Origin of the sequence: Spirillospora sp. NPDC049024, assembly GCF_040649235.1 — a bacterium.
Classification (GTDB): domain Bacteria; phylum Actinomycetota; class Actinomycetes; order Streptosporangiales; family Streptosporangiaceae; genus Spirillospora.
This window is the reverse complement of sequence record NZ_JBEZFD010000007.1, coordinates 131,426-188,121: the sequence shown is the minus strand read 5'-3', so window position 1 is coordinate 188,121 and position 56,696 is coordinate 131,426. Positions and strand designations below refer to the sequence as shown.

General features: G+C 73.6%; 51 protein-coding genes (1 of these 51 cut by a window edge). 34 read left to right on the top strand and 17 right to left on the bottom strand.

What is annotated here, in order from left to right; all coding sequences use genetic code 11:
- From AB0C21_RS15435 to AB0C21_RS15360, 16 genes are all read left to right on the top strand, one after another.
- A protein-coding gene (locus AB0C21_RS15435) for a peptidoglycan D,D-transpeptidase FtsI family protein (RefSeq protein WP_500204798.1) crosses the window boundary here: on the top strand, positions 1–2,257 show its 3' portion. It extends 2 nt beyond the left edge of the window; the window shows 2,257 of its 2,259 coding nt (coding positions 3–2,259); its start codon straddles the left edge of the window (only 1 of its three bases is visible, at position 1); the stop codon is at positions 2,255–2,257.
- Between the two features lie 81 nt (positions 2,258–2,338).
- Positions 2,339–3,922 carry a UDP-N-acetylmuramoyl-L-alanyl-D-glutamate--2,6-diaminopimelate ligase gene (locus AB0C21_RS15430; RefSeq protein ID WP_500204797.1) on the top strand — a complete coding sequence of 528 codons (1,584 nt, stop codon included), beginning with the start codon at positions 2,339–2,341 and terminating at the stop codon, positions 3,920–3,922.
- A complete protein-coding gene (locus AB0C21_RS15425; RefSeq protein WP_500204796.1) occupies positions 3,919–5,346 on the top strand; it encodes a UDP-N-acetylmuramoyl-tripeptide--D-alanyl-D-alanine ligase in 1,428 nt (475 codons plus the stop codon). Before AB0C21_RS15430 ends, AB0C21_RS15425 begins: the two co-directional genes overlap by 4 nt.
- Positions 5,343–6,401 carry a phospho-N-acetylmuramoyl-pentapeptide-transferase gene (mraY, locus tag AB0C21_RS15420; RefSeq protein ID WP_149257289.1) on the top strand — a complete coding sequence of 353 codons (1,059 nt, stop codon included), beginning with the start codon at positions 5,343–5,345 and terminating at the stop codon, positions 6,399–6,401. Before AB0C21_RS15425 ends, mraY begins: the two co-directional genes overlap by 4 nt.
- Positions 6,383–7,861 carry a UDP-N-acetylmuramoyl-L-alanine--D-glutamate ligase gene (murD, locus tag AB0C21_RS15415; protein WP_500204795.1) on the top strand — a complete coding sequence of 493 codons (1,479 nt, stop codon included), beginning with the start codon at positions 6,383–6,385 and terminating at the stop codon, positions 7,859–7,861. The genes mraY and murD overlap by 19 nt, the downstream gene beginning before the upstream one ends.
- Before the next feature lie 2 nt (positions 7,862–7,863).
- A complete protein-coding gene (ftsW, locus tag AB0C21_RS15410) occupies positions 7,864–9,120 on the top strand; it encodes a putative lipid II flippase FtsW (RefSeq protein ID WP_500204794.1) in 1,257 nt (418 codons plus the stop codon).
- A 40-nt stretch (positions 9,121–9,160) separates the two neighbouring features.
- On the top strand, positions 9,161–10,255 hold the full coding sequence (gene murG / locus AB0C21_RS15405; RefSeq protein ID WP_149257286.1) for an undecaprenyldiphospho-muramoylpentapeptide beta-N-acetylglucosaminyltransferase: 1,095 nt from the start codon (positions 9,161–9,163) through the stop codon (positions 10,253–10,255).
- Complete coding sequence (gene murC / locus AB0C21_RS15400) at positions 10,252–11,673, top strand: UDP-N-acetylmuramate--L-alanine ligase (protein WP_500204793.1); 1,422 nt, start codon at positions 10,252–10,254, stop codon at positions 11,671–11,673. Before murG ends, murC begins: the two co-directional genes overlap by 4 nt.
- 132 nt (positions 11,674–11,805) lie before the next feature.
- Positions 11,806–12,591 (top strand): cell division protein FtsQ/DivIB, encoded by a 786-nt coding sequence (locus AB0C21_RS15395; RefSeq protein WP_500204791.1) that lies wholly within the window; start codon positions 11,806–11,808, stop codon positions 12,589–12,591.
- 345 nt (positions 12,592–12,936) lie between these two features.
- Positions 12,937–14,391, top strand: a complete 1,455-nt coding sequence (gene ftsZ, locus AB0C21_RS15390) for a cell division protein FtsZ (RefSeq protein ID WP_500204789.1) — start codon at positions 12,937–12,939, stop codon at positions 14,389–14,391.
- On the top strand, positions 14,388–15,116 hold the full coding sequence (pgeF, locus tag AB0C21_RS15385) for a peptidoglycan editing factor PgeF (RefSeq protein WP_500204788.1): 729 nt from the start codon (positions 14,388–14,390) through the stop codon (positions 15,114–15,116). The genes ftsZ and pgeF overlap by 4 nt, the downstream gene beginning before the upstream one ends.
- A gap of 80 nt (positions 15,117–15,196) precedes the next feature.
- Positions 15,197–15,892 carry a YggS family pyridoxal phosphate-dependent enzyme gene (locus tag AB0C21_RS15380; RefSeq protein WP_500204957.1) on the top strand — a complete coding sequence of 232 codons (696 nt, stop codon included), beginning with the start codon at positions 15,197–15,199 and terminating at the stop codon, positions 15,890–15,892.
- 105 nt (positions 15,893–15,997) lie between these two features.
- On the top strand, positions 15,998–16,534 hold the full coding sequence (locus AB0C21_RS15375) for a cell division protein SepF (RefSeq protein WP_149257281.1): 537 nt from the start codon (positions 15,998–16,000) through the stop codon (positions 16,532–16,534).
- 21 nt (positions 16,535–16,555) lie between these two features.
- On the top strand, positions 16,556–16,852 hold the full coding sequence (locus AB0C21_RS15370) for a YggT family protein (protein WP_500204786.1): 297 nt from the start codon (positions 16,556–16,558) through the stop codon (positions 16,850–16,852).
- 57 nt (positions 16,853–16,909) lie between these two features.
- The gene (locus AB0C21_RS15365) at positions 16,910–17,830 is read left to right on the top strand and encodes a DivIVA domain-containing protein (protein ID WP_500204784.1); all 921 of its coding nucleotides are present in this window, start codon (positions 16,910–16,912) and stop codon (positions 17,828–17,830) included.
- A gap of 153 nt (positions 17,831–17,983) precedes the next feature.
- Positions 17,984–19,423, top strand: a complete 1,440-nt coding sequence (locus AB0C21_RS15360) for a hypothetical protein (RefSeq protein WP_500204783.1) — start codon at positions 17,984–17,986, stop codon at positions 19,421–19,423.
- Positions 19,424–19,461: 38 nt separating this feature from the next.
- On the opposite strand, the gene AB0C21_RS15355 is transcribed toward AB0C21_RS15360, so the two are convergent.
- Both AB0C21_RS15355 and ileS read right to left on the bottom strand, forming a co-directional pair.
- The gene (locus AB0C21_RS15355; protein WP_353819783.1) at positions 19,462–20,244 is read right to left on the bottom strand and encodes a DUF1707 SHOCT-like domain-containing protein; all 783 of its coding nucleotides are present in this window, start codon (positions 20,242–20,244) and stop codon (positions 19,462–19,464) included.
- A 182-nt stretch (positions 20,245–20,426) separates the two neighbouring features.
- Positions 20,427–23,600 (bottom strand): isoleucine--tRNA ligase, encoded by a 3,174-nt coding sequence (ileS, locus tag AB0C21_RS15350; RefSeq protein ID WP_500204782.1) that lies wholly within the window; start codon positions 23,598–23,600, stop codon positions 20,427–20,429.
- 860 nt (positions 23,601–24,460) lie between these two features.
- Here ileS and AB0C21_RS15345 point away from each other — a divergent pair.
- From AB0C21_RS15345 to AB0C21_RS15335, 3 genes are read left to right on the top strand one after another with little or no spacing between them, the layout of a single operon-like run.
- Entirely contained in the window at positions 24,461–24,841 is a 381-nt protein-coding gene (locus AB0C21_RS15345; RefSeq protein ID WP_235036626.1) for a TraR/DksA family transcriptional regulator, read from the top strand.
- Positions 24,814–25,590, top strand: a complete 777-nt coding sequence (gene lspA / locus AB0C21_RS15340; protein ID WP_500204780.1) for a signal peptidase II — start codon at positions 24,814–24,816, stop codon at positions 25,588–25,590. The genes AB0C21_RS15345 and lspA overlap by 28 nt, the downstream gene beginning before the upstream one ends.
- Complete coding sequence (locus AB0C21_RS15335; RefSeq protein WP_149257276.1) at positions 25,590–26,522, top strand: RluA family pseudouridine synthase; 933 nt, start codon at positions 25,590–25,592, stop codon at positions 26,520–26,522. The genes lspA and AB0C21_RS15335 overlap by 1 nt, the downstream gene beginning before the upstream one ends.
- Positions 26,523–26,560: 38 nt before the next feature.
- On the opposite strand, the gene AB0C21_RS15330 is transcribed toward AB0C21_RS15335, so the two are convergent.
- Genes AB0C21_RS15330 through AB0C21_RS15320 form a run of 3 tightly spaced genes read right to left on the bottom strand, consistent with a single transcriptional unit; the run spans position 26,561 to position 28,031 of the window.
- Complete coding sequence (locus AB0C21_RS15330; RefSeq protein ID WP_149257275.1) at positions 26,561–26,872, bottom strand: AzlD domain-containing protein; 312 nt, start codon at positions 26,870–26,872, stop codon at positions 26,561–26,563.
- The gene (locus tag AB0C21_RS15325) at positions 26,869–27,660 is read right to left on the bottom strand and encodes an AzlC family ABC transporter permease (RefSeq protein WP_500204778.1); all 792 of its coding nucleotides are present in this window, start codon (positions 27,658–27,660) and stop codon (positions 26,869–26,871) included. Before AB0C21_RS15325 ends, AB0C21_RS15330 begins: the two co-directional genes overlap by 4 nt.
- On the bottom strand, positions 27,657–28,031 hold the full coding sequence (locus AB0C21_RS15320) for a chorismate mutase (protein ID WP_500204777.1): 375 nt from the start codon (positions 28,029–28,031) through the stop codon (positions 27,657–27,659). Before AB0C21_RS15320 ends, AB0C21_RS15325 begins: the two co-directional genes overlap by 4 nt.
- A gap of 481 nt (positions 28,032–28,512) precedes the next feature.
- On the opposite strand from AB0C21_RS15320, the gene dnaE reads away from it, so the two are divergent.
- Positions 28,513–32,043 (top strand): DNA polymerase III subunit alpha, encoded by a 3,531-nt coding sequence (gene dnaE, locus AB0C21_RS15315; RefSeq protein WP_500204776.1) that lies wholly within the window; start codon positions 28,513–28,515, stop codon positions 32,041–32,043.
- A gap of 342 nt (positions 32,044–32,385) precedes the next feature.
- On the opposite strand, the gene AB0C21_RS15310 is transcribed toward dnaE, so the two are convergent.
- Positions 32,386–33,081: a DUF6882 domain-containing protein gene (locus tag AB0C21_RS15310; RefSeq protein ID WP_500204774.1), complete on the bottom strand. Its 696-nt coding sequence runs from the start codon at positions 33,079–33,081 to the stop codon at positions 32,386–32,388.
- A 128-nt stretch (positions 33,082–33,209) separates the two neighbouring features.
- Between AB0C21_RS15310 and AB0C21_RS15305 the strand changes: the two genes are divergently transcribed.
- Complete coding sequence (locus tag AB0C21_RS15305) at positions 33,210–33,812, top strand: hypothetical protein (RefSeq protein WP_500204772.1); 603 nt, start codon at positions 33,210–33,212, stop codon at positions 33,810–33,812.
- On the opposite strand, the gene ybaK is transcribed toward AB0C21_RS15305, so the two are convergent.
- Together ybaK and AB0C21_RS15295 are read right to left on the bottom strand one after the other, a co-directional pair.
- Positions 33,696–34,193 carry a Cys-tRNA(Pro) deacylase gene (gene ybaK, locus AB0C21_RS15300; protein ID WP_500204770.1) on the bottom strand — a complete coding sequence of 166 codons (498 nt, stop codon included), beginning with the start codon at positions 34,191–34,193 and terminating at the stop codon, positions 33,696–33,698. The two genes, AB0C21_RS15305 and ybaK, sit on opposite strands and share 117 nt — an antisense overlap.
- Before the next feature lie 22 nt (positions 34,194–34,215).
- Positions 34,216–34,878, bottom strand: coding sequence for an LON peptidase substrate-binding domain-containing protein (locus AB0C21_RS15295; protein ID WP_149257269.1), 663 nt, complete (start codon positions 34,876–34,878; stop codon positions 34,216–34,218).
- Between the two features lie 201 nt (positions 34,879–35,079).
- Between AB0C21_RS15295 and AB0C21_RS15290 the strand changes: the two genes are divergently transcribed.
- The 9 genes from AB0C21_RS15290 to AB0C21_RS15250 all read left to right on the top strand — a co-directional run bounded on the left by AB0C21_RS15290 (position 35,080) and on the right by AB0C21_RS15250 (position 42,251).
- Positions 35,080–35,892 (top strand): PhzF family phenazine biosynthesis protein, encoded by an 813-nt coding sequence (locus AB0C21_RS15290; protein ID WP_500204767.1) that lies wholly within the window; start codon positions 35,080–35,082, stop codon positions 35,890–35,892.
- Between the two features lie 80 nt (positions 35,893–35,972).
- Complete coding sequence (gene hisD, locus AB0C21_RS15285; RefSeq protein ID WP_500204765.1) at positions 35,973–37,280, top strand: histidinol dehydrogenase; 1,308 nt, start codon at positions 35,973–35,975, stop codon at positions 37,278–37,280.
- The gene (locus tag AB0C21_RS15280) at positions 37,277–38,428 is read left to right on the top strand and encodes a histidinol-phosphate transaminase (RefSeq protein ID WP_500204763.1); all 1,152 of its coding nucleotides are present in this window, start codon (positions 37,277–37,279) and stop codon (positions 38,426–38,428) included. The genes hisD and AB0C21_RS15280 overlap by 4 nt, the downstream gene beginning before the upstream one ends.
- Complete coding sequence (gene hisB / locus AB0C21_RS15275) at positions 38,425–39,018, top strand: imidazoleglycerol-phosphate dehydratase HisB (RefSeq protein WP_149257265.1); 594 nt, start codon at positions 38,425–38,427, stop codon at positions 39,016–39,018. The genes AB0C21_RS15280 and hisB overlap by 4 nt, the downstream gene beginning before the upstream one ends.
- Positions 39,019–39,020: 2 nt before the next feature.
- Complete coding sequence (locus tag AB0C21_RS15270; protein WP_200841663.1) at positions 39,021–39,191, top strand: CG2302 family histidine operon protein; 171 nt, start codon at positions 39,021–39,023, stop codon at positions 39,189–39,191.
- 13 nt (positions 39,192–39,204) lie between these two features.
- Positions 39,205–39,840, top strand: a complete 636-nt coding sequence (hisH, locus tag AB0C21_RS15265) for an imidazole glycerol phosphate synthase subunit HisH (RefSeq protein WP_500204758.1) — start codon at positions 39,205–39,207, stop codon at positions 39,838–39,840.
- Positions 39,841–39,891: 51 nt separating this feature from the next.
- On the top strand, positions 39,892–40,611 hold the full coding sequence (gene priA / locus AB0C21_RS15260; RefSeq protein WP_500204756.1) for a bifunctional 1-(5-phosphoribosyl)-5-((5-phosphoribosylamino)methylideneamino)imidazole-4-carboxamide isomerase/phosphoribosylanthranilate isomerase PriA: 720 nt from the start codon (positions 39,892–39,894) through the stop codon (positions 40,609–40,611).
- The gene (hisF, locus tag AB0C21_RS15255; RefSeq protein WP_149257262.1) at positions 40,608–41,369 is read left to right on the top strand and encodes an imidazole glycerol phosphate synthase subunit HisF; all 762 of its coding nucleotides are present in this window, start codon (positions 40,608–40,610) and stop codon (positions 41,367–41,369) included. Before priA ends, hisF begins: the two co-directional genes overlap by 4 nt.
- A 33-nt stretch (positions 41,370–41,402) precedes the next feature.
- Positions 41,403–42,251, top strand: coding sequence for an ATP-grasp domain-containing protein (locus AB0C21_RS15250; protein ID WP_500204753.1), 849 nt, complete (start codon positions 41,403–41,405; stop codon positions 42,249–42,251).
- Between the two features lie 16 nt (positions 42,252–42,267).
- Here AB0C21_RS15250 and AB0C21_RS15245 read toward each other — a convergent pair whose 3' ends face one another.
- The 3 genes from AB0C21_RS15245 to AB0C21_RS15235 all read right to left on the bottom strand — a co-directional run bounded on the left by AB0C21_RS15245 (position 42,268) and on the right by AB0C21_RS15235 (position 46,241).
- Positions 42,268–44,025 carry a CocE/NonD family hydrolase gene (locus tag AB0C21_RS15245; RefSeq protein ID WP_500204751.1) on the bottom strand — a complete coding sequence of 586 codons (1,758 nt, stop codon included), beginning with the start codon at positions 44,023–44,025 and terminating at the stop codon, positions 42,268–42,270.
- Positions 44,026–44,154: 129 nt separating this feature from the next.
- On the bottom strand, positions 44,155–45,108 hold the full coding sequence (locus tag AB0C21_RS15240) for an acyl-CoA dehydrogenase family protein (RefSeq protein ID WP_500204750.1): 954 nt from the start codon (positions 45,106–45,108) through the stop codon (positions 44,155–44,157).
- Complete coding sequence (locus AB0C21_RS15235; protein ID WP_500204749.1) at positions 45,108–46,241, bottom strand: acyl-CoA dehydrogenase family protein; 1,134 nt, start codon at positions 46,239–46,241, stop codon at positions 45,108–45,110. Before AB0C21_RS15235 ends, AB0C21_RS15240 begins: the two co-directional genes overlap by 1 nt.
- 158 nt (positions 46,242–46,399) lie before the next feature.
- Between AB0C21_RS15235 and AB0C21_RS15230 the strand changes: the two genes are divergently transcribed.
- Positions 46,400–47,050: a hypothetical protein gene (locus AB0C21_RS15230; protein ID WP_500204748.1), complete on the top strand. Its 651-nt coding sequence runs from the start codon at positions 46,400–46,402 to the stop codon at positions 47,048–47,050.
- A gap of 13 nt (positions 47,051–47,063) precedes the next feature.
- Here AB0C21_RS15230 and AB0C21_RS15225 read toward each other — a convergent pair whose 3' ends face one another.
- Both AB0C21_RS15225 and AB0C21_RS15220 read right to left on the bottom strand, forming a co-directional pair.
- On the bottom strand, positions 47,064–48,239 hold the full coding sequence (locus tag AB0C21_RS15225; protein WP_500204746.1) for a winged helix DNA-binding domain-containing protein: 1,176 nt from the start codon (positions 48,237–48,239) through the stop codon (positions 47,064–47,066).
- Between the two features lie 19 nt (positions 48,240–48,258).
- Positions 48,259–48,603, bottom strand: coding sequence for a hypothetical protein (locus AB0C21_RS15220; protein WP_500204745.1), 345 nt, complete (start codon positions 48,601–48,603; stop codon positions 48,259–48,261).
- A 126-nt stretch (positions 48,604–48,729) separates the two neighbouring features.
- Here AB0C21_RS15220 and AB0C21_RS15215 point away from each other — a divergent pair, with 126 nt between their 5' ends.
- The gene (locus AB0C21_RS15215) at positions 48,730–49,398 is read left to right on the top strand and encodes a phosphorylase family protein (protein ID WP_500204743.1); all 669 of its coding nucleotides are present in this window, start codon (positions 48,730–48,732) and stop codon (positions 49,396–49,398) included.
- Positions 49,399–49,405: 7 nt separating this feature from the next.
- Here AB0C21_RS15215 and AB0C21_RS15210 read toward each other — a convergent pair whose 3' ends face one another.
- The 4 genes from AB0C21_RS15210 to AB0C21_RS15195 all read right to left on the bottom strand — a co-directional run bounded on the left by AB0C21_RS15210 (position 49,406) and on the right by AB0C21_RS15195 (position 54,936).
- Positions 49,406–49,855 (bottom strand): hypothetical protein, encoded by a 450-nt coding sequence (locus AB0C21_RS15210; protein WP_500204740.1) that lies wholly within the window; start codon positions 49,853–49,855, stop codon positions 49,406–49,408.
- Positions 49,856–49,981: 126 nt separating this feature from the next.
- Positions 49,982–51,238 carry a hypothetical protein gene (locus tag AB0C21_RS15205; protein ID WP_500204737.1) on the bottom strand — a complete coding sequence of 419 codons (1,257 nt, stop codon included), beginning with the start codon at positions 51,236–51,238 and terminating at the stop codon, positions 49,982–49,984.
- Between the two features lie 81 nt (positions 51,239–51,319).
- Positions 51,320–53,134, bottom strand: a complete 1,815-nt coding sequence (locus AB0C21_RS15200; RefSeq protein ID WP_500204735.1) for an ABC transporter ATP-binding protein — start codon at positions 53,132–53,134, stop codon at positions 51,320–51,322.
- Positions 53,131–54,936, bottom strand: a complete 1,806-nt coding sequence (locus tag AB0C21_RS15195) for an ABC transporter ATP-binding protein (protein ID WP_500204956.1) — start codon at positions 54,934–54,936, stop codon at positions 53,131–53,133. The genes AB0C21_RS15200 and AB0C21_RS15195 overlap by 4 nt, the downstream gene beginning before the upstream one ends.
- Before the next feature lie 186 nt (positions 54,937–55,122).
- Here AB0C21_RS15195 and AB0C21_RS15190 point away from each other — a divergent pair, with 186 nt between their 5' ends.
- Together AB0C21_RS15190 and AB0C21_RS15185 are read left to right on the top strand one after the other, a co-directional pair.
- Positions 55,123–55,821, top strand: coding sequence for a TIGR03085 family metal-binding protein (locus AB0C21_RS15190; protein WP_500204733.1), 699 nt, complete (start codon positions 55,123–55,125; stop codon positions 55,819–55,821).
- A 247-nt stretch (positions 55,822–56,068) separates the two neighbouring features.
- On the top strand, positions 56,069–56,275 hold the full coding sequence (locus AB0C21_RS15185; RefSeq protein ID WP_018657218.1) for a cold-shock protein: 207 nt from the start codon (positions 56,069–56,071) through the stop codon (positions 56,273–56,275).
- Positions 56,276–56,696 lie beyond the last annotated feature (421 nt).

Below are 56,696 nucleotides of genomic sequence, written 5' to 3'. Positions count from 1 at the left end.
GACGAAGGGCCCGGGACGCGGCAGCGGCGGGCCGCCCCCCGGCCGCGGGCGCGGCCCGGACGGGCGCGGCCCCCGCGGCGCGGCCGGGCGCGACGACAAGAGCGGCCCGGGCGCGGCGCGCGCGTCCGGGCGTCAGACCGGGAGCACGCCGCGCCCGCCCTCGGGACGGGCGGACGGCTCGGGACGGCCGGGCGCGAAGGGCGGCGGCGCCCGCCGCCCCGCGCGCAGCGGCATGGTCCCGGCCCCCCGCAAGGAGACCCCGCGCAAGGAAGCCACTCGCAAGGAACCCGCGCGTAAGGAAAAGGGGAGCGAGCGGACGGCCGGGGCCGCGACGTCCACCAAGCGCCCCGCACGGAAGAAGCCGCCCGCGAGGGGAGCGGCTGGGGAGGGCCGCGCGACCCGCACGGCCCGCAGCCCCCAGGGCGCGCGGCCGAAGAGCGACGGCCCCCGCGGCCCGCGCCCCGGCGGCGGCTCCGGACGGCGCCCGCCGCCCGGCCGCCCGCCGCGGCCCCGGGTGCCGTTCCACCGGCGCGACCCGCTCAAGCGGCTCAACGTCGGGCTCCTCGTCGTCGCCTTCGTGCTGTCGCTGTTCGCCGGGCGGCTCGTCCAGCTCCAGACGATCGAGTCGGACGAGTACACCCAGCAGGCGATGCTCCAGCGGATGCGGGAGATCACGCTGCCCGCCGTCCGCGGCGACATCACCGACGCGCAGGGCAACCCGCTCGCCATGACGGTGGAGGCCCGCGCGATCTTCGCGGACCCCTCGCTGATCAAGCCGGAGAAGCGGCAGCCGATCGTCAACGCGCTGGCCCCGACGCTCGGGCTCAACCCCGCGACGCTGCTGAAGCAGATCAGCAAGCCCGACACCAGGTTCGTGTACCTCGCGCACGGGGTCCGCCCCGACCAGGCGCGGCTGGTCAGCTCGTGGAACTTCCTCGGCATCGGCACTTTGCCGGAATACCGCCGGGAATATCCCAACGATTCGCTGGCCGCCGGCGTCATAGGTTTCGTGAACGACACGGGGCGGGGGGCCGCCGGGCTGGAGAGCTCGCTGAACGACGTGCTCGCCGGCAAGGCGGGCTGGCAGCGGGTGGAGATCAGCCCCGAGGGCCAGCACATCCCCATGGGCGAGGACCAGAAGCGCCCGTCGGTGCCGGGCCGCGGGGTCCGCCTGACGCTGCAGCGCGACCTGCAGTTCAAGGCGCAGCAGGCGATCGAGCAGCAGGTCAGGGCGACCCGGGCCAAGAGCGGCACCGTGATCGTCATGGACCCGCGCACCGGCCGGCTCCTGGCGATGGCGTCCGCGCCCGGCTTCGACCCGAACGACTACGCCGACTCCGACCGGTCCCGCTGGGGCAGCCCGCTGGTGCAGGACGCCTACGAGCCGGGCAGCACCGGCAAGGTCGTCACCGCCGCGGCCGTCATGGAGCACGGCGGCGTCACCCCGAAGACGCCCTACACCGTCCCCGACAGGATCAAGAAGTGGGACGTGGTGTTCCACGACTCGCACGACCACGCGCCGGAGCCGCTCACGTTCGCCGGCGTGCTCGCCAAGTCCAGCAACGTCGGCACCATCATGGCGAGCGAGAGCATCAGCGAGGAGCAGCTCTACCAGACGCTGCGCGACTTCGGCTTCGGGCAGCGGACCGGCCTGCCCCTCCCGGGTGAGACGGCCGGCCGGCTGGAGCCGCCGGCCAAGTGGTCGGGCACCGACCGGTACCCGATCGCGTTCGGCCAGACGGTCTCGGTGAACGCGGTGCAGATGGCGAGCGTCTACTCGACGATCGCCAACGGCGGCGTCCGCGTCGCGCCCACCCTCGTCGCGGGCACCGTGGGGGAGCACGACAGGTTCACCCCCGCGCCCGCGCCGGAGCGCAGGCAGGTCATCAGCGCGAAGACGGCCCGGCAGATCAGCGACATGCTGGAGGGCGTCACCACGAACGAGGGCACCGCCCCCAAGGCGCAGATCAAGGGCTACCGCGTCGCGGGCAAGACCGGCACCGCCGAGAACGTCAACCCGCGCTGCGGCTGCTACGACGGCGGCGGCTACACCGCCTCGTTCGCCGGGTTCGCGCCCGCGGACGACCCGCGGCTGGTCGTGCAGGTCGTCCTGCGGGATCCGAAGCGGGGGAGCCACTATGGTGGCGATGCGGCGGCACCGGTCTTCAAGGACGTGATGAGCTTCGCGCTTCAGTCCGAGAAGATCCCGCCGACGGGGAGCAGGCCGCCGATCATCGAGATCCGCGCCCGAGACTGATCGCAGCGAGTACCCTCCTCGCCTGTGAGTCCACCACCCGTGTCCCACCAGTCCCGAACCGTCCGCAACGAAAGAAACGCCATGCGTCCCACCACCAACCCGGCTCGTCCGCTGAGCGGACTCGCGGCGCTTCTCGGAATCGGACAGGACGGACCGGACGCACGGGGCGGCGGGAGCCCCTGGGACGGCGTCTCCGCCACGGGGATCACGCACGACTCGCGCGCCGTCATGCCGGGCGACATCTACGCGGCCCTGCCCGGCGCCCGCGCCCACGGCGCCCAGTTCTCCGCCCAGGCCGCGGACGCCGGCGCCGTGGCGATCCTCACCGACCCCGACGGGTACGACCGGGCCGCGGCGACGGGCCTGCCCGTCCTGGTGACCCCCGACGTCCGGGCCCGGCTGGGCGACGCGGCGTCCTGGGTGTACGGCGAGCCGGGCCGCGACATCACCCTCATCGGCGTGACCGGCACCAGCGGCAAGACCACCACGGTGTTCCTGCTGGACGCGGGCCTGCGCGCCGCCGGGATCGAGACGGGCCTCGTCGGCGGCGTCGAGATCCGGGTGGGCGGCGACCGGGTGCCGAGCGCGCTCACCACGCCGGAGGCGACCGACCTGCACGCGCTGCTGGCGATGATGCGCGAGCGCGGCGTCGGCGCCGCGGCGATGGAGGTGTCCAGCCACGCGCTCGTGCAGGGCCGGGTCGGCGGAGCCCGCTACGAGGTGGCGGTGTTCACGAACCTGTCCCAGGACCACCTCGACTACCACCCGACCATGCAGGACTACTTCCTCGCGAAGGCGCGGCTGTTCACGCCCGAGTACTCGCGGATCGGCGTGGTCAACCTCGACGACCACTACGGCCGCGAGCTGCTGGAGATCACCACGGTGCCCGCGACGACGTTCTCCCCGTCGGGGGACCCTGCGGCCGACTGGCGGGCCGAGGACGTGCGCGTCGGCGCCGACGGCAGCGTGTTCCGCGTCGTCGGGCCCCTCGGCATCGAGGCCGACGCCGAGGTTCGGCTCGCCGGGCCGTTCAACGTCGCCAACGCCCTCGCCGCGATCGTGGCGCTGGTCGAGGCGGGCATCCCGCTGCAGGCGGCGGTCCGGGGGGTCGCGTCCCTGCCCGGCGTCCCCGGGCGGCTGGAGCGGGTCGACGAGGGCCAGGACTTCGTGACCCTGGTCGACTACTCGCACAAGCCGGGCGCGGTCGAGGCGGTCCTGAACGCGCTGCGGCCCGTCACCGAGGGCGACCTCACGGTGGTGCTCGGGTGCGGCGGCGACCGCGACCGCGGCAAGCGCCCGCTCATGGGCGAGGCCGCCGCGCGGCTGGCCGACATGGCGTATTTCACCAACGACAACCCGAGGTCGGAAGATCCACTCGCGATCCTTGCCGCTATGGTCGAGGGCGGGCTCAAGGTGCCGCAGCCGGAGCGCGCGCACATCGTCGTGGAGCCCGACCGCGCCGCCGCGATCGACCTGGCCGTCGGCCGCGCCCGCCGCGGCGACGTGGTGGTCGTCGCGGGCAAGGGCCACGAGCAGGGCCAGAACGTGGCGGGCGAGGTGCATCCGTTCGACGACCGCGAGGTCGTCCGCGCCGCGCTCCGGCGCCATGCAGACGCGCTCAGGCGCCCTGCACAAGGAATAAGAGGGGACGGGACGCAGGCGTGATCCCACTTCCGCTGTCGACGATCGCGGAGATCACGGGAGGGACCCGGCACGGGCCGCCGGACCCGGAGGGGAGCGGCCCCGCGGGGAACGGTCCCGCGGGGGGCGATCCCGTGGTGACCGGTCCCGTGGTGATCGACTCCCGCGCGGTGGAGCCCGGGGCGCTGTTCGCGGCGCTGAAGGGCGAGCACGTGGACGGCCACGACTACGCCGCCGGGGCCCTCGCGGCCGGGGCGGCGGGCGTGCTCGCCCAGCGCCCGGTGGACGGCCCGTGCGTGGTCGTCGACGACGTCCAGGAGGCGCTCGGACGGCTCGCCAGGGGCGTCCTGGAGCGGCTGCCCGACGTGACCGTCGTCGCGGTCACCGGCTCGGCCGGCAAGACCTCCACCAAGGACCTCATCGGGCAGGTGCTGAGCGGCGCGGGCCCGACGGTCTACCCGCCCGGCTCGTTCAACAACGAGATCGGGCTGCCGCTCACCGTGCTGCGCGCCGACGCCGCGACCCGGCACCTCGTCCTGGAGATGGGCGCCCGCGGCATCGGCCACATCGCCTACCTGACCGGGATCGCGCGCCCTGACGTCGGCGTCGTGCTGAACGTCGGCACCGCGCACGTGGGCGAGTTCGGCAGCCGGGAGAACATCGCCCTGGCCAAGGGCGAGATCGTGGAGGCGGTGCCGGAGGGCGGGACCGCCGTCCTCAACGCCGACGACCCGCTGGTCAGCGCGATGGCGTCCCGCACCCGCGGTGAGGTCGTCACGTTCGGCCGCTCGCCGGGCGCCGCGGTCCGCGCCGAGGACGAGACGCTCGACGACCAGGGCCGGGCGAGCTTCACCCTCGTCACGCCGGAGGGCTCGGCGCCGGTCGCGCTGCGCCTGCACGGCTCGCACGCCGTCCCGAACGCGCTGGCCGCGGCCGCCGCCGCGCGCGCGGCCGGGCTCGGCGCCGGGGCGGTCGCCGAGGCGCTGTCGGCGGCCGTGCCGGTCAGCCGGTGGCGGATGGAGGTCACCGAGCGGGCCGACGGGGTGACCGTGGTGAACGACGCCTACAACGCCAACCCCGACTCGACCCGCGCCGCGATCGACGTGCTGGTCCATCTGGCCCGGGGCCGCCGCGCCTACGCGGTCCTGGGCGAGATGGCCGAACTTGGTGACTCGTCCATGGCGGAACATGCCAGGATCGGGCAGCATGTCGCGCGCAGCGGGATCGCCGGGCTCGTGGTGGTCGGCGCGAACGCGGCGGCGATGGCCGAAGGGGCCGGGCAGGTGGCGTCATGGACGGGAGAGTGCGTACAGGTGGATGACGTCGGCGCGGCGGTGACCGTGCTCAGGGAGCGGCTCGCGCCGCGGGACGTCGTGCTGGTGAAGGGCTCCCGCGTGGCCGGCCTGGAACGGGTGGCCGAGGCGATCCTCGCGGAGGACGGCCGATGACCAACATCATCATCGCCGCGGGGATCGCGCTGGTCTTCGTGATGGTCGGCACGCCGGTGTGGATCCGCATCGTCAACCGGCTCGGCTACGGCCAGATGATCCGCGACGAGGGCCCCGAGGCCCATCTGAACAAGCGCGGCACCCCCACCATGGGCGGGACGGTCTTCATCGTCGGCTCGCTCGTCGGCTACGCGGCCGCGCACCTGTTCACCGGGGAGGCGCCCACCATCTCGGGCCTCCTCGTGCTGTTCCTGATGACGGGCCTCGGCCTCGTCGGGTTCGTGGACGACTACATCAAGGTGTTCAAGCAGCGCAGCCTCGGCCTGCGCAGCGGCGCCAAGATGATCGGCATCGTCCTCGTCGGCGTCGTGTTCGCCGTCGCGTCGCTGAACTTCCCCAACGGCTACGACGTCACCCCCGCCGACCCCCACCTGTCCTTCCTGCGCGACTTCGGCCCCTCGATCGGCCCGTACCTGTTCGTGGTGTGGGCGCTGCTGCTCATCGCGGCCATGTCCAACGGCGTGAACCTTACCGACGGCCTCGACGGCCTCGCGGCGGGCCCGGCCGGCATGGTGCTGGCCGCCTACGTCATCATCGGCAACTGGCAGCTGCGCAACAGCTGCGCCGCCGCCCTGGCCCCCAACTGCTACAGCGTCCGCGACCCCCTCGACCTCGCGGTGGTCGCCGCGGCCGTGCTCGGCGGCGTGTTCGGGTTCCTGTGGTGGAACGCCCCGCCCGCGAAGATCTTCATGGGCGACACCGGCTCGCTGGCCCTCGGCGGCGTGCTGGTCGGCCTGGCGATCCTCACCCGCACCCAGCTGCTCCTGGCCATCCTGTGCGGGCTGATCGTGATGATCACGCTGTCGGTGATCATCCAGGTCGGCGGGTTCAAGATGACCGGGAAACGCGTGTTCAAGATGGCGCCGCTGCAGCACCACTTCGAGCTGTCCGGCTGGGCCGAGACCACGATCGTCGTGCGCTTCTGGCTGATGTCCGCGACGTTCGTCGCGATCGGCATCGGCCTGTTCTACCTGGAATGGATGCCGAAGAAGTGACCGAGCGCTCCTGGGACGGCCGGCTCGGGGACGGCCTGAGCGTGTGCGTGGCCGGGCTCGGCGTGTCCGGCCGCGCCGCCGCCCGCGTCCTGGCCGCGCGCGGCGCCCGCGTCACCATCGTGGACGCCCGCGACGGCGAGGAGCAGCGCGGGCACGCCGCCGAACTGGAGGCGTCCGGGGTGGCGGTCCGGCTCGGCGACGGCGAGTCCCTCCCGGCGGGCACCGGCCTCGTCGTGACCTCGCCGGGCTGGCGGCCGGACGCACCGCTGCTCGCCGCGGCCGCCGCGGCCGGGATCGAGATCATCGGCGAGGTGGAGCTGGCGTGGCGGCTGCGGCCGGAAGGCGCGGCGCCCTGGCTCGCCATCACCGGGACGGACGGCAAGACCACCGTCGTGCGGATGCTGGCCTGCATGCTCACCGCCGCAGGGCACAAGGCCCTCGCGGTCGGGAATGTCGGGACGCCGATCGTCGAGGCGGTCACAGGTCTTGCCGGGGGGTCTGGGGGGTCGTCCCCCCAGAAGGCACACGAGGATCATGATGTGCTGGCGGTGGAGCTTTCGAGCTACCAGCTGCACTGGTCGAGCTCTGTCGCCCCCTACGCGTCCGCGGTGCTGAACGTCGCGCCCGACCACCTCGACTGGCACGGCTCCATGGACGCCTACGTCGGCGCCAAGGCCAAGATCTTCGCGCCGGGCTGCGTCGCCGTCTACAACGCCGACGACGACACCTCCGCGGCGCTCGCCGAGCGCGCCGAGGGCGTCGCCCGGCGGGTCGGCTTCACCCTCCGGGTGCCGCGCCCCGGCGAGCTCGGCGTCGTGGAGGAGCTGCTGGTCGACCGGGCCTTCACCGGCGACCCCGCGAGCCAGGCCGCCGAACTGGCCGCGCTCGGCGACGTGCGGCCGTTCGCCCCGCACAACGTCGCCAACGCCCTCGCCGCCGCCGGGCTGGCCCGCGCGTTCGGGGTGCCGCCCGAGGCGGTCCGCGAGGGGCTGCGGGCGTTCGTCCCCGACCCGCACCGCATCCAGCACGTCGCCGACATCGCGGGCGTCGCCTACGTCAACGACTCCAAGGCGACCCAGCCGCACGCCGCCGCCGCGTCCCTCGCCGCCTACGAGAGCGTCGTGTGGATCGCCGGCGGCCTCCTCAAGGGCCTGGACGTCGACGACCTGGTGCGTTCGTGCGCCGGGCGGCTGCGCGGCGTCGTGCTGATGGGACGCGACCGGCACCGGATCGCCGAGGCACTCGCGCGACACGCCCCGGATGTCCCTGTCGTGGACGTCCCCGACACCGACACTGGGGCCATGGACCGCGTCGTCGCCCACGCCTCCGGCCTCGCCCGCCCCGGGGACACCGTGCTACTCGCGCCCGTCGGGGCGTCCTTCGACATGTTCGCCAACTATCCCGCCCGCGGGGACGCCTTCATCGCGGCGGTCGAGCGACTCTCCAAGGACGCCGGGTAACGATGACCACCGCGGCCGAGGAGGACGGAACCGCCCGGCGTCCGGGGCCACGGGAGCAGGTGGTCGCCGCGGTCGGGCTGCTCGACCGGCCCCTCACCTCCTACTACCTGGTGCTGGGCTGCTCGGTGATGCTGCTCGCGCTCGGCCTGACGATGGTGCTGTCGGCCTCCAGCGTGAAGCAGCTCCAGGCGACCGGCTCGGCGTACACGCTGTTCCAGAAGCAGGCCATGTGGGTCGCGATCGGGCTGCCCGGCATGTGGGTGGCGTCCCGGCTGCCGGTGAAGACGTTCCGCGCGCTGGCCTACCCGCTGCTGCTGCTGTCGGTCGTCGCCCTCGCGATGGTGCTGATCCCCGGGCTCGGGCGCAGCGCGGGCGGCGCGACCCGGTGGGTCGCCCTCGGCCCGGTGCAGATCCAGCCGTCGGAGCTCGCCAAGCTCGGTCTGGTGCTGTGGGGCGCCGACCTGCTGGCCCGCAAGGACCGGCTCGGCCAGCTCACCGAGTGGCGGCCCCTGCTGGTGCCGCTGATGCCGGGCGCCGGTGTGCTCGTCCTGCTGGTGATGCTGGGCAGCGACCTCGGCACCACCCTGGTGCTCCTGACGATCTTCCTGGCGCTGCTGTGGGCCGTCGGCGCGCCCGGGCGGCTGTTCGTCGGCATCGCGGGGCTCGTGGCCCTGCTCGTGTCGATCCTCGTCGTCGTCGAGCCGTACCGGATGCAGCGGCTCACCGGGTTCCTCGACCCGTCCGGCAACCAGCTCACCACCAACTACCAGGGCACGCAGGGCCTGTTCGCGCTGGCCTCGGGCGGCGTGTTCGGCACGGGCCTCGGCGAGGGCCGCGCCAAGTGGGACTACCTCCCGCACGCCGAGACCGACTTCATCTTCGCGATCGTGGGGGAGGAGTTCGGCCTGGTCGGCACCCTCGTGGTCCTCTGCCTGTTCGGCCTGCTCGCCTACGCCGGCCTGCGGATCGCCAAGCGGGTCAAGGACCCGTTCACCCGGCTCGCCGCCGCGGGGGCCACGGCGTGGCTGGTGGTCCAGGCGATCGTGAACATCGGCGCCGTCATCCGCGTCCTGCCCATCACGGGGATCCCGCTCCCGCTGGTGTCCTACGGGGGTTCGGCGCTCATTCCGACCCTCTTCGCGCTCGGCATGCTGCTCGCGTTCGCCAAGCGCGAGCCCGGCGCGCGGCAAGCACTCTCCGCACGGGGTCCCGGACCGGTCGTGAGGGCTCTAAGCTGGCTGGGTCTGGCACGGCGTTGAAATCCCCCCTTCACCACACGCTGAGGAGTTGTCAACGGACATGAGGGTTGTCCTGGCCGGCGGCGGCACCGCCGGACACATCGAGCCCGCCCTGGCGCTCGCTGACGCGTTGCGCCGCAACGACCCGAACACCGGGATCGTCTGCCTCGGGACCGAGCGGGGCCTGGAGACCCGGCTCGTCCCGCAGCGGGGCTACGAGCTCGCCCTGATCCCGCCGGTGCCGCTGCCGCGGACGCTGACCCCGCAGCTGCTGTCGGTGCCCGGGCGGCTGCGCGGGGCGATCAACGCGGCCGCCTCCGTCCTCGACCAGGCCCAGGCCGACATCCTGGTCGGCTTCGGCGGCTACGTCGCCACCCCGGGCTACCTCGCGGCGCGCAAGCGCAAGGTCCCGATCATCGTGCACGAGGCCAACCCGAAGCCCGGCCTGGCCAACAAGCTCGGCGCCCGCTTCACCGAGCACGTCGCGGTCTCGCACGCCGACTCGCCGCTGCCGAACGCCCGGTTCGTCGGGATCCCGCTGCGCCGGGAGATCGCGACGCTGGACCGGCTCGCGATGGGCGACAAGGCCCGCTCCTACTTCGGGCTGCTCCCCGACCTGCCCACGCTGCTGATCTTCGGCGGCTCGCAGGGCGCCCGCTCGCTGAACCAGGCCGCCGTGGCCGCCGCGCCGTACTTCCGGCAGGCGGGCATCCAGGTGCTGCACATCGTCGGGCCGAAGAACACCGAGGAGCCCGAGCCCGCGGCCGGCGGCCCGGAGTACGTCACGATCCCCTACTGCGACCGGATGGACCTCGCCTACGCCGCCGCCGACATGGCGATGTGCCGGGCGGGCGCGATGACCTGCGCCGAGCTGGCCGCGGTCGCGCTGCCCGCGGTGTACGTCCCGCTCCCGATCGGCAACGGCGAGCAGCGGCTGAACGCCGAGCCGATCGTCGCGGCGGGCGGCGGCATGCTGGTCGACAACGCCGAGCTGTCGCCGGACTGGATCGCGCGGAACCTCCTGCCGGTGCTGGCCGACCCGGCCCGCGTCGCGCACATGTCGGAGGCCGCCGGCCGGATGGGCCGCCGCGACGCCGACGTCGCGCTCGCCCAGATGGTCTACGAGGTGGTCCGCTCCGCGGGCGCCGCCCGATGAGCCTGATCGACCCGGGGGAGGTGGTCCCGGCCGCCGAGCTCGGCCGGGTCCACTTCATCGCGATCGGGGGCGCCGGGATGTCCGGCGTCGCGCGCATCATGCTCCGGCGCGGCATCGCCGTGTCCGGCAGCGACGCCCGCGACTCCGAGCTGCTCGCGCAGCTCGGCGACCTCGGAGCCAAGGTCTTCGTGGGGCACGACGCCGCGCACGTGGGCGACGCCGACACCGTCGTGGTCTCCACGGCGATCCGCGACACCAACCCCGAGCTGGTCGCCGCCCGCGAGCGGGGCCTGCGCGTCCTGCACCGCTCGGCCGCGCTCGCCTCGCTGATGGCGGGCCGCCGGGCGGTCGCGGTCGCCGGCACGCACGGCAAGACCACCACCACCTCGATGCTGACGGTGGCGCTCCAGCACGCCGGCGCCGACCCGTCCTACTGCATCGGCGGGCAGCTCGTCACCACCGGCCTCGGCGCCGACGAGGGCACCGGCGACGTGTTCGTCGCGGAGGCCGACGAGAGCGACGGCTCGTTCCTCATGTACACCCCGCGCATCGCGGTCGTCACCAACGTCGAGGCCGACCACCTCGACAACTACGGCGGCTTCGAGAAGGTCAAGGAGAACTTCGCCCGCTTCGTCGACCGGGTCGAGCCGGGCGGCACCCTCGTGGCCGGGGCCGACGACCCCGTCGCGATGGAGATGGCCGAGCTGGCGCGGGCCCGCGGCCTGACCGTGCTGACCTACGGGGAGGCCGAGGGCGCCGACCTGCGCGTGACCGGTTTCACCCCGCGCGGACTCGGCTCCCGCTTCGAGATCGAGGGCGGCGGGGAGTTCACGCTCGGCGTGCCGGGGCGGCACAACGCGCTCAACGCCGCCGCCGTCATCGCGGTCACGCGGTCCCTCGGCCTCGACGACGCCCCGGTGCGCGACGGCCTCGCCGCGTTCGGCGGGGCGATGCGGCGCCTGGAGCGCAAGGGCGAGGCGGGCGGCGTCGAGGTCTTCGACAGCTACGCCCACCACCCGACCGAGCTGACCGCCGACCTGGACGCCACCCGCGACTACCTCGGCGAGAAGGCCGCGGCCTCGGGCGCGCGGGGCCGCATCGTCGCGGTGTTCCAGCCGCACCTGTACAGCCGCACCCGGTTCTTCGCCGCCGAGTTCGGCGCCGCGCTCGGCCTCGCCGACGTCGCGGTCGTCCTGGACGTCTACGGCGCCCGCGAGGACCCGGAGCCCGGCGTGACGGGCGCGCTGGTCGCCGACGCCGTCCCGGCAGGCACCGAGACCGTGTACGCGCCCGAGCGGGACGAGGTGCCCGGCATCGCGGCGTCGCTCGCCCGCCCCGGCGACGTCGTCATCACGCTGGGCGCCGGGGACGTGACGCAGCTCGGCCCGCTCGTCCTGGAACGCCTCGCCGGGGCGTAGGGCTGGGCGGGTGTGAGTCTTGTCGCGTCGTAGCGCGTGCCGGGGGAGGGGCGCCCGTCGTGGGACGGGGCGTGACACGCCGCCGCCCGCGCGGTCGGCCGCGGAAGCGTGGATCACTGCCAGGCTTGGGTCATGACCGAGGCGCAGACGGGCCGCCGCGGGTCGCCGGAGCCGGACACGGAGCCTGATACGGAACCGGTTCCGGAGACGGATGCCGCGGCGCCGGACGAGCGCGGCCGAGCGAACCGCTGGAAGGTGGTGTTCGTCACCCTTCTGGTGGTCGGAGCGCTCGGCGCGGTGTCCTGGGTCCTGCTCGGATCGAGACTGCTGGTGGTACGGCACGTGGAGGTGACGGGCACCCGGATCGCCTCCGCCGACCAGGTGGTGGCCGCGGCGGGGATCGACCTCGGCACGCCGATGGTCCGGCTCAGGACCGGCGCCGTCCAGGACCGGGTCGAGCGGCTCCGCGAGGTCGAGTCGGCGGCGATCGAGCGGCACTGGCCGGGGACGGTGCGGATCGTCGTCCGGGAGCGCCGGCCGGTGGCGGTGTTCCGCGGCGGAGGCCGCTACCACCTGCTCGACCGGCACGGGGTGACCGTCGCCGACGAGAAGTCGCGCCCGGCGGGGCTGCCCACGCTCACGGTCGCCTCGCCCGGACCGTCCGACCAGGCCACCCTGGCCGCGCTCACCGTGCTGTCCGGCCTGCCCGAGCGCATCAGCGGCGGCCTGACCGAGGTGGAGGCCGCCGGCCCGGAGGCGGTGACCCTCTACATGAAGGGCGGCCAGACGGTGGTGTGGGGCGCGGCGGAACGGGCAGACGAGAAGATCAGGTTGCTGGACGCCGTGCGGCGGACGGCGGCCGGGCGCGCCGTCCGCACCGTCGACATCAGCTCGCCCGAGGTCCTCAAGACGCAGTGATGGGACGAGCATGCCGGGAGAGGCGGACGGGTCGCGTGACCGGGCGCGTGACCGGGTGGAGGCGGGCAGGTCGCGACACGCCGGGGGAGTTCGGGGGAGGTTAGTTGACCCTGGCGGTAAGGCCGCCCTACTGTCCGTATCAGTCCTCAGGTTGACATAACTGTAAGCCTCAAGTTGAGGGTGAGGGTTTACCTCACCCCTTCGCACAGCTCCACCACACAGCTCCAGTACACAGCTCCACTACTCAGCTCGAAGACACAGCTCGGAAAACAGGTCGGGAACACCGCGGCGGCACGGTCGGCAGACCGGTCAGGGCGGTCGGAGAGAGCGGAAAGGCCCCTCGTCGTGGCAGCACCGCAGAATTACCTCGCGGTCATCAAGGTCGTCGGCATCGGCGGCGGCGGCGTCAACGCCGTCAACCGGATGATCGAAGAGGGACTCAAGGGCGTCGAGTTCATCGCGATCAACACGGACGCCCAGGCGCTGCTGATGAGTGACGCCGACGTGAAACTGGACGTGGGCCGCGAGCTCACCCGGGGCCTCGGGGCCGGAGCCAACCCCGACGTCGGCCGCAAGGCCGCCGAGGACCACCGGGAGGAGATCGAGGAGGTCCTCAAGGGCGCCGACATGGTGTTCGTCACCGCGGGAGAGGGCGGCGGCACCGGCACCGGCGGCGCGCCCGTGGTCGCCAACATCGCCCGCTCGCTCGGCGCCCTGACGATCGGCGTGGTCACCCGCCCGTTCAGCTTCGAGGGCAAGCGCCGCGCCATGCAGGCCGAGGCCGGCATCGAGACGCTGCGCGACGAGGTCGACACCCTCATCGTCATCCCGAACGACCGGCTGCTGTCGATCTCCGACCGGCAGGTCAGCGTGCTGGACGCCTTCAAGGCCGCCGACCAGGTGCTGCTGTCCGGTGTCCAGGGCATCACCGACCTGATCACCACGCCGGGCCTGATCAACCTCGACTTCGCCGACGTCAAGTCCGTGATGTCCGGCGCCGGCTCGGCGCTCATGGGCATCGGCTCGGCGCGCGGCGACGACCGCTCGGTCGCCGCCGCCGAGATGGCGATCTCCAGCCCGCTGCTGGAGGCCAGCATCGACGGCGCGCACGGCGTCCTGCTGTCCATCTCCGGCGGTTCCGACCTGGGGCTGTTCGAGATCAACGAGGCGGCGCAGCTGGTGTCCAACGCGGCCGCCCCCGACGCCAACATCATCTTCGGCGCGGTCATCGACGACGCGCTCGGCGACGAGGTCCGGGTCACGGTGATCGCGGCGGGTTTCGACGAGGGGCGCCCTAGCAAGCCGGTCCCCGAACCGGAGAGCAAGCGGCTGCCCCCGCCCCCGCGTCCCGTCCCGCCGCCCGCGTCCCCGCCGAACCCGATCCCCAGCCGGGTCGGGCGGTCCGAGCCGCCGGCGGCGCAGCCGTCCGCGCAGCAGCAGTCGGTGGCGCAGGCCGCCGCCGCGCCGCCGCCTCCCGCCCCCGCGCAGCAGCGCCCCGAGGGCGACCGGGCGCAGCAGCCCGCGCGGAGCCAGGACGACCGGCCCGCCGGACGGGGCGAGCAGTCCCGGTCCGAGGGCGCGGCGTCCGGCCAGCCGGGTCCGCCGGCCGAGCGGGACGCCGGCTCGTCCGGCGGCGAGTCCGGCGGATCGCGCGCCCCCGCACCGCGCCAGCCCGCCGAGCAGCCCTCGCCCCGCGTGCACGCCGGGGAGAACGACGGCGGCCCCGCCTCCGGGCAGCGCCGCCGTCCCGTGGTGTTCGACGAGGACGACGACCTCGACGTCCCCGACTTCCTGAAGTGATCACCCCCGTCGCCCTGGGCGACGGCGTCGGCGCCGGCTTCACCGGCCGGACCGGCGGCGTGAGCGGGCCCCCCTACGACTCCCTGAACCTCGGCGGTGCGGTCGGCGACGACCCCGCCGCCGTCCTGGACAACCGGCGCCGCGCCGCCGCGGCCCTCGGCGCCGACCCCGAGCGGATCGTCTTCATGCGGCAGGTGCACGGCGCCGAGGTCGTGTTCGCCGACTCGACCGACCTCCCGGACCCGGTCGACGCGGTCGTCACGACCGTCCCCGGCCTCGCCCTCGCCGTCCTCGTCGCCGACTGCGCGCCCGTCCTGGTGGCCGACGCCGCCGCCGGGGTCGTCGGCGCCGCCCACTCCGGCCGTCCCGGGACGGCCGCCGGGGTCGTCCCCGCACTGGTGAAGGCGATGTGCGAGCGCGGCGCCGACCCCGCCCGGATGACGGCGGCGATCGGGCCCGCCGCGTGCGGGCGCTGCTACGAGGTCCCCGAGTCGATGCGGGACGAGGTCGCCGCCACCGTCCCCGCCGCGTACGCCACCACGTCCAAGGGCACCCCCGGCCTCGACATCCGCGCCGGCGTCGCCGAGCAGCTCGCCTCCGCGGGCGTGCCCCGCGTGACCGCCGACGCCCGCTGCACGATCGAGGACCCGGGCCTCTTCTCCTACCGCCGCGAGGGGCGCACCGGCCGCTTCGCCGGATTTGTCTGGCTCAAGGAACGCACGTGACCGACCGGGACCGCACCGCCGACGGGACGAACGCCCCCGGTGGGGAGAACGGGGACGCCGCCGCCGAGCGGCGCGCCGAGATCGCCGAGGGCCTCGCCGCCGTCCGGAAGCGCATCGCCGCCGCGTGCGCCGCCGCCGGCCGGGACGAGGGCGAGATCACGCTGATCGCGGTGACCAAGACGTTCCCCGCGTCCGACGTGCGGCTGCTGGCCGGGCTGGGCGTCACCGAGGTCGGGGAGAACCGCGACCAGGAGGCCCGGCCCAAGGCCGCCGAATGCGCCGACCTCCCCCTCACCTGGCACTTCGTCGGGCGGCTCCAGACCAACAAGGCGCGCGCGGTGGCCGGCTACGCCGACGTCGTGCACTCCGTCGACCGCTCCCGGCTGGTCGGCGCCCTCGCGGACGGCGCCGCCCGCACCGGCCGCACGCTCCGCTGCCTCGTGCAGGTCTCGCTGGACGAGGCGGGGAAGCGGGGCGAGGTGGGGGAGCGGGGCGGGGCCGTACCGGGCGACGTGCCCGGCCTGGCCGACGAGATCGCCGCCGCCCCCGGCCTGGAGCTCGGCGGAGTGATGGCCGTCGCGCCCCTCGGGGCGGACCCGCTGCCGGCGTTCGCCCGGCTCGCGGAGACGGCGGAGCTGCTGAGGCGGAACCATCCGGACGCCCGGATCGTCAGTGCGGGTATGAGCGGCGATCTGGAGCAGGCGATCGCGTGCGGCGCGACACACCTGCGGATCGGTACGGCGTTGCTCGGCGGCCGACAGGCAATCGTCAGGTAATGTCCCCCCAGTGGTACCTGCCCGAACGCAGGACGCCACGACGGAACAGTCCAATGGCGGGGCCGGACGCGCCCGGCGCCGCGGCCACAGGACACGGAGGGACGTATGGCCAGCGCGATGCGCAAGATGGCGGTCTACCTCGGCCTTGTGGAGGACGACCGTTACGACGACAAGTACGGCGACTACGACGAGTACGAGGTCTACGACGAGGAGACCGACACCGGGCAGGGCCGCCGTCGCGAGGACGAATCCGGCGGTCAGCTTACCCGAGCCGAAGAGGCGGCGGACCGCGATCGCGACCATCACGCCGCGTCGACCATCGAACGACGGTCCGTGGCGCTCTACGAGTCCGGTACCACCGACCTTGCGCGTATCACTACGCTGCATCCGAGGACCTACAACGAGGCCAGGACGATCGGGGAGCACTTCCGGGAGGGCACGCCGGTGATCATGAATCTGACCGAGATGGTCGACAGCGACGCCAAGCGTCTGGTCGACTTCGCGGCAGGTCTCGTGTTCGGCCTCCATGGCAGCATCGAGCGTGTTACCAACAAGGTGTTCCTGCTGTCGCCCGTCAACGTCGAGGTGACGGCGGAGGACAAGGCCCGGATGGCAGAACGAGGGTTCTTCAACCAAAGCTGAGAGTCGCATGCGAGAGTATTCGTGAACATCGTTGGATCCGTCCTGCAGGGCATCCTGTACCTGTACCTCCTGCTCCTGATCGGCAGGCTGATCCTGGAGGTCCTGCAGTCGTTCGCTCGGCAATGGAAGCCGACCGGGGTGGTGCTGGTGATCGCTGAGGCGACCTACACGGTCACCGATCCGCCGCTGAAGCTGCTCAGGCGCTTCATCCCGCCCATCCGGCTGGGTAGCGTTGCCCTGGACCTCAGCTTCATGGTCCTCGTCCTTGTGGTCTGGGTCCTGATCGCCATCGTCGGCTCCATATTCGGCGGAGGTTAGGTCGATCGGATACCGTCCTTCGGGGACAGACTCCAAGCGCGCCAAGGAGACGAGAACATGCCGCTGACACCCGCCGATGTGCGGAACAAGCAGTTCAGTACCACCAGGCTGAGGCCGGGGTACGACGAGGAGGAGGTGGACGCCTTCCTCGACGAGGTCGAGGCAGAGCTCGACCGCCTCATCCAGGAGAACGAGGAGCTGCGGGCCAAGCTGGCCGAGTGCCTGCGCGGCAAGGTTCCCGCCATGGCCGCTCCCATCGTGGAGCCCAAGCCGGACGTCCAGAAGATCCCCGAGCCGCCCCGCCCGGAGCCGCAGCCGCAGCCCGAGCCGGAGCCCGTCCTCGGCGGTCTCGGCAGCATGTCCCCCGCCCCCTCCGGCGAGGACAACATGGACACCGCGGCCCGCGTGCTCGCGCTCGCCCAGCAGACCGCCGACCAGGCGATCGCCGACGCCCGGCGCGAGGCCGACGAGACGCTCGGCCGCGCCCGCCGCGAGGCCGAGGAGATCCTCGGCAAGGCCCGCCGGCAGGCCGACCAGATCGTCAGCGAGGCCCGCTCCCGCGCCGAGGCCCTCGACCGCGACGCGCAGGAGCGGCACCGCCAGGTCATGGGCTCGCTCGTGCAGCAGCGCGAGGAGCTCGAGCGCGAGGTCGACAACCTGCGCGCCTTCGAGCGCGAGTACCGCAGCCGCCTGAAGGTGTACCTGGAGGGCCAGCTGCGCGACCTGGAGGCGGGCAGCACCGAGACGGGCGCGTTCGCCGCCGTCCCGGGAGCGGCGCCCTCGCAGGCGCAGCAGAACCCGCAGGCGAGTCCGCAGACGGGCCCGCAGAACGCCCTGCCCCACGCCGACAACCGCAACGGCGCCCCCGCGCCGGCGCCGGGCACGTTCCCCGCGCCCGAGCACACGCAGCAGGTGCAGCACTCGGCGACGGGCGCTTTCCACTCCGGCGGCGACAACCCGCCGCACGACAGGCGCTGACACGGACGCCACAGGCGATAGTGTCGTTCCGATCGCCGCGCCGGGGATGGCGCGCCGCCATCCCCGCGGCGCCGGGCGGCCGTGCCCCGGGCCGGCCGCCGGCCCTCCCGCGCGGCCCGGAGCCCAGCGATCTGAACGAGTGGGAGTGACCCTGTGATCATCCTGAGTGGCGTTCTCGTGGTGGTGGCGATCGCCCTGCTGGTAGCGGGAATCGTCGCGGGCAACGGAGACAGCGCCCAGGTCTTCGGCCTGGACGCCCTGGTGGTGATCTACATATCGATCGCCGTCAGCATCGTCTCCGCGGTGTGCCTGTCCATCGGGGTGTTCCTGCGGCGCAAGGAGCTGTTCGGCCCGGGCGCCTCGCCGGTCCCCGCCCGCCCCAGTAAGAGGGCGCAGAAGGCCAAGAAGGACAAGCGCGACAAGCAGGACAGTCGCAAGAAGGGCGCCCCCGCGGCGCCCGCACCGGCCGGCGCCGACGGCGCTCCGGAGGCCAAGTCCCCGGCCGTCCCCGCCGACGACGAGGTCGAGATCCCCGCCCCGGCCGTCGACGTCCCCGACGACGCGCTGGTGTTCGTCGTCCGCGGCCGCAAGCGCTACCACCTCGACACCTGCCGGCAGCTCGCCGGCCGGGAGACCGAGGAGCTCACCTACGCCGAGGCCAGGGAAGAGGGCTTCAGCCCCTGCACCGCCTGCCTGCCCGACACCGCACTGGCGGCGCGCGCCGCGGCGTCGGCACCCACGGCTCCCGTGGGCAAGGCGGCCGGGACCGGACCCGCGACCCGCGAGCCCGGCGCGGCGGAACGACCCGAGGGCGGCCTCGCCGGCCTCGCCAAACCCGCCCCCACCTCGTTCGACAAGCCCTCCTCCTTCGACAAGCCGGGGGCGTTCGACGAACCCTCCTCGTTCGACGAGCCCGGTGCCTTCGACGAGCCCGGTGCCTTCGACGAGCCCGGTGCCTTCGACGAGCCCGGTGCTTTCGACGAGCCCGGTGCCTTCGACAAGCCCAGTGCCTTCGACAAGCCGGGCGCGTTCGACAAGACGGCCGAGATCCCGCGCGCGGGCGAGCCCGCCGAGGGGCCCGAGGGCGAGAGCGCCGACACCGAGCGCGAGGAGAGGGACGCCCCGAAGCGGGCCACGGCGGGTCCCACCCTCACCGACATGCCCGTCGCGGGCCTGTTCGGGTCCCGCGACACCGCCGCGGAGGCGCCCACGGCCGCGGAGAAGGCCGAACCCGCCGGCGCCGGAGCCGACGACCGGCACGCCCCCGAACGGGACGCTGAGAGCGAATCGGCGGCGCCGGACGTCACCGCCGACATCGGCGCCGCGCCGTTCGGCGGCTCCGACACCGAGGACGCGCCCGCGCCGGAGCCCGAGCCGTCCGCCACCGCCGGGCCGGACGATGCCGGCGACGACGGCCCCCAGGTCCGCATCCTGAGCGGCACCAAGCGCTACCACCGCGTCGACTGCGCCCTCATCGAGGACATCGGTGACGAGGCCGACGACCTGGAGTCCCTGTCGCGCGCGGAGGCCAAGGCCCGGGGCTGCACGCCCTGCCTGGTCTGCCAGCCCGACCGCGAGCACGCCCGCGACTGACGCCGGCACGCTTCCCGGGCGGCCGGAGCCGCCCGGGTTCAGCGGCCGCGGTGCCGTTCGTCGCGCAGCTCCCGGAGGCGGTCGCGCCGCGCGTCCCGCATCTCCTCGCGCCGCTCGCGGTGCAGCCGCCGCATCTCGTCGTGGTGCTCGCGGTGCAGTTCGCGATGGTGCCGGTGCCGGTCGCGGCCGCGCTTCTCGCCCGCGGCGCGGCGCTCCACCGAGACGCCGCCGAACAGCAGCATCCCGGTCAGCCGTATGACGGGCGCGTCCGGGTCGACGGTGTCGTCCTCCGGCAGGTCGGTGCCCCCGAAGACCGCGAAGTTGGAGCCGACGACCCGCACGCCCGGCGGCACGACGACGTTCACGCCGCCGAACACGCACGTCACGTTGAGGGTCACCTCGCCCTTGCTGAGGACCGCCTGGCGGAAGTCCAGCTCCGCGCCGCCGAAGACGCAGGTGACGGTGGTGGTGGGCTCGACCAGCCAGCGGCCCTTGCGCTCGACCCCGCTGAACACCGCCACGAGGTGCGGCGACTGCGGCGGGGGCGGCGCGGGCGCCTGCTCCTTGCGCAGGTCGACCCGGGGGCCCGGCGCGTGCTGCGCGGGCAGGTCGCTGAGCACGGGCTCCAGTTCGGCGTACGTCTTGGCCTTGTAGACGACGTCGATGCGCTCGGCGTGCTCCTCCGGCGTGATGCGCCCCTCGGCCAGAGCCTCGCGCAGGCGGTCGGCGACCTCGTCGCGATCGGCGTCGGACGCGCGCATGCTCGCGGGGGAGGGCCGCGCCGGCGGCTCGGACCCGGACGGCTGCTCGGGAAGATTCACGACACCATCATCGCAAACGCGATGTGTCGCGATGAACCCCATCGCGAAACTTCTCCGCCCCCGCGAAAGTTCTCCAAACCCGCGAAGCTCCTCCGGCGTGGGGGCCGGGTGGGGAGGTCTCTGCCGCGGCCGGCCCGGGTGGGCGCGGCCGCGGCAGGGGACTCACGTCCTGCGCGGGTGCTTCAGGCCTTGCGCAGGTAGTACGTGAGGCCGAGTTCCTCGTCGCGGGTGGCGGTCAGGCCCTCGGGGCGGCCCTCGGTCACCGTGGCCGCGAGGACCTCGGCGGCGACCTCGTCGCCGTGGCCGCGCAGGGCCTCGGCGAGGTCGGTGCCGGTGGCCTCCCACCACAGGTCGATGCGGTCGGTGACCTCCAGGCCCGCGGCCTTGCGGCCCTCCTGGACGAGCCGGACGGCCTCCCGGACCAGGCCCGCGCGGCGCAGTTCGGGCGTGACCGTGAGGTCGAGCGCGACCGTCTCGCCGGAGGCGCTCTCGACGGCCCAGCCGCTGCGCGGGCGCTCGGTGACGATCACGTCGTCCGGGCCGAGCGGCACCGCGCCGAGACCCTCGGCCGCCACCTCGGCGGACCCCGCCCGCAGCGCCTGGACGAGGCCGGCCGGGTCGGCGGAGGTGATCGCCTTGGCCACCTTCGGGGTGTCCTTGGCGTACCGCTTGCCGAGCTCCCGGAAGTTGGGCTTGACCTCGTACTCGACCAGGTCGCCGCCGATCGAGGACAGCTCCTCGAAGCCCAGCACGTTCAGCTCCTCGGAGATCTGCGCGCGGAGCTGCTCGGGCAGCGCGGACCAGCCGGGGGCGCCGACGAGGGCGCGGCCGAGGGGCTGGCGGGTCCGCACGCCGCTCGCGGCCCGCGCGGAGCGGCCGAGCTCGACCAGCCGGCGGACGAGCGCCATCCGCTCGGTCAGCTCCTCGTCGAGGAGGCCCTCGTCCACGGTCGGCCAGTCGGTGAGGTGCACCGACTCCGGCGCGTCCTCGGGGCGGATGACGTCCCAGACGTGGTCGGTGATGAACGGGACGATCGGCGCCATCAGCCGGGTGAGGGTCTCCAGGCACTCGTAGAGCGTCGCGAACGCGGACGAGCCCTCGGGCGTCTCCGGGCCCTCCCAGAAGCGCCGCCGGGAGCGCCGCACGTACCAGTTGGAAAGGTCGTCCACGAACTGCGAGAGCCGCCGTCCCGCGCGGGCGGTGTCGAACTCCTCAAGCGCGGCGTCGACCTCGCGGACGGTGCGGTGCAGCTCGGCGAGCGCCCAGCGGTCGAGGAGCGGCCGGTCGGCCGGGGCCGGGGCCTCGGACAGCCGGTCGGGCGTCCAAGCGCGCCCCTGCGCCTGCGCCGCGTTCGCGTACAGGACGAAGAAGGACGCGGTGTTCCAGTAGGTCAGCAGGACCTTGCGGACGATCTCCTCGAGGGCGCCGTGCCCGACGCGGCGGGACGCCCACGGCAGTCCGCTCGCGGCCATGAACCAGCGCACCGCGTCGGCGCCGTGCTGATCCATCAGCGGGATGGGCCGCAGCACGTTGCCGAGGTGCTTGCTCATCTTGCGGCCGTCCTCGGCGAGGATCAGGCCGAGGCACACGACGTTCTCGTAGGACGAGCGGTCGAACACCAGCGTCCCGACGGCCATGAGCGAGTAGAACCATCCGCGGGTCTGGTCCTGGGCCTCGCAGATGTACTGGGCCGGGTAGGCGTCCTCGAAGACCTCGTTGTTGCGGTAGGGCGCGCCCCACTGCGCGAACGGCATCGACCCGGAGTCGTACCAGGCGTCGATGACGTCGGGTACGCGGCGCGCCTCCGCCCCGCACTGGGTGCACGGGAACACGACGTCGTCCACGTACGGGCGGTGCGGGTCGAGCGCGGAGAGGTCCTCGCCCGCCAGGTCGCCCAGCTCCTTGAGCGACCCGACGCAGGTGACGTGCTGCTCGTCCTCGCCGCAGACCCACAGGGGCAGGGGCGTGCCCCAGTAGCGGCTGCGGGACAGCGACCAGTCGACGTTGTTGCGCAGCCACTCCCCGTACCGGCCGTGCTTGACGGTCTCGGGGTACCAGTTGGTCTTCTCGTTCTCCTCCAGCAGCCGGTCCTTGATCTGCGTGGTGCGGATGTACCAGGCGGGGAGCGCGTAGTAGAGCAGCGGCGTGTGGCAGCGCCAGCAGTGCGGGTAGCTGTGGTCGAAGTGCCCGCCGCGGTACAGCAGCCCGCGCGCGCGCAGGTCGTCGGTCAGCGGCTCGTCGGCGTCCTTGAAGAACTTGTTGCCGACCAGGGGCACCTCGCGCAGGAACCTCCCGTCCGGCCCGATCGGGTTGACGATCGGCATGCCGTAGCGCTTGCAGACCGTCATGTCGTCGCCGCCGAACGCCGGCGCCTGGTGGACGAGGCCGGTGCCGTCCTCCACGGTGACGTAGTCGCCCAGGACGACGTAGTGCGCGTCGGGGATGTCGACGAGGTCGAACGGCCGCCGGTAGGTGGTCCGCTCCAGCTCGGTGCCCTGGTACGTGGCGAGCCGCTCGGCGCCCTCGCCGAGGACCTGGTCGACGAGGGGCTCGGCGACGACGAGCACTTCGTCGGAGCCCTCCGGCCGGGCCGCCACGTACGTGACGTCCGGGTGGACGGCCACGGCGGTGTTCGACACCAGCGTCCAGGGGGTCGTCGTCCAGATGAGCAGCGCGGCGCCCATCTCGGCCAGCGGACCGGACGTGACGGGCATCCGCACGTACACCGAGGGGCTGGAGACGGTCTCGTACCCGCCCGGCTGGCCCAGCTCGTGGTCGGACAGGCCGGTCCCGCAGCGGGGGCAGTACGGCGTGATGCGGAAGTCGCGGAACAGCAGGCCCTTGTCGAACACCTGCTTCAGGGACCACCAGACGGCCTCGACGTACTCGGGGTCCATTGTGCGGTAGGCCTGGTCGGTGTTGACCCAGTACCCCATCCGCTCGGTCATCTCCTCGAAGGCGTCCACGTGGCGCAGGACCGATTCGCGGCAGCGCGCGTTGAACTCCGCGACGCCGTACTCCTCGATGTCCTTCTTGCCGGTGAGGCCGAGCTCCTTCTCCACGGCGACCTCGACCGGCAGGCCGTGGCAGTCCCAGCCGGCCTTGCGCGGGACGTGGTGGCCCTTCATGGTCTTGAAGCGCGGGAAGACGTCCTTGAAGACGCGGGCCTCCACGTGGTGGACGCCCGGCATGCCGTTGGCGGTCGGGGGCCCCTCGTAGAACACCCACGGGGTCCCGGACGCGGTGCGCTCCAGCGACCGCTCGAAGACCTTGTTCTCCTGCCAGCGGCGCAGCATGTCCCGCTCCAGGGCGGGCAGATCGACCTGCGCGGGCAGCGGCCGAAAAGCTCGGCTCACGATGGCGGACCTCCGGATCGACGCGAACACGTTGACCGGAGGGACGAGGCGGCTGCCCCGCGGTACCACCCTCCTTGACCGCACCCGACGGCGCGGCCCGCTTCGTTCCAGTCTCGGCGGCCGGGTCTACTGGGCCCCTCGGCGGGGCGGTTCTTCCGGCGGCTCCGGGGTGATCAGACCGCCGGGCCCGCCCCCGGGCTCGCACCGCCCCCGGGTCGCTCATGGCTGCTTTCGGCGGCAGGTGTCCCCATCAATGCCTGCCTTGCGACTGCTGGTGCCGACTTTAACGCACGCCGGACTCCGCCTCTTCCCCTTTTCCGTCCCGGGGGGACACGGTTCCTTTGCGATCTCGTACGCCGCCCGGGAGTTTCCATGCGTTCGGCGACCGGGCATAAGCGGTCGGTAACACGGCCCAGGTTGTTTACCGTGCCCGAGAGAGGGGACCAATGCTGCCCGCACTGCCCGTCGAGGCGACCAGCGCGAGGGAGGCCGACATGGCCGGCGCGAGGAGGGGCGGGACGCCCGCCGCAAGCACGAGCCCGGGCACGGCGCGGCCGTCCCAGAGCATGCCGGTCCCGGAGGCGAGCACGGCGGGAACGAGCACCCCGGGGCCGAGCGCACCGGGGACGAGTACGGGGGAAAAGGGGACGACGAGAAAAGGCGCGTCGGGAAAGGGCGCCGCCAAGCCGGCCGCATCCAAGGCCCCCGCGAAAGGGCCTGCCGTGAAGCCGGGGAAGCCGGCGGCCGGGCGCGGACCCGCGAAGGCGGGTAAGGGCGGCGCGACGGGCAAGGGCGGGGCGGGGAAGGCCGACGGGCCGGCGCCGGACGAGCGGGAGCCGGCGCGGACGGCGGCCGCGGAGCTGCCGGTCCGCGAGGGCGAGCACCAGTGGACGCCGGGCGAGCTGGCCGAGGTGCGGGCCGGCCTGGAGGAGCAGATCGAGGCGCTGCGCAGCGAGATCGCCGCGTCCGCGAGCCAGATCGCCGAGGGCGACACCAACGACGGGGCGGGCGACGACCAGGCCGACGCGGGAGCCAAGACCTACGAGCGCGAACATGAGCTCGCGCTGGCCTACAATTCACAGGACCTGCTCGCCCAGATCGAGCGGGCCGTCCAGCGGATGGACGCCGGCACGTACGGGATCTGCGAGTCGTGCACCAGGCCGATCGGCAAGGCGCGCCTCCAGGCCTTCCCGCGTGCGACCCTGTGTGTGACATGCAAACAACGCGAGGAACGTCGCTGAGCGACTCAACGAACCCAGAGCGGCGGGCCGGGGAGACCACGGGATCTCCTCGGCCGCGCCGCGTCGGCGTGCTGGTCGCCGTGGCCCTGGCCGCGCTCGCCGCCGACATCGTGTCCAAGACCATCGTGGTGGCGACGCTTCAGGACCGCGCGCCGGTCCGGCTGCTCGGCGGGCTGCTGACGCTGCGCGAGACCCGCAACAGCGGCGCCGCGTTCTCGATCGGCACCGGCTACACCATCGTGTTCACGCTGATCGCCTGCGGGGTGGTGGTGGCGATCCTGCGGACCGCCCGCAACCTGCGCAGCGTGCCGTGGGCGATCTGCCTCGGGCTGCTGCTCGGCGGCGCGATCGGCAACCTCATCGACCGGCTGCTGCGGGCCCCGGCGCCGCTGAAGGGCCACGTCGTCGACTGGATCCAGCTGCCGCACTGGCCGGTGTTCAACCTGGCCGACTCGGCGATCGTCTGCGGCGGCGTGCTGGCCGTCCTGCTGGCGGCCCGCGGCCTCCAGGTCGACGGCACGCGCCTCAAGGACGAGACCCCGGGAACGGGCGAGACCTCCGGCAAGGACGAGACCCCCGGCACGGTCGAGACCACGGACGCGCGGGAGGCCTCCGACTCGTCGGAGGCTCCCTCCGGTGAGAGCGCCACCGGCAAGAGCGAGGCCCGAAGGGACGAGTCCGCCCGGGAGGCCGTCGACCCCGCGCCTGACGGCGGGGCCGAGGTTCCGGCGCCGGAGGAGAAGTCCTGATGGGCGACGTACGAAGCCTCCACGTGCCGGACGGCCTGGAGGGCGAGCGGGTCGACGCCGCGCTGGCGCGGCTGTTCGGGCTGTCGCGCGGCAGCGCCGCCGACATGATCGCCTCCGGTGACGTCGTGCTGGACGGCGCGCCCGTGGCCACCAAGTCCGAGCGCCTGCACGCCGGCGCCTGGCTGGAGGTCACGCTGCCGCCGCCGCCCGCCGCGCCCGCCCCGGTCGCCGAACCCGTCCCCGGGATGGGCATCCTGTTCGAGGACGACGACATCGTCGTGGTGAACAAGCCGGTCGGCGTCGCCGCCCACCCCACCACCGGCTGGACGGGCCCGACCGTCCTCGGCGGGCTGCTCGGGGCCGGGCACACGATCGCGACCAGCGGCGCGTCCGAGCGCCAGGGGATCGTGCACCGGCTCGACGCCAACACCACCGGCGCGATGGTCGTGGCGAAGAGCGAGATCGCCTACTCGCGGCTCAAGCGCGCCTTCAAGGAGCGCCGCATCGACAAGCGCTACCAGGCGCTCGTGCAGGGCCATCCCGACCCGTTCCGCGGGACGGTCGACGCCCCCATCGACCGGCACCCCTCCGGCGACGGCCGGTTCGCGGTCGTCGCGGGCGGCAAGCCGTCCGTCACCCACTACGACACCGTCGAGGCGTTCCGGGCGGCGACGCTGCTCGACATCGACCTGGAGACGGGCCGCACGCACCAGATCCGCGTCCACATGGCCGCGATCCGGCACCCGTGCGTGGGCGACATGGCCTACGGCGCCGACCCGACCCTGGCGGACCGCCTCGGCATGAGGCGGCAGTGGCTGCACGCCGTCCGGCTCGGTTTCGAGCACCCGACCAAGGGCGAGTGGGTGGAGTTCGAGAGCCCCTACCCGGACGACCTGGCCCACGCCCTGGAGATCGTCGCGGCGGAGTCCTGACCCGAGGCCGCGCGGCGGCGCCAGGGCCGGGGGCGGGGTCAGAGGCCGAGCAGGCGCAGCCCCGCCGCGACACCGGCCGCGGCGACCAGCACCACCAGGAACGGCGCGCGCAGCAGGAGCGCTGCCACGGCCGCGCCCAGACCCGCCAGCCGTGCGGCGTCGAACTCCAGGGAACGGCCGTCCGCCACCGCCTGGACGGCGATCAGCGCGGTCAGCAGCGCCACCGGGACCAGGTCGGCGAACCGGCGCACCCGCGGATCGTCCAGCAGCCGGCGCGGGGTGACGAGCCCGCCGAGCTTCAGCGCGTAGCAGCCGAGCCCGGTGGCGATCACCGCGATCCACACGCTCACGGCGCCGCCCTCCGGCCGAGCAGGGCGGGCAGCGCCGCGACGGCGGCCAGCATGACCGGCACGCCGGGCGGCAGCACCGGCGTCGCCGCCACCGCGATCACCGCCGCCGCGACGGCGACGCGGACCGCGGCCCGCCCGCTCGTGAGCCGCGGCCAGAGCAGTGCCAGGAACGCCGCCGGGCCGAGGACGTCGAGGCCCACGGCACCGGGGTCGCCGAGCCGCGCCGCGCCCGCCGCGCCCAGCAGCGTGGTGAGGTTCCACGCGAGGTAGAGGCTGATCGCGGTCGTGTAGAACCCGGCGCGGGCCGCGTCCCGGCCGCGCTGCGCGGTCGCCACGGCGGCCGTCTCGTCGATGACGACGTGCGCGGTCACGAGCCTGCGCAGCCCGCGCACGCCGAGCGTCGACGCGAGCCGCATCCCGTACAGGGCGTTGCGCCCGCCGAGCAGGACGGCGCCGAGCGTCCCGGCGACCAGGCCGCCGCCCCCGCCGACCACCCCGGCCAGCGCGAACTGGGACGCCCCCGTGAACGCCAGCAGGCTCAGCGCGCACGCCTGCGCGACCGTGAGCCCCGCCGTGACCGCCGCCGCGCCGAACGCCAGCCCGGAGACCCCCACGGCGATCCCGACGCTGAGCCCGTCGCGGACCGCCGCCGCCCGCGCGCCCTCGTCCGGCGCGTTCTCGTCCGGTGCGCTCTCGTCCCGGGCGTCCTCGGCCGGGACGCCGAGGGCGGGTGCGCTCTCCTCCGGCACGTCCTCCCCGGCCGCCCGTGCGGAGCCGGGTGCGCTCATCGGCCGGCCTCGGCCGCGTCCAGGCCCGCCTCGATGATCGCGTTCACGATGGGGGCGAGCCGCTCCGCGCCGAGGGACGGGGCGCGCGCCGCCATGGCCTCCACGATCCGGCGCTCGCGCTCGGGGTCGCGCCCCGCGAAGCCCCCGACCGGCTTGAGGCGCTGGACGACGGCGGCGATCGCGGTGCGGTGCTCCAGCAGCGTCGCGAGGGCGGCGTCGAGGCCGTCGATCGCCTCGCGGGCCTCGGCGAGCGTGGTGACGGCGGCGGGGCAGGGCAGCGCGACGCGCAGCTCGCCGGACGGTCCGCGGACCGTCCCCCGGGCCGGGCGGGCCGCGTCCGTGCCCGCGGCGTCGATCACCTGGTCGTGCATTTCGGGTCCCCTCTCGTGCGGCGGCCAGTCCGGGCGAGAGGAGAGCACGCCCCGGGCCGCGCCTGATCAGCGGAAAAGGCAGATTCAGAAGAAAAGGCGGTTACAGCAGAAAAGGCAGAGTCCGCAGGGGACTCTGCCTCGGCCGGCTCCGGGGTCGTCGCTCAGGTCGCGGCGGCGACCGGCTCACCCGGAGCCGGCCGCGTAAACCTGGATCGGCGACGTTCCACGGAAGGATCGTATGCGGAGCCGCCCCGAGGGGCCAAACTCCGGACATCCCGTCCCGGCTTTCGAGACGACCGGAAGGGGCCGCCGGGGATTGGGCGCGTCGGGGCGCGAGTGACGCGGGATGCGGGTTAGGCTCTCAGAGCCGCGTCGTTCCGGCGCTCCGCCGGCCGACGTCTTCCCCCGGTACCGATGCCGCGACCACGTGCGGGCCCCGCACGTGGGCGGTCGCATGCGACGAGCAGGAGGCGCAGCACGCATGGCCGACTCTTTCGTTCACCTGCACGTTCACACCGAGTACTCCATGCTCGACGGAGCCGCCCGGTTGAAGCAGATGTTCGAGGAGGTCGGCCGGCAGCAGATGCCGGCGATCGCGATGACCGACCACGGCAACATGCACGGCGCCTACGACTTCCACAAGCAGGCGACGGCGGCCGGCGTCACCCCGATCATCGGCATCGAGGCCTACATGGCGCCGGAGTCCCGGTTCCACAAGAAGAAGGTCCAGTGGGGCGAGCCGAGCCAGAAGCGCGACGACGTCTCCGGCGGCGGCCTGATCAACCACATGACGCTGTGGGCGCGCAACAGGGCCGGCCTGCACAACCTCTTCAAGCTCTCCAGCCGCGCCTACACCGAGGGCTTCGTCTTCAAGTACGCCCGCATGGACGAGGAGCTGCTCGCCGAGCACTCCGAGGGCCTGATGGCCACCACGGGATGCCCGTCCGGCAAGATCCAGACCCGGCTGCGGCTCGGCCAGTTCGACGAGGCGCTGAAGGCGGCCGCGAACTTCCAGGACATCCTCGGCAAGGAGAACTACTTCCTCGAGCTGATGGACCACGGCCTCGACATCGAGCGCCGCGTCCGGCAGGGCCTCATCGACATCGGCAAGAAGCTGAACATCCCGCCGGTCGTCACCAACGACTCCCACTACACCCACGAGTCCGAGGCGACCGCCCACGACGCGCTGCTGTGCGTCCAGGTGGGCAAGCAGCTCGCCGACCCCGACCGGTTCCGGTTCGACGGCAGCGGCTACTACCTCAAGACCGCCGACGAGATGCGCGCCATCGACTCCTCCGACATCTGGGCCGAGGGCTGCAGGAACACGCTGCTGATCGCCGAGCGCGTCGACCCCGCCGGGATGTTCGAGTACCGCGACCTCAGCCCCCGCTTCCCCGTCCCGGAGGGCGAGACCGAGGAGAGCTGGTTCCGCAAGGAGGTCTGGAAGGGCCTGGAGCGCCGCTTCCCGGACGGCCTCCCGGAGGGCTACAAGGAGCAGGCCGAGTACGAGATGGGCGTCATCCTCGGCAAGGGGTACCCGTCCTACTTCCTCGTCGTCGCCGACTTCATCATGTGGGCCAAGGAGAACGGCATCCTGGTCGGGCCGGGGCGAGGCAGCGCCGCGGGCTCGCTGATCGCCTACGCGATGGGCATCACCGACCTCGACCCGATCCCGCACGGGCTGATCTTCGAGCGGTTCCTGAACCCCGAGCGCGCGTCCATGCCCGACATCGACATCGACTTCCCTGAAGACCGGCGGGCCGAGGTCATCAAGTACACGACCGAGAAGTGGGGCGCCGACAAGGTCTCGTTCATCGCCACCTTCGGCACCATCAAGGCGAAGGCCGCCATCAAGGACGCGGGCCGCGTCCTCGGCTTCCCGTACGCGCTCGGCGACCGGATCTCCAAGGCGTTCCCGCCCGCCGTCATGGGCAAGGACATCCCGCTGTCGGGCATCTTCGACGAGAAGCACCCGCGCTACGGCGAGGCGGGCGAGCTGCGCAAGCTGTACGAGGAAGAGACCGACGTCAAGCAGATCATGGACCTGGCGCAGGGCCTGGAGGGCCTGATCCGCCAGACCGGCGTGCACGCCGCCGGGGTCATCATGTCCGGCGAGACGATCACCGACCACATCCCGATCATGCGCCGGGACGCGGACGGGGCGATCATCACGCAGTTCGACTACCCGACCTGCGAGTCGCTCGGCCTGCTGAAGATGGACTTCCTGGGCCTGCGCAACCTGACGATCATCGACGACGCGCTCCAGGGCATCAAGAAGAACAAGGGCATCGACGTCGACCTGCTCGCCCTCCCGCTCGACGACCAGAAGACCTACGACCTGCTCGCCCGCGGCGACACCCTCGGCGTCTTCCAGTTCGACGGCGGCCCCATGCGCTCCCTGCTCCGCCTGATGAAGCCGGACAACTTCGAGGACATCTCCGCCGTCGGCGCCCTGTACCGGCCGGGTCCGATGGGCGCGAACTCCCACACCAACTACGCGCTCCGCAAGAACGGCCAGCAGGAGATCACTCCGATCCACCCGGAGCTGGAGGAGCCGCTCAGGGAGATCCTCGACACCACCTACGGCCTGATCGTCTACCAGGAGCAGGTCATGGCGATCGCGCAGAAGGTGGCGGGCTACACGCTCGGCAAGGCGGACCTGCTGCGCCGTGTCATGGGCAAGAAGAAGAAGGCCGAGCTGGACGCCCAGTTCGTCGGGTTCGAGCAGGGCATGATCGACAACGGCTTCTCCAAGGAGGCCGTGAAGACCCTGTGGGACATCCTCGTCCCGTTCTCCGACTACGCCTTCAACAAGGCGCACTCCGCCGCGTACGGCCTCGTCTCCTACTGGACGGCCTACCTCAAGGCGAACTACCCCGCCGAGTACATGGCGGGCGTGCTCACCTCCGTCGGCGACGACAAGGACAAGAGCGCCCTGTACCTGTCGGAGTGCCGCCGGATGGGCCTGAAGGTGCTGCCGCCCGACGTCAACACCTCCGAGGCCGACTTCACCCCGCTCGGCGACACCGAGATCCGGTTCGGGCTGTCGGCCGTCCGCAACGTCGGCACGAACGTCGTGGACGGGATCGTCGCGGCCCGCCGGGAGAAGGGCGCCTACACCGACTTCAACGACTTCCTCAGCAAGGTGCCGTCGCAGGTGTGCAACAAGCGGGTCGTGGAGTCGCTGATCAAGGCGGGCGCGTTCGACGAGCTCGGCCACCAGCGCAAGGCGCTGCTGATGGTGCACGAGCAGGCGATCGACTCGGTCATCGACATCAAGCGCAAGGAGGCCGTCGGCCAGGACTCCCTCTTCGGCGCCCTGGAGGACGAGAGCGGCGAGGACGCGTTCGCCGTCGCGATCCCCGAGGGCGAGGAGTGGGACAAGACGACCCTGCTCGCCTTCGAGCGGGAGATGCTCGGCCTGTACGTGTCGGACCACCCGCTCCTCGGCGTCGAGCACATCCTCGAACGCGAGGCCGACTGCACGATCGCCGTCCTGAACGGCGGCGAGCGCCCCGACGGCCAGGTGGTCGTGGTGGCGGGCCTGCTCTCCGGCCTCCAGCGCAAGGTCACCAAGCAGGGGAACTCCTGGGCCATGTTCCAGCTGGAGGACCTCGGCGGCTCCATCGAGGTGATGTGCTTCCCCTCGTCCTACCAGCTGTGCTCGACCCTCCTCGCCGAGGACGCCATCCTCGTCGTCAAGGGCCGCCTGGACCGCCGCGAGGACGTCGCGAAGATCATCGCGATGGAGGTCACCCAGCCCGACCTCAGTGTCACCGACGCGACCGGCCCGTTCTCGGTGACGATGCCGCTCGGCCGCTGCACGCCGCCCACGGTCTCGCGCCTCAAGGAGGTGCTGATCACCCATCCCGGCACCGCCGAGGTGCACCTGCACGTCCAGAACGGCCCGCGCACCACGGTTGTCCGCCTAGACGACAAACTCCGCGTAGCCCCATCCCCCGCACTGATGGGCGACCTGAAACAACTCCTCGGCCCTTCTTGCTTGGGCTGAGGGGGCTGTGTCTATCGCAGTGCCCTTCTCCTTCGGGCCCTGAGGGCCCTCCATCGTCGAACACTGCGGCGATCGCTGGCATCGCTCCGTCTCGCTACGTCCGGGAGCACCCGCAGCCCCGGGCGAGACCGGTTCCTGCCGAGGGGGACGCACAGGCCGCAACCGACGTGCTCGACCGCCTCAACCGGCACATCAGCCGGCGGAGACCTCAAGAGTCGCGATCGCGTCCGAAGGCAGTTTCGCGCGAAGCAAGAAACTGATCGCGCAGCGAGCCGCAAGGCGAGCCGGAGCGATGCAGCGATCGCCCGCGGTTTCTTAGGTTCGGGCCCCCAGGGCCCGAACCTAAGAAACCGCAATAAGCTCAGCTTTCCAGTCTACGAAGCGGCCTAGGCCGTCGAAGTGGGCGCGGGCGGTGCCGCCGCCGGGGAGTGCGACCTCGGTGAGGACGTCGGTCTGGCGGTAGGGGACGCGGTGGTGCGACAGGAGGCCGGCCAGGGTGAGGCGGGGCTCGTGGGGGAACAGGCTCGTGGCGTTGGCGACCAGGCGGGGGAGTGGGACGGGGTCCCACTGGGCGGGCGGGGCCTGGGGGTCGTCCACGTGCAGGTAGGCGGAGCCTCCGTCGTAGCCCGCGCCGATGTACCCGGCGCCGCCGAGGACGCCGCCCGCGGCCATGGCGATCAGTTCCCCGCCGTGCCCGGCCGGGCCCTCGTACCAGGACAGGTCGATCTCGGGGGTGGTGAACTCGGTGATGCCGAGCCGCTCGCCGATGGTCCGGATGCCCAGGGTCGGGGCGACCGCGGGGTGCGCGTCGCCGAACTGGGGGTTGGCCCAGCCCCACAGCCAGGTGCGCTCGCGGGCGGCGTAGCTGCCGAGCAGCGAGACGCGGACCGTGACGCCGCCGCTGGTGTAGGTGCGGGCCGTCAGGTCGGCGCTCCAGTCCTCGCGCGGCAGGAACTCGGCGAGCGTCTCCTGCTGCTGCAGGACGACGGCCGCCAGCGCGGCGCCGAGGCGTTCGAACGCAGGGCTGAATCCGGACATGTCGGGCACATTATCCCAGTAATCGGGGCTGTCGTGGGCGGGAATCGGACACCCTTCGAGAGTCGATCGGCTGACCTGGGCAGGCTAGGCTTTCGCTGTCGGACGACTTGCAACTAGGAGCGTACGAGGTGCGGCGACCCACCGGGAGGCTCTTGGCGATCTGGGCGGTCACCAGCGCCGTCGTCACGCTGCTGGGCCCGCTCGCGGGCCTGCTCTGGGCGGCGGTCGTCCCCAAGGTGACGTATGTGGTCGTGCAGGGTGAGGCTCTCCTCGCCCAGCCGGAGGACCAGGGCCCGATCACCGTCGACGCCCGCTTCGCGCTGATCGCCGCCGTCGCCGGGATCGCCTGCGGCGCGGTCGCCTACCTGGCGGGCGGGCGCGACAACGACTCCGCGCTGCTGCTCGGGCTGGCCGTGGGCGGCGCCGCCGCGGCCGTGCTCGCCTGGAAGACCGGGAACATGGTCGGCCTCGGGCACTTCGAGGACGTTGTCCGGCACGGGCGCGACGGCACCACCGTCACCGGCGTCGCCGACCTGCGCGCCAAGGGCCTGCTGGTGTCCTGGGCGCTGCCGGCGGTCGCCGCCTACGGGCTGCTGGAGCTGGTCGTGCGGCGGCTACCCGCGGGCGATCCCGGCGACGCGGGCGCCGGTGAGGCGGACGAGGTCGGCGGGGGCGAGCTCGATCTGGAGTCCGCGCCGGCCGGCCGAGACGTAGACGGTCGCGAGCGCTGACACCGACGCGTCGACCACGGTCGGCAGCCGCCTGCGCTGCCCCAGCGGGCTGATCCCGCCGACGACGTACCCGGTGGCGCGCTCGGCGTCGCGCGGGTCGGCCATGCGCGCCTTCTTGCCGCCGGCGGCCGCGGCGAGCGCCTTCAGGTCGAGGGTCGACGAGACCGGGACGACGCCGACGGTGAGGTTCCCGTCGACCTCGGCCAGCAGCGTCTTGAAGAGCCGGTCGTGGGAGACGCCGAGGGCGTCGGCGGCGGCCTCCCCGTAGGACTCGGCGTTCGGGTCCACCTCGTAGGTGTGCAGGGTGAAGTCGACGCGGGCCTTCGTCGCGGCGACGGTCGCCGGGGTGCCCTTGGCGCCCTTGGCCTTGGCGGTGCTCATGGGGGCAGTCTGCCGTGGCCGCTCAGTTCGGTGTGAACGACCCGTCAAGGAACTGCCCGGCGGGGATCATCGGGAGCACGTCCAGGATGCGGTTCTCCCTGGCCAGCAGGTCGCGCTCCGCCTCCAGCCGCACCGCCGCGTCCTCGCACTCCAGCAGGCGCTGCTTCTCGTGCCCGTCCAGGACGAGCGACGCGGCGATCGCGTACGACAGCGCGACGGGGTCGTCCGGCGGCTCGACCTCCTCCAGCGGGCCCGCGCCGGCCGCGCTCAGGCGGTGCCGGTAGCGCCGGAACAGCCGCCGGACCCGGGCCGCGGCGGGCCCGGGGTCGGCGCCGGGCTCCTCGGGCAGGAACTCGACCTCGCCCCGCAGGTAGGGCCGGGACCGGTCCAGCTCCTTCACCCGGAACCGCCGCGCGCCGACGGCGACGATGTCGTACCGCCCGTCCGGGTGCGGCGTCACCTCGCGGAGCTCGGCGACGCAGCCGACCTCGGCGAGGCGGTGCGCCGCCCCCTCGCCGACCTCGTGGCCGAGCTCGATGGCGATGACGCCGAAGCCGCGGGGCTCGGGCTGTTCGAGGAGGTCGCCGACCAGCCGGCGGTAGCGGTCCTCGAACAGGTGCAGGGGGAGCACCAGGCCGGGGAACAGCACGGTGCCGAGGGGGAACAGGGCGAGCCGCTCGGTCACATCTTCTCTCCGCGCTCCTGGGCGCCACCGGGAAACGCCCTCGCCGCAAGGGTACGTCGATATTGATGATCTTGGTAAGGGATGTTTTTTCAGAGTGTGAAGCCCGATTCGCCGGGTCCTCGCGGCACGCGTCCCGGGCGGGCCACTTCCGGTGGATTGGCACTGTCGCCGCCGGCCGGGCGCCTTGTAGCGTCCGATCCCATGAGGATCTTGGTCGTGGACGCCTTCGCCACCAGCCCTTTCTCCGGCAACCCCGCCGGGGTCTGCCTGCTCGAGGAGCCGGCCCCGCCGGAGTGGATGCAGCGGGTCGCGGCGGAGATGAGGCACTCAGAGACCGCGTTCCTCCGCCCCCTCCAGGACGGGGACGCCGACTTCGAGCTGCGGTGGTTCACGCCGAAGGTCGAGGTCGCGCTGTGCGGGCACGCCACGCTGGCGAGCGCCCACGCCCTCTACGAGGCGGGCGCGGTCGCCCCCGACCACCCGATCCGGTTCCAGACCGTCAGGAGCGGGGTCCTGACCGTCACCAGGGACTCCGAGGGCGAGCTGTCCATGGACTTCCCGGCCCAGCCCGCCGAGCCCGCCGAGCCCCCGGAAGAGCTCGCCGCGGCGCTCGGCGCCAGGATCATCGGAGCCGGGCGGAACGCGCAGAACGACTGGCTTGTGGAGGTGGACGGCGAGTCCGTCGTCCTTGGCCTCACCCCCGACATCGCGGCGCTCGGGAAGATCGACGCGCGGGGGGTGATCGTGACGGCCGAGGGCGCCCCGGGCGGGCGGCACGACTTCGTGTCCCGCTTCTTCGGCGCGCGGACGCTGGAGGGCGACGGGGAGGACCCGGTGACCGGCTCGGCGCACTGCGCTCTCGCGCCGTTCTGGGCCGCCCGGCTGGGCCGGGACGAGCTGCTCGGCTACCAGGCGTCCGCGCGCGGCGGGTATGTCCGGGTCGCCCTGCGCGGGGATCGCGTGATCCTCTCCGGAACGGCCGTGACCGTTCTGGACGGGACCCTCCGGATCTGACCCTGTGGGGCGGCGACGCGCCGCGTCTCGCGACGTGAGACGGTGCGCGAGGGACCGAGGGCACTCCGTAGACTGGGCGGGTGATTTCCCGTATCGACCTGCGCGGCTCGCTTCCCGGCGACCTGCGCTCCGTGCTGCCCCGCGCCGAACTCGACGTCGAGGCCGCCCTGGACAAGGTGCGGCCCATCTGCGAGGACGTGCGCCATCGCGGCTCGGCGGCGGTACGGGAGTACACCGGCAAGTTCGACGGGGTCGAACTGGAGCGCGTCCGGGTCCCGGTGGAGGCCGTGCACCGGGCGCTCGCCGGCCTCGACCCGGCCGTCCGCGACGCGCTGGAGGAGAGCATCCGCCGCGCCCGGGCCGTGCACCGGGCCCAGCGCCGCACCGACGTCACCACGCAGGTCGTCCCCGGCGGCACCGTCACCGAGCGGTGGATCCCGGTCGGGCGCGTCGGCCTGTACGTGCCGGGCGGCCGCGCCGTCTACCCGTCCAGCGTGGTCATGAACGTCGTGCCCGCGCAGGAGGCGGGCGTCGGCTCCCTCGCCGTTACCTCGCCCGCGCAGAAGGAGTTCGGCGGGCTGCCGCACCCGTCGATCCTCGCCGCGTGCGCGCTGCTCGGCGTCGACGAGGTGTACGCGGCGGGCGGCGCGCAGGCGATCGCGATGTTCGCCTACGGCACCGAGGAGTGCCCCCGCGCCGACCTGGTCACCGGGCCCGGCAACGTCTACGTCGCCGCCGCCAAGCGGCTGCTCAAGGGCGTGATCGGCATCGACGCCGAGGCCGGCCCGACGGAGATCGCGGTCCTCGCCGACGGCACCGCCGACCCGGTGGAGGTCGCCGCCGACCTGATCAGCCAGGCCGAGCACGACACGCTCGCCGCCGCCGTCCTGGTCACCGACTCGGTGCGGCTCGCCGACGAGGTCGAGGCCGAGCTGAAGGCGCAGGTCGCGCGGACCAGGCACATCGAGCGGATCACCGAGGCGCTGGCCGGGCGGCAGTCCGGCATCGTCCTCGTCGACGGCGTCGACGAGGGCCTGCGGGTCGTGGACGCCTATGCCGCCGAGCACCTGGAGATCCACACCGCCGACGCCGCCGCGGTCGCCGCCCGCGTCCGCAACGCCGGGGCGATCTTCGTGGGACGGCACGCGCCGGTGTCGCTCGGCGACTACCTCGCCGGGTCCAACCACGTCCTGCCGACCGGCGGGTGCGCCTGCCACTCCTCCGGCCTGTCGGTCCAGTCCTTCCTGCGCGGCGTCCACGTCGTCGAGTACGACCGCGAGGCCCTCGCGGGCGCCACGGCGCGCGTCGTCGCGCTCGCCGAGGCCGAGGACCTGCCCGCCCACGGCGCCGCGCTCAAGGCCCGCTTCGACTGGGAGATCCCTTCGTGACCTCGCTCAACGACCTGCCGCTGCGGGACGACCTGCGCGGCCGGGAGCCCTATGGCGCGCCGCAGCTGGCCGTCCCGTACGCGCTGAACACCAACGAGAACCCCTACCCGCCGTCCGAGCGCCTCGTGAAGGCCCTCGGCGAGGCCGTCATGGACGTCGCGGGGTCGCTGAACCGCTACCCCGACCGCGACGCGGTCGCGCTCCGCGAGGACCTCGCGGCCTTCCTGAACACCGACACGCCCGGCGCCGGCCTCACCGCCGACCGGGTCTGGGCGGCGAACGGCTCCAACGAGATCATCCAGCAGATCCTGCAGGCGTTCGGCGGGGCGGGCCGCACCGCGCTCGGCTTCGAGCCGTCCTACTCGATGCACCCGATCATCACCGAGGTCTCGGGGACCCGCTGGGTGAACGCCGTCCGCGACGAGGACTTCGGCCTCGAACCCGGGCGCGCCGTCGCGGCCGTCGAGGAGCACCGGCCCGACATCGTGTTCCTGACCTCGCCCAACAACCCGACCGGCACGGCGCTGCCCCTCGACGCGATCGAGGCCGTCCTCGCGGCCGCGCCGGGCATGGTCGTGGTCGACGAGGCGTACGCCGAGTTCCGCCGGGCGGGCACCCCGTCCGCGCTGACGCTGCTGGACGGCCACCCGCGCCTGATCGTCACCCGGACGATGTCCAAGGCGTTCGCGATGGCCGGGACCCGGCTCGGCTACCTGGCCGCCGAGCCCGCCGTGATCGACGCGCTGCTGCTCGTCCGGCTGCCCTACCACCTGTCGGCCGTCACCCAGGCCGTCGCGCGCACCGCCCTCGCCCACGGCGAGGAGCTGCTCGGCGGCGTCGAGGCCCTGCGCCGCGAGCGCGACGACCTCGTCGCGTGGCTGCGCACCGAGGGGCTCCGGGTCGCCGACTCCGACGCCAACTTCGTCCTGTTCGGGACGTTCCCGGACCGCCGCCGCGTCTGGGAGGGCCTGCTCGACCACGGCGTGCTCATCCGGGAGGTGGGGCCGCCCGAGTGGCTGCGGGTCAGCGTCGGCACCCCCGAGGAGATGGCCGCCTTCCGCGCCGCGCTCCGGCAGGTGCGGGGAGCGGGCACCGAGAGCCGCGCCCAAGAGGACGGCGGCGCCGAGAACCGTGAGGAGAGTCTGTGACGCGCAAGGGACGAGTCGAGCGCGGGACCAAGGAGACCCAGGTCCTCGTCGAGATCGACCTCGACGGCACCGGGCAGGTCGACGTCGCGACCGGTGTGGGGTTCTTCGACCACATGCTGGCGCAGCTCGGCAAGCACGGGTCGTTCGACCTGACCGTCAAGACCGCCGGCGACCTGCACATCGACAGCCACCACACCATCGAGGACACCGCGATCGCGCTCGGCGCGGCGTTCCGCGAGGCGCTCGGCGACAAGGCCGGCATCCGCCGCTTCGCCGACGCCTCCATCCCGCTCGACGAGGCCCTCGCCCAGGTGACCGTGGACGTCTCCGGACGCCCCTACCTCGTGCACGTGGAACCGGACGGCATGGCGCCGATGATCGGCCCCGAGTACGACACCACGATGACCCGGCACATCCTCGAGTCGTTCGTGTCGAACGCGCAGGTCGCCCTGCACGTCCACGTCCCCTACGGGCGCAACGCCCACCACATCGTCGAGGCCCAGTTCAAGGCGCTCGCCCGCGCGCTCCGCGACGCCGTGGCGTTCGACCCGAAGGTGCACGGCATCCCCTCGACCAAGGGGGCGCTGTAACCGTGGAGATCGGCGACCTGCACCTCACCTACGGCACCGTGGCGATCTTCGCGATCGCGGTGTTCCTGCTGGCGGGCGTGTACAGCTTCGTGAAGCAGGGCCTCAAGATCGCCGCGCTGCTGCTGCTGGTGCTGGCCGGGCTGGCGTTCGCCGGGGGAGTGATGTGGTCGTGAGGGTGGTCCTGCCGTGAAGAAGATCGTCATCCTGGACTACGGCTCGGGCAACCTGCGCTCGGCCGAGCGCGCCGTCGCCCGCGCCGGCGCGGACGTGACCGTCACCGCCGACCGGGACGCCGCGCTCGCCGCCGACGGCCTGGTGGTCCCGGGCGTCGGCGCGTTCGCCGCCTGCATGGCCGGGCTGCGCTCGGTGCACGGCGACCAGATCATCGGCCGCCGCCTCGCGGGCGGGCTCCCCGTCCTCGGCATCTGCGTCGGCATGCAGATCCTGTTCTCCAAGGGCATCGAGCACGGCGTCACCACCGAGGGCTGCGACGAGTGGCCCGGCACGGTCGACCGCCTGAACGCCCCGGTCGTCCCGCACATGGGCTGGAACACCGTCGACGCCCCCGAAGGCTCCGCGCTCTTCGAGGGCCTGAGCGGCGAGCGCTTCTACTTCGTCCACTCCTACGCCGCCCGCAGCTGGGACCTGGAGTCCGACCCGACCGGCACCATCCCGGCGCCCCTGGTCACCTGGGCCGAGCACGGAGACCGCTTCGTCGCCGCAGTGGAGAACGGCCCGCTGTGCGCCACCCAGTTCCACCCGGAGAAGTCCGGCGACGCCGGCGCCCACCTGCTGCGCAACTGGCTCGCCACCCTGGACTGAGCACCCGCCCACCTGAGCACCCCGTCCCATCTGCCTCGATAGGTTTTCCGCATGACTCTGACGCTCCTTCCCGCCGTCGACGTCGCCGACGGCCGGGCCGTCCGGCTGGTGCAGGGCGAGGCCGGCACCGAGACCTCCTACGGCGCGCCGCTGGAGGCGGCGCTCGCCTGGCAGGAGGCGGGCGCGGAGTGGATCCATCTGGTCGACCTCGACGCGGCGTTCGGGCGCGGCTCCAACCGGGAGCTGCTCGCCGAGATGACCGGGAAGCTGGACGTGAAGGTCGAGCTGTCCGGCGGCATCCGCGACGACGCGTCGCTGGAGGCGGCCCTGGCCACCGGGTGCGCCCGCGTGAACATCGGCACCGCCGCCCTGGAGGACCCCGGCTGGTGCCGCAAGATCATCGCCTCCCACGGCGAGCGGATCGCGGTGGGTCTGGACGTGCGGGGCACCACGCTGGCCGCGCGCGGCTGGACCCGCGAGGGCGGCGACCTGTGGGAGGTCCTCGCGCGCCTGGAGGACGACGGCTGCCCCCGGTACGTGGTCACCGACGTCACCAAGGACGGGACGCTGCGCGGCCCCAACACCGAGCTGCTGCGCGAGGTCTGCTCGCGCACCGACAAGCCCGTGGTCGCCTCCGGCGGCGTCTCGTCGCTGGACGACCTGCGCGCGCTGGCCGGGCTCGTCCCCCTCGGCGTGGAGGGCGCGATCGTCGGCAAGGCGCTCTACGCGGGCGCGTTCACGCTGGAAGAGGCCCTGGAGGCCGTGAAGTGACCGTCGCCGTGCGGGTGATCCCGTGCCTGGACGTCGACGCCGGGCGCGTGGTCAAGGGCGTCAACTTCCAGAACCTGCGCGACGCGGGCGACCCCGTCGAGCTGGCCCGCCGCTACGACGCCGAGGGCGCCGACGAGCTGACGTTCCTCGACATCACCGCGTCCAGCGCCGACCGCTCCACCACCTACGACGTGGTGCGGCGCACCGCCGAGCAGGTGTTCATCCCGCTGACGGTCGGGGGCGGCGTCCGCACCGTCGAGGACGTCGACCGGCTGCTGCGCGCGGGCGCCGACAAGGTCTCGATCAACACCGCGGCCATCGCGCGGCCGGAGTTCCTCCGGGAGGCCGCGCACCGGTTCGGCTCGCAGTGCGTCGTGCTGTCGGTGGACGCCCGGCGCGCCGCGGGGACCCCCTCCGGCTTCGAGGTCACCACGCACGGCGGCCGCAAGGGGACCGGCATCGACGCGATCGAGTGGGCCCGCCGCGGCGAGGAGCTCGGCGTCGGCGAGATCCTGCTGAACTCGATGGACGCCGACGGCACCAAGACCGGGTTCGACCTGGAGATGCTGCGCCGCGTCCGGGCGGCCGTCACCGTCCCGGTGATCGCCAGCGGCGGCGCGGGCGCGGTCGAGCATTTCGCCCCCGCCGTGGAGGCGGGCGCGGACGCCGTCCTCGCCGCCAGCGTCTTCCACTTCGGGGACCTGAAGATCTCCGAGGTCAAGGCCGCGCTGCGCGAGGCCGGCAACCAGGTTCGCTGAAGTAGAAACCCCCCGCAGGACGGAAACACCCGCATGACCATCGCTCTCGCGACCTGCTCCCTGCTGCCCGACGGAAGCGACGACGTCCAGGACCTGATCCCGGCCCTGGCCGCGGAAGGCGCGGACGCCGAGCCCGTCGTCTGGGACGCCGATGTCGACTGGTCCAGGTACGACCTGGTCGTCATCCGCTCCACCTGGGACTACACCGAAAGGCGGGACGCGTTCGCGGCGTGGGCGGAGAGCCTGCCGCGCGTCCTCAACTCCGCCGCGATCGTGCGGTGGAACACCGACAAGCGCTACCTGCGCGACATCGCCGCCGCGGGCGTCCCCGTCGTCCCGACCCTGTGGGACCCGGACGACATCCCGTCCGATTGGCCGGAGTACGTGATCAAGCCGGCCGTCTCGATCGGGGCGGGCGACACCGCCCGCTGGGGGGCGGGCGAGGAGGACGCCGCCCGCGCCCACCTGCGGTCGCTCCGCGAGGCGGGCCGGACGGCGATGGTCCAGCCGTACCTGTCCGCGGTCGACACGGTCGGCGAGACGGCGCTGGTCTTCTGCGACGGCGAGTACAGCCACGCCGGCCGCAAGGCGCAGATCCTCACCGCCGGAGCGGGCGTCCAGGGCTGGGTGCGGGACGACCCGACGCGCGGGCAGGTGACCCCGTCCACGGCGACCGGGGCCGAGCTGGAGGTGGCGGCCCGCGCGCTGGCCGCCGTCCCGGGCGGCGAGCACCTCCTCTACGCCCGCGTTGACCTGATCCCAGGCCCGGACGGCACCCCCATGCTCATCGAGCTCGAACTGACCGAACCCGCCCTCTACCTCCGCGACGCGCCCGGCAGCGCGGAGAGGTTCGCCAAGGCGATCGCCTCCCGGCTGAGCTGAGCCCCCGGCGGCGGCGCTAGGTGGCTTCCTCCTCGGGAGCGGGAGCCGCGGCCTCCGGGGAGCGCTCCACGACGGGGAGGATGATCGCCGACGGGTGGTCGGGGTCGTGGAAGACCTCCTGCCGGGCGGTGACCATCCTCGTCGCGGCGGTGGCGATGGGCTCCCCGGTGCCGGGGTTGACGGCGACCTTGGGGTGGGCGCCGCTGGTGACGTGGACGCGCACGCGGTGGCCGCGCTGGAACCGGTGGCCCGTCGGCCACAGGTCGACGACGAGGCGGAGCACCCCCTCGGTGCCGGCGGGCACGGCGGTGGCGGCGGGCAGGCGCAGGCCGCCCTCGCAGACGTTGCGGGACGTCCCGTCCGGGGAGACGTCGCAGAGCCGGACGACGAAGTCGGTGTGCTCGCGGTCGGAGCGGACGAACAGGTCCGCGCCGACCGGCCCGATGACGTCCAGGTCGTCGGCGAGCGGCGGCGAGGTGAACACCAGGACGTCCGGGCGCCGCTCCAGCGGCCGGTTGTCGACGGGGCGGGAGCTGCCGAGCAGGGTGGGGCCGCCGAGCGCGGGCGTCGGGCGGGCCGGGTCGAAGCGGTAGGCGCTGGGCCGGGCGCCGCGCGGGCCGTCCTCGCCGAGGCCGCCGCCGGCGTGCAGGTGCCAGCGCGTCTGCCGCATGCCCGGCGGGGGCCAGTCGCGGTAGTGCCGCCATTCGCGGGCGCCGGTGACGTAGACGCGGACCGGGTCGCGCCGCAGCCCGGACGGGTCGCCCTGGAGGTGGGCGCGGAACCAGGCGAGCGACTCGCGGATCGCGGGCAGGCCGTGGCGCGCGTCGGTGTGCCACCAGGGCCCGATCGTGAGGTACGGGGCGCGCCCGGCGGCGCGCAGCGACAGATAGTCCTTGATCATCCAGGGCAGGAACACGTCGTACCAGCCGCCGAGGAGGGTGGCGGGCGCGGCGACCTCCCCGACGGTGCCGCTGAAGTCGCGGGTGTCCCAGTAGCCGTTCGCGGCCCCGTGGCCCTCCAGCAGGTCCTGGTAGAAGCGCATGGGCTCGCCCCCGGCCACCACGTCCAGCTCGGCGAGGGGCCGGCCGGAGCGGGCGGCGCGCTGGACGCGGCGCCGCGACGTCAGCGGCGCGGTCAGCATGCCGAGCGGGCGCTGCTGCCGGTGGGTGAGATCGGTCCAGGTGAGCGTGGACTCCAGGGCGAACGACCCGCCCACGTAGGCGGCGTCCCGGAACGTGGAAGCGGTGATCTGCAGGGACATCGCCTTCAGCTCGGGCCCGGCCTCGGCCGCGATCGCCCACGCCGCGTAGCCGAGGTAGCTCGGCCCGAACGTGGCGAACGAGCCGTGGAACCAGGGCTGCCGCTTCAGCCATTCGACGGTGGCGAGCCCGTCGGCGCGCTCGCTGCCGAGGGGGTCGAACTCGCCGCCGGACCCGGAGGTCCCGCGCGCGCTCTGCACGACCAGCTGGAAACCGAACGGGACGAACAGCAGGCCGTTGGCGAGGGCGGCGGGCCCGCGCCGCCCGTAGGGGGTCCGGACGAGGATGGTGGGCGGCTTCCGGACCCCGATGGGCACGTACCGGTCGGCGAGGAGCGTGACCCCGTCCGGCATGGCCACCGGCAGGTCGCGCTGGACGGTGTAGGGGGCCAGCCCTACCGGCCAGGAGAGCCCGCCGGGCCACGGCAGCCCGCCCGGCCAGGGGAGCCCTCTGGGCCATGACAGCCCCCGGGGCAGCCTGATCGGCGGGACGGGCAGTCGGTCCCAAGGCGCCATGGCTCTCTCCGAACGCTGCTCTCTCCGAACGCTGCTGTCTCCGAACGCCGCTCGCTCCGAACGCGCTGTCTCCGAACGCTCTTGTCTACTCCTTAGTAAGGTAGCCGACACGGGCCGCTGCCTGCAGGTTCAGGTCCCGGTGACGAGGTCCCACGGGTCGGGTGCGGCGGCGAGCGCGGCGCCGAGTTCGTCGGCCCAGGCGGCCTCGTTCCCGTACTCCTCCCGCCATGACCACAGCCGCAGGGTGACCCGGCGCAGGGGGTGCTCCTCGGTGGCGCCGAGCGCCCCGTGCACCTGGTGGGCGATCTCCGCCGCCCTGCCCGCGGCCCGCGACGCGTTCGCCTTGGCGGCCGCCACCGCGACCGGATCGCCGTGGGCGGCGACGGCCGCGCGCACCGCGACGTCCGCCACGGTCGCCTCCCCGGCGAGCTCCGCCAGCATCTGCTGGACGGCCTGGAACCGCCCGATCGGCCGCCCGAACTGCTCCCGCTCGCCCGCGTACCGGACGGACAGGTCCAGCGCCCGGGCCATCGCCCCCGTCAGCTGGACGGCCCGCGCCAGCGCGCCGCGCCGCCGCAGCTCGGCCGCGTCCACCGCGCACGGCGCCGCGTCCTGCGCCGGGGCGGCGGAGAGGACGACATCGTCGCGCGGTTCACCCGCCACGTTCGCGCCCTCGGTGATCTCCGCGTGCGCGGGATCGACGACGGCGACGAGGCCGCCGCCGAGGACGACCAGGGACCGCGCCGAGCGTGCCCAGGGGACCCGGCGGAACGTCCCGCTCAGGGTGAGGCCGTCGCCGGCCTCGACCGCCTCCACCTCGCCGGACACGGCGGTCATGACGCCGGGGGCCGCCCGCAGCCCGGCGTCGGCGAGGAGCCGCCCGGCCAGCCGGGTCTCGGCCAGCGGCACGCTCGCCGCGTGGTATCCGGACGCGCGCAGGACGGCGGCGGCGTCGGCGAGGTCCCCGCCGCTGCCGCCCGCCTCCTCCGGCACTCCCGCCAGTGTCAGGCCCGACTCCTCCAGCGCCCGCCACGGGTCGCCGCCGGCGAGGATCTCGTCCGCGGTGTCTTCCAGAAGCCCCATCAGCGCACTCCCAGGCCGCGGGCGACGATGCCGCGCAGGATCTCGTTGGTGCCGCCCCGCAGCGTGAACCCGGGCGCCTGGACGACCGACTCCGCCAGCGCGCGGGCCAGCGGGTCGGGGGAGCCGGGGTCGGGCTCCACGCCCGCGTGCTCGCGCGCCACCGCGATGACCTCGCGCTCGAACCGCGTCCCGAGGTCCTTGACCAGGGCCGCGGCCAGCTCGGGGGTCTCGCCCCGGGCGAGCGCGCCCGCGACCGCCAGCGACGCCTGCCGCAGCGCCCACAGCCGCGCGGTCAGCCCGCCGAGCGCCCGCCGCGCCCCGGTGCTCCCGGCGCTGCCGTGCAGGAGCCGGATGAGCATGAAGGTGCTCAGCAGCCGTTCGGGGCCGCTGCGCTCGTAGGCCAGCTCGGCGGTGACCTGCCGCCACCCGTCCCCGGGACGGCCGAGGACGAGCGCGTCCGGCACGAACGCGCCGTCGAGCACGACCTCGTTGAAGTGGTGCTCGCCGGACAGCCCCCGGATCGGCCTGATCGCCACGCGCTCGTCGGGCAGCGGCACGATGAACTGGGTGAGGCCCGCGTGCCGGTCCTGGGAGCGGGGGGCGCTCCGGGCCAGCACGAGGATCGCGTGCGCGAGGTGGGCGCCGCTCGTCCACACCTTGGTGCCGTGCAGCCGCCACCCGTCCCCGTCGCGCTCGGCGCGGGTCCGGACCGACGCGAGGTCGGATCCGGAGTCGGGCTCGCTCATTCCGATCGCGAAGAAGCACTCGCCGCGCGCGATGGCCGGCAGGAACCGCCTCTTCTGCTCCTCGGTGCCGTGGGCGAGGATGGACGGGCCGGTCTGCCGGTCGGCGATCCAGTGCGCCCCCACCGGCGCCCCGGCGGCCAGCAGCTCCTCGATCACCACGAACCGCTCCAGCGGCGAGCGCCCGTGCCCGCCGTAGCGCTCAGGGAGCGTCATGCCCAGCCAGCCGCGCTCGCCCAGCAGGCGGCTGAAGGCGGGGTCGGCGCCGGTGAGCCAGCTGTCGCAGCGGGCCGTGAAGGGCGTCTCGGCCAGGAACTCCCGGACCCGGGCCCGCAGCCCGGCGGTCTCGGGCGGGAGCGTCCCGGGGGTCAGGCCGGGCAGTGCCGCCACATGCACCTCCTTCGTCCAGGGGGACGTTACAGACGTGCCCCATCGCCTCGGTCAGCGGCCCCTTACAGGCCGCCGCCTGGCGGGGCGGACGGTTCTCTGGGATCGTTTCCCGGGGATCGTCACCCTTCCGCACACGCGCTCCGCACGGGGGAGAAGACATGTGGCCCGGGTCCAACCCGCCGATGGGACCGCCGCCCGCGGGGCCGCCGCCCGCGGGGCCGGGGCAGCCCCCGCACGGCCTGCCGGAGCCGGGATGGGCACCGCGGAGGCAGCGCATCAGCCCCGGCGCCGGCTGGTACGCGCTGCCGATCGCCCTGGTCCTGGTCGCGGTGATCGGCTTCTTGGTGACGGCCTGGCTCCTGTGGGACGACTCGGAGGTCGCGAGCGGCCCGGTGGCCGTGGGGGACGCGGAGTCCGGGGTGATCGTCCGGCTCACGGAGGGCTACGACTACTTCGTCTACGTCCGCGAGGGCGGCGCGGCCCCGTACGCGTGCCGGGTCGAGGCGGGGGAGCGGTCCGGACCCGTCCGGCTCACGAGGAAGAACTCCTGGACCGCGTCCGCCCGCGCCCCCTACCGCTACACCGCCACGTTCACGGCGCCGGTGTCGGGGGACGCCCGGCTGACCTGCCGGGGCGCCGACGGGCCGGTCCTCGTGGCACCGGACGACAGCGCCAACGGGTATCTCGGCTTCGCCCTGCTGGCCGCGCTCGGCCTCGGCGCCCTGGCCGCCGTCGCGTTCATCGTCACGATCCTCAGGCGCAGCGGCGCCAAGCGCAGGGCCGCGACGGCCGCGGGCCCCTACTTCTGACCGGCCCGGCGCGTCAGGCCGTGAGCTCTCGCTCCAGCGGGGTGCGGAACCGGGGGGTCGCGCGGACGTCGCCGTACCACTCCGCCATGCGCGCCGCCTCCCGCTCGACGGCGGCCTTGGCGTCGGCGCCGACGTCCTCCAGGAGCCGGACGGCGATCTCGCCGTCCTTGCGCTGCGCCCAGCCGCCGACGATGCGCCCGTCCCACCAGACCGACGGCCCGACGTTGCCGTTGCGGTCGAACAGCAGCGGCCCGTGGCCGCCGAGGAACCAGCCGCGCTCCTGCCACCCCATCGGGGTCGGGTCGAGCGCGGGCAGCAGCGCCGCCCACGGCTCCGGCGCGGGCGCGGGCTCCAGGTCGTCGGACAGGACGAGACCGGTGCCTCCGCCGAGGTCGACCTCGGTGACGTCCAGGAGCGCGAGGGCCTTCTTGACGTCGCCGGCGCTCCAGCCCGTCCACCACTTCAGGTCGGAGGCGGGGGCGGGGCCGAACGCGCGCAGCCAGCGCCGGACGAGGTCGGCGCGGGCCTCGGCGGCGGGGAGCTCCTCGACGCCGCCGGGAAGCCACGTCTCGACGGGAGACCACATGTACTGGCTGCTCGTCCACGACCCGTTCGGCCGCCCCCGCACGATGCGGCCCTCGCAGCCGAGCGTGACCAGGACCCAGGTCGTGATGCTCGTCGGCCGCGAGTAGGACTTGCCGGGCGCCGGGTCGACCTGCGTCCGCAGCAGGGGCACTTCGGCGCTGAGCTGCGCGCCCGTCGCCGCCCCGCGCGCCAGCAGCGCCCGGTGGGCGGCCTCCTCGGCCTCGGCGAACAGGGCCCGCGCGTCGGCGATGTCGCTGCCGCGCTCGATCAGCCGGCCGTAGGTGGCGCGCTGCTTGGCCGCCAGCGCGTTCGCCGTGGACGACTGCAGGACCGGGACCAGCTCCGTCGGGGCGACGAACATCGTCCGGCGCATCGCGAGCATCCGCAGCAGCGCGCGGTCGTCGTACAGGGCCTTCTCCACCGCCGCGGGGACCGCGTGGAGGCTGCGGGCCGCGACCGACAGGAAGACGGTGGCCGGGTCCGTGGCGTGCAGGACCACCATCGACCGGGCGATCTCGAGGACGTCGTCGGTCCTCGCCGGTGGGCAGAGCCGGTGGCGGAGCGCGAGCCGGGCCCGGCGCTCCGCCACGTTCATCGAACGCATGAGCGAATCATAGACCCGGTCAGCCGTTGTTGGAGATCCTCACGACGACCCGGTCCTTGGTGACGGACTGCACCGAGACGCCGACCCCCTCGACCTGCTGCTGCCCGTCCCCGACCGGCACCGTCACGTTCCGGCCGCCGATCCTGAGGGTGACCGTCTCGCCCTGGACGCTCACCAGCTCGGCCTTCATCCCGAGGACGGACGCGCTCGCCTCGACGCCGCGGTCGAAGGTCACCGTGCACGAGTTGAGGTCGCAGGAGGTCTTGCTGTTCTCGCCGCCGCACGCGGCCGCGGCTGCGAGGGGCAGCAGGACGAAGGGAAGTACGGCCAGCTTCCGCCGAAGGGGAAAGGAGGTCGAGGTCATGCCGGGGAGTCTAGGCGGGCGGTGCTGCCGCCCGCGCCCTCCCCGAGGCGGATCCGCGCGGTGCGAATGTCGCCCCTCGCGGTGATGGCGCTGGATCTCCGGATGACCTCGTGTTTCGCTGGACGGGTGGACTTCACTGGAGGGACGGCCGGGGACGACTGCGAGGACGCCGAGGACGCGCCGATGCTCGGCCCGGTGGTGTGCGCCGCGCTCGGCATGGAGGCGCGCGCGTTACGGCGCGGCCTGACCCGCACGCCCGTCGTGGTCGTCGGCTACCGGGCGCGGCGCGCCGACCGGCTTCCGGTCGCCTGCGCCGCCCTCGTCGTCGCCGGGTTCGGCGGCGCGCTCGACGAGCGGCTGCGGCCCGGCGACGTCCTCGTCGCGGACGAGATCCGCGGCCCCGGCGCGGGCGGGAAGGCGGTGCCGTGCGCCGCGCCGCGCCTGCTCGCCGAGGAGCTGATCCGGGACGGGCTGAGCGCGCAGGTCGGCCCCCTGGCCACCACCGACCACGTCGTCCGCGGCGCGGAGCGCGCGCTGCTCGCGGCGCAGGGGGCCCGGCTGGCGGACATGGAGTCGGCGCTCGTCGCCGAGCGCGCGGGGACGCTGCCCGTCGCCGCCGTCCGCGTCGTCGTCGACGGCCCGGGCCACCCCCTGTGGCACCCGGGCATCGTCCGGCGCGGGCTGGCGGGACGGCGCGTCCTGGCCCGTGTCGGCCCCGCCCTGGAGCGCTGGAGCGTCCTGCTCGTGCGGGGCGAGGAGGGCACGAGCGAGGGAAGCGCGGCCGGCCGGGCCTGAGCGCGGCTCAGCCGTGCCCCGAACCGTGGTCCGGCCCGTGGTTGTCCCCCTGGACGATCTTGCCGCCGAGGTCCTTGCGCAGCGTCTCCAGCGTCTGCTCCTGGCTGACGACCACCCAGCGCGCCCCGACCAGGTACGTCCCGCCCCAGGGCTTGGCCTCCTCCAGCCAGGCGTTCATGCCGCTGTCGGTGGTGAAGCTCAGCAGGACGTAGCGCCCGGTCGCGTTCTTGCAGTTCCCCTGCTCCAGATCCTTGACCTTGCGCTTCCCGGTCAGGGAGCAGTCCGTCTGCTGCGCCAGCTCCGCCAGGCTCGCCGGCTTCGCGGCCTTGCCGCCGCCCGCCGCGTCCGACTTCGCGGAGCAGCCGGCCGCCAGCGGCAGCGTCAGCGCGGCGGCGCACAGCGGCAGCGTCTTCATGAGGCCGAGCCTCGTCAGGCCGAGATGGTGTCGGGAACCCATCGCTGTTCCTCTCCGGGGTGAGACACGCGATTCGAGGAACCAATACGCGCCCCACCCCGAAAGGGTTCATCCAGCCTCAGCCTCCGGAGGACCCGGGTCGCCGCCGGGCTCGGGTCGCCGGTCGGTTCAGGTCATCATGCGGGCGCCGGCGGCGGCGCGGACGGCGGGGTCCTCGGCGTCGTCGTGGTGGAGCCGCCGCAGCCGCAGCGACGTCTCGCGGGTGAGCGGCGCGGTCCGGGCGGCCTCGGCCCGCACGCCCTCCTCGCAGTCCCACAGCCCTTCGACGGTGTAGGACTCGGCGGTGTGCGGGGCGGTTCTCGTCAACGCGGTCAGGATGCGGGGTCTCAGATAGGCGTAGGTCGACTCGGTCCAAGCGGTCTTCAACAGCGGGACGGCCTCGCCCGCGCGCAGGCGCCCCAGCCCCTCGATCGGGCTCGCGGCGTCGGCCCAGTCACGCCGGGCGACGGCGCCGTTCAACTCGTCCATCAGCAGGGGGATGTCCTGGCGGGTGCCGTACCGGGCGAGGATGCGGAGCCCCATGTCGGCGCAGCCGCCCCGCTCCGCGGCCCACATCCGCGCCCGCGGCAGCGTCTCCGGCCCGTACTCCCGCAGCGCCCGGCACACCGCGCCGCCGAACCTGCTCGGCCGCTGGGGCAGCAGCTCCTCCGCGAGGTCCAGCAGCGCGAGCGTCCGGCGGCGGCCCAGCTCGAATATCGCCGCGATGGCGCCCTCGCCGCGGCGCCGCGCGAGGTCGAGCAGCTCGGCCTCGCTCTGCCCCTCCCGGCCGGAGGCGGGGACCATCGCGCGGCGCGCCGCCCGCCCCGCCTCCCGGTGCCGCGCCAGCGCCTCGGCCACCCGCGGCTGCCGCGCCGCCCACGCCTCGATCACCGGGTTGTACCGGCCCGGGATCAGCAGCGCCAGGTCGGCGTCGTCGCACCGCGCCGCGACCAGGGAGTCCAGGCCGGCCGCGAGCGACGGGTCCTCGAGATCGATGAGCTCGGCGACCGCGTCGAACCACTGCGCGCCCTCCTCGGCGTACCGGCGCAGCGGCGCGGCCGCCTCCCGCCGGCTCAGCCGCACCAGGTCGGCGAGCACGCCCAGCGCCAGGTCCACCCGCCACTCGTCGGGGTCGGTATGGTCCGACGGATCGAACAGATGCTCCGCGACCGGCCCCGCGGGCAGCTCCAGATCCACCATCAACCGGGCGTAGTACAGCCGCCGCGACTCGCACTGCCGATCCCAGCGCGGATCACGCCGGACGCAGGCGTAGACGTACTCGCCCGCGCCGCGCGTGTCCGCCGCGCGGCGCGCGGCCCTTCCGAGTCCACGCTGCAGTTGACCGTGCAGCGTGCCCGCCGATTCCAACACGACCTCGTTGCTCACCCCAGCAGAATGCGCACCGAACCAGATATCGGGCAAGTGCTTTAGCCCGCGTTTACCCAGGAAGACGCCCTGTGGAACCCGTCACAGGCTCCGCTGGGCGATCCAGGACGCGTGCAGATCGGCGTAGACGCCGGGCTCGGCGACGAGTTCGGCGTGCGGGCCGCGCTGGACGATCCGCCCCGCCTCGAACACGATCACCTCGTCCGCCGCCTCGGCCGTGGACAGCCGGTGCGCGATCGAGATCGCCGTGCGGCCCCGCGTCACGCCGTCCAGCGCCCGCTGGAGCCGGACCTCGGTCGCCGGATCCACCGCGGAGGTCGCCTCGTCCAGGACGAGCAGGTCCGGGTCGGCGATGTAGGCGCGGGCCAGCGCGACGAGCTGCCGCTCACCCGCCGACAGCGACTCGCCGCGCTGCCCCACGGGCGTGGCGAGGCCCTGCGGGAGGCCGTCCAGCCAGTCGGCCAGGCCCAGCTCCGTCAGCGCGAGGACGAGGTCGTCGTCGGACGCGTCCGGTCGCCCGTACCGGATGTTGTCGGCGAGCGAGGCGTCGAACAGGAACCCGTCCTGCGGCACCATGACGATCCGCTCGCGCAGCGACGAGAACCGGACGCGGTCGAGAGGCACGCCGTCCACCAAGACGTGGCCGGACACCGGGTCCATGAGCCGGGTGAGGAGCTTGGCGAACGTCGTCTTGCCCGACCCGGTCTGCCCGACGATCGCGACGCGGCTGCGCGGCGCGATCTCGACGTTCACGTCGTGCAGGACGGGCGGCCCGCCCGGGTAGGCGAACCCCACCGACTCGAACCGCACCTCGATGGGGCCGCGCGGCAGCGTCTCGCCCGCCTCGCCGGGGTCGGCCACGTCCGGGACGGTGTCCAGGACGCCGAGCACCCGCCGCCAGCCCGCGATCGCGTTCTGCGCCTCGTTCAGGACCTCGGTGGCGGTCTGCATCGGGCTGACGAACAGCGTGACCAGGAACAGGAACGCGACGAGCCGCCCCGCCGACACCTCCCCGGCGACGCCGAGCAGCGTCCCGGCGATGACGACGGCGGCGGTGGCGAAGGCCGCCACCAGCTCGCTGACAGGGAACGTGAGCGCGACCATGGCCTGGGCCCGGGTCTGCGCCGACCGGTAGGCCTCCACGGTCTCGTCCACCCGCCGGCCCGTGCGCTCCTCCGAGGCGTAGGCGCGGATCACCGGGGCGCCCACGACCGACTCGCTGACCGCCGCCAGCAGGTCGCCCATCCGCTCCCGCACCCGCATGTACGCCCTCGACAGGATCCGCTGGAAGCGGCGCAGCGCGAACGCCAGCGGGAAGAACGCCGCCCACACCAGCAGCGCGAGCGGCCACGAGTAGACGACCATCAGCACGCTCGCGACGACCAGCTGCCCGATCGACACGATGAACATCAGCCCGCCCGACTGCATGAACTGGCTGATCTGGTCGACGTCGCCGGTCACCCGCGACACCAGCGCGCCCCGCCGCTCCCCGCTCTGGGTGAGCATCGACAGGTCGTGGACGTGCCGGAACGCCCGGATCCGCAGCGACGCCAGGCCGCCCTCGGACGTCCTGTACAGGCGCACGTTCATCAGGTACGCGCACACGGCCGTCACCAGCACGGCCGCCGCGCACAGCAGCACCGCCGTCCGGATGAAGGCGATGTCGGGCCCGTCCGGGCGCCCGAGCCCCTTGTCGATCGTCTGCTGGACGGCGACGGGCACCACCACGCGCCCGGCCGTCGACACCAGCGCGAGCGCCAGGGTCCCGGCGAGGCCGGCCCGGAACTCCGGGCTCAGCCGCAGCCCGCGCCGCAGCGTGCTGATCGCGCCCTCCGCGGCGGTGTCGCTCAGTCCGGGGGCGCTGCTCGGCTTCGAAGCCGTGTCGATCACCGTCATGCCAGGGCCTCCTCGCCGCCCTCGACCGCTTCCTGCTCCGCCTCGGCCCGCTCGTAGGCGTTGACGAGGTTGCGGTAGCCCTCGGAGCTCTCCAGCAGTTCGGTGTGGGAGCCGCGCGCGATGACGCGGCCGTGCTCCATGTAGACGACCTCGTCGGCGAGCGAGATCGTGGCCTTGCGGTAGGCGACCACCACGACGGTCGCGCCGCCGGACTCGCCGGTCTGGGCCTCCCGCAGGCTCTGCAGGATGCGCGCCTCGACCTGCGGGTCGACGCTGGACGTCGCGTCGTCCAGGACGAGCAGCCGGGGCCGCCGCACCAGCGCCCGCGCCAGCGCGAGCCGCTGGCGCTGGCCGCCCGACAGGGTCGCCCCGCGCTCGCCCACCCTCGTGTCGAGCCCGTCCGCGAGGGCCGCGACGAACCCCTCGGCCTGGGCGAGCCGCAGCGCCTCCCAGACCCGCTCGTCCGGGACGTCGAGGCCGAGCGTCACGTTGCCGCGCACGGTGTCGTCGAACAGGAACGTCTGCTGCGGGACGAGCGCCGCCGTCGCCGCCACCCCGCCGCGCCGCACGTCCCGGAGGTCGACGCCGTCCAGCAGGACGGACCCGTCGGCCGGGTCGACCAGCCGTACGAGCAGCGAGGTGAGCGTGGACTTGCCCGACCCCGTCGGCCCGACGACCGCGATCGTCCGGCCGGGCGACGCGGCGAACGACACGTCGTGCAGGACGCGGTGCCGCGAGTCCGACCCGCCGCTCGCGTCCTCGTAGGCGAACCTGACCTCCCGGACCTGGAGCTCGGTCGCCGCGCCCTCCGGCGCGTCCAGCGAGGCGTCCCCGAACGGCAGGGACCCCGTCGCGTCCAGGACGCCGCGGACGCGGTTCCACCCGACGACGCTGCGCGGCACCTCGCCCAGCACCCAGCCCAGCGCCCGGATCGGCCACGACAGCAGCGTGAACAGGTAGGCGACGTTGACCAGGTCGCCCGGCGACATCGCGCCCGACTGCAGCCGCAGCGACCCGATCAGCAGGACGGCCAGCACTCCGAGGTTCGGCAGCGCCTCCAGCACCGGGTCGAACAGCCCGCGGATGCGGCCGACCGCGATGTTGGCGTCCCGCAGCTCCCGCGCCCGCTCGGCGAACCGCTCCGTCTCCGCCGCCTCCCGGCCGAGGGTCTTGACCACCAGGCCGCCCTCGAAGCTCTCGTGCGCGACCTCGCTGACCTCCGCGCGCAGCTGCTGCGCGCGCGTCGCCACCGGGGACAGCCGCCGCTGGTACACCACGTTGATGAGCGCCACCGCCGGGAACACCAGGAACCCGACCCCGGCCACGACCAGGTCGGTGAACAGGATCGACACCGCGGCGATCAGCAGCATGAACACGACGCCGACCGCCATCGGCAGCGGCGCGATCGGCGCCCACACCGCCTCGACGTCGGCGTTGGCGTTCGACAGCAGCTGCCCGGTCGGGTGCCGGTGGTGCCACGCCAGCGGAAGCCGCAGGTACTGCCGGGTCACCGCCCGCCTGTAGGACGCCTGCAGGCGGTACTGCATGAGCCCCGCGTAGAACCGGCGCCCCGCGACGCCGAGCGCCTTCAGCAGCGCCACCGCCAGGATGAGGGCCGCCGCCCCGGACAGCGCCCCGGCGGTCGTGTGCCCCGACTCGAACGCGGGCAGTACGACGTGGCCGGTCGCCCAGCCCAGGACCTGCGCGGTCCCCACGGTCATCGCCGCGTACAGGGCGCTCGCGAGCACCGACAGCGTGAACACCCGCGGCTCCGCCTTCACCGCCACCCACAGGACGCCCATGCCCTCCCGGAGGACATGGGGACTGACGCGTCTGGACGCAGGTGGCACGGCGACTCCTCGATCACGGCGGTACCCGGGAAATGGCCCCCTCGCGACCGCGCCGGGGGGTTTGCGGGGCTGGATATTGCCTACCATCCGGCCGGCGCGCTTATTCCCGGCCGGCCCGCCACGGCCTACGATCGGTCGATGAGCACGCCCGAGGACGACCCCGCGCCGTCCGCCCCGAAGCGGGACGGTTCCGGCCCGGAGGCCCCCGGCCCGGTCCGCCGCGAACGGCTGGCGCTCGCCGCCGCGCTGGCCGAGGCGGGTCCGGACGCGCCCACCGAGTGCGCGGGCTGGGACGCCCGCGACCTGGCCGCCCATCTGGTCGTCCGCGAGGGGCGCCCCGACGCCGCGCCCGGGATCCTGCTGCCCCCGCTGTCGTTCTACACCGAGCGCGTACGGCGGCGGACGGCCCGCGCGGTGCCGTTCGAACGGCTGGTGGAACGGTTCGCGCAGGGGCCGCCGAAGTTCTCGCCCTACGCCCTTCCCGGAGTCGACAAAAACGCCAACGCCGTCGAGTTCTTTGTTCACCATGAGGACATCCGGCGCGCGCGTCCCGACTGGGAGCCCCGCGACCTCTCGCCGGAACTCGAAGAACTCCTCTGGCGAAGGATAAGAATTGCCCGCTTTGTCCTACGAAAAGTTCAGGTCGAGGTAACCTTCGTCCAACCCGACGGGCGGGCCGTCCGGGTGTCCGGCGGCGGCCGCGGAGCCGTCCGCGTACATGGCCCGGTAGGCGAACTGGTCCTGTGGGCACTGGGCCGCCGGGACGTCGCGAAGGTCCGCCTCACCGGCGCCACGGACGCTGTCAAGACCCTGACCGAGACGGGTTGGAGTCTTTAACGGGCAGGTAACGGCAGGGTTCGCCGAGAGGAGAAACGCAAGTGTTGCGGCTCCTCCGCTTTACGCGGAAGCGGTGATACGGTGGGGCTGTCGGTTGCAGTCGTGGTTCTCGATCGTGCAGACGCCCGCGAACTGATGGCAGCGGGCGTTTTGGCTTTTCCGGGACCGTACCGGGGGCGAGAGCGTTCCGCAGCGACCGCACGGGCCCGCGAGGTGTGGGCCCAGGTTTTGCCGCAAGGAGAAAGACATGCCCCAGCAGGGCACCGTGAAGTGGTTCAACGCCGAGAAGGGCTTCGGCTTCATCGCCGTGGACGGCGGCGGGCCGGACGTCTTCGTGCACTACTCGGCCATCCAGAGCTCCGGGTACCGCACCCTGGACGAGAACCAGCGCGTCCAGTTCGAGGTCACGCAGGGTAACCGTGGCCCGCAGGCCGACCAGGTCGTCCCCCTGTAACGCCCGCCAGTCGTACGCGGCAGAGCCCGCCCCCCACCGCCAGGGGGAGGCGGGCTCTGTTTAATTGCGTTTTTCTCCTTCTTCGGGCCTTGGCGGCCCTCCATCGTCGATAAACGCGGGCGATCGCTGGCATCGCTTCGTCTCGCCTTGCGGCTCGCTTCGCGATCAGGTTCTTGCTTCGCTCGAACCTGCCTTTGGACGCGATCGCCACGGATTCAGGTTGTCGCGTGGTTGCGGCGGTGGCTGGTGTCGGTGCGCCCCTCCCCGTGCCTGCCGGCCTTCGGGCCTGGCGGCCCTTGGCCTCGGGTCCGCGGTGGGGGCGTCCTTCGGGCCTGGCGGCCCTTGGCCTCGGGTCCGCGGTGGGGGCGTCCTTCGGGCCTGGCGGCCCTTGGCCTCGCGTTCGCGGTGGGGGCGTCCTTCG

Bases quoted from the DNA above. Each gene is read 5' to 3' on its own strand.
- AB0C21_RS15430 (WP_500204797.1), top strand. From the start codon at position 2,339: ATGCGTCCCACCACCAACCCGGCTCGTCCGCTGAGCGGACTCGCGGCG.
- mraY (WP_149257289.1), top strand. From the start codon at position 5,343: ATGACCAACATCATCATCGCCGCGGGGATCGCGCTGGTCTTCGTGATG.
- murD (WP_500204795.1), top strand. From the start codon at position 6,383: ATGGATGCCGAAGAAGTGACCGAGCGCTCCTGGGACGGCCGGCTCGGG.
- ftsW (WP_500204794.1), top strand. From the start codon at position 7,864: ATGACCACCGCGGCCGAGGAGGACGGAACCGCCCGGCGTCCGGGGCCA.
- murG (WP_149257286.1), top strand. From the start codon at position 9,161: ATGAGGGTTGTCCTGGCCGGCGGCGGCACCGCCGGACACATCGAGCCC.
- murC (WP_500204793.1), top strand. From the start codon at position 10,252: ATGAGCCTGATCGACCCGGGGGAGGTGGTCCCGGCCGCCGAGCTCGGC.
- AB0C21_RS15395 (WP_500204791.1), top strand. From the start codon at position 11,806: ATGACCGAGGCGCAGACGGGCCGCCGCGGGTCGCCGGAGCCGGACACG.
- AB0C21_RS15375 (WP_149257281.1), top strand. From the start codon at position 15,998: ATGGCCAGCGCGATGCGCAAGATGGCGGTCTACCTCGGCCTTGTGGAG.
- AB0C21_RS15365 (WP_500204784.1), top strand. From the start codon at position 16,910: ATGCCGCTGACACCCGCCGATGTGCGGAACAAGCAGTTCAGTACCACC.
- lspA (WP_500204780.1), top strand. From the start codon at position 24,814: ATGCAAACAACGCGAGGAACGTCGCTGAGCGACTCAACGAACCCAGAG.
- AB0C21_RS15335 (WP_149257276.1), top strand. From the start codon at position 25,590: ATGGGCGACGTACGAAGCCTCCACGTGCCGGACGGCCTGGAGGGCGAG.
- AB0C21_RS15325 (WP_500204778.1), bottom strand. From the start codon at position 27,660: ATGAGCGCACCCGGCTCCGCACGGGCGGCCGGGGAGGACGTGCCGGAG.
- AB0C21_RS15320 (WP_500204777.1), bottom strand. From the start codon at position 28,031: ATGCACGACCAGGTGATCGACGCCGCGGGCACGGACGCGGCCCGCCCG.
- dnaE (WP_500204776.1), top strand. From the start codon at position 28,513: ATGGCCGACTCTTTCGTTCACCTGCACGTTCACACCGAGTACTCCATG.
- AB0C21_RS15310 (WP_500204774.1), bottom strand. From the start codon at position 33,081: ATGTCCGGATTCAGCCCTGCGTTCGAACGCCTCGGCGCCGCGCTGGCG.
- ybaK (WP_500204770.1), bottom strand. From the start codon at position 34,193: ATGAGCACCGCCAAGGCCAAGGGCGCCAAGGGCACCCCGGCGACCGTC.
- AB0C21_RS15290 (WP_500204767.1), top strand. From the start codon at position 35,080: ATGAGGATCTTGGTCGTGGACGCCTTCGCCACCAGCCCTTTCTCCGGC.
- priA (WP_500204756.1), top strand. From the start codon at position 39,892: ATGACTCTGACGCTCCTTCCCGCCGTCGACGTCGCCGACGGCCGGGCC.
- AB0C21_RS15250 (WP_500204753.1), top strand. From the start codon at position 41,403: ATGACCATCGCTCTCGCGACCTGCTCCCTGCTGCCCGACGGAAGCGAC.
- AB0C21_RS15245 (WP_500204751.1), bottom strand. From the start codon at position 44,025: ATGGCGCCTTGGGACCGACTGCCCGTCCCGCCGATCAGGCTGCCCCGG.
- AB0C21_RS15240 (WP_500204750.1), bottom strand. From the start codon at position 45,108: ATGGGGCTTCTGGAAGACACCGCGGACGAGATCCTCGCCGGCGGCGAC.
- AB0C21_RS15230 (WP_500204748.1), top strand. From the start codon at position 46,400: ATGTGGCCCGGGTCCAACCCGCCGATGGGACCGCCGCCCGCGGGGCCG.
- AB0C21_RS15225 (WP_500204746.1), bottom strand. From the start codon at position 48,239: ATGCGTTCGATGAACGTGGCGGAGCGCCGGGCCCGGCTCGCGCTCCGC.
- AB0C21_RS15220 (WP_500204745.1), bottom strand. From the start codon at position 48,603: ATGACCTCGACCTCCTTTCCCCTTCGGCGGAAGCTGGCCGTACTTCCC.
- AB0C21_RS15210 (WP_500204740.1), bottom strand. From the start codon at position 49,855: ATGGGTTCCCGACACCATCTCGGCCTGACGAGGCTCGGCCTCATGAAG.
- AB0C21_RS15200 (WP_500204735.1), bottom strand. From the start codon at position 53,134: ATGACGGTGATCGACACGGCTTCGAAGCCGAGCAGCGCCCCCGGACTG.
- AB0C21_RS15195 (WP_500204956.1), bottom strand. From the start codon at position 54,936: ATGGGCGTCCTGTGGGTGGCGGTGAAGGCGGAGCCGCGGGTGTTCACG.
- AB0C21_RS15190 (WP_500204733.1), top strand. From the start codon at position 55,123: ATGAGCACGCCCGAGGACGACCCCGCGCCGTCCGCCCCGAAGCGGGAC.
- AB0C21_RS15185 (WP_018657218.1), top strand. From the start codon at position 56,069: ATGCCCCAGCAGGGCACCGTGAAGTGGTTCAACGCCGAGAAGGGCTTC.